61 protein-coding genes and 1 other annotated feature (2 of these 62 running past the window's edge) are annotated in these 57671 nt (G+C 39.4%); of the genes, 9 read left to right on the forward strand and 52 right to left on the reverse strand.

Annotated features, from left to right (window positions below; translation table 11 throughout):
• The 11 genes from CYJ36_RS08765 to gpr form a co-directional block, all read right to left on the reverse strand.
• Nucleotides 1-603, reverse strand: partial view of a 16S rRNA (uracil(1498)-N(3))-methyltransferase gene (locus CYJ36_RS08765; protein WP_101566862.1) — the 5' portion only. 153 nt of this gene lie to the left of the window's left edge; 603 of the gene's 756 nt are visible here — the first part of the coding sequence; its start codon is at nt 601-603; its stop codon lies off the left edge, out of view.
• A gap of 112 nt (nt 604-715) precedes the next feature.
• Nucleotides 716-1654, reverse strand: a complete 939-nt coding sequence (gene prmA, locus CYJ36_RS08770) for a 50S ribosomal protein L11 methyltransferase (protein ID WP_101566864.1) — start codon at nt 1652-1654, stop codon at nt 716-718.
• 20 nt (nt 1655-1674) lie between these two features.
• On the reverse strand, nt 1675-2790 hold the full coding sequence (gene dnaJ / locus CYJ36_RS08775) for a molecular chaperone DnaJ (protein WP_101566866.1): 1116 nt from the start codon (nt 2788-2790) through the stop codon (nt 1675-1677).
• Between the two features lie 396 nt (nt 2791-3186).
• Complete coding sequence (gene dnaK, locus CYJ36_RS08780; RefSeq protein WP_101566868.1) at nt 3187-5007, reverse strand: molecular chaperone DnaK; 1821 nt, start codon at nt 5005-5007, stop codon at nt 3187-3189.
• A 24-nt stretch (nt 5008-5031) separates the two neighbouring features.
• The gene (gene grpE, locus CYJ36_RS08785; protein ID WP_257962445.1) at nt 5032-5538 is read right to left on the reverse strand and encodes a nucleotide exchange factor GrpE; all 507 of its coding nucleotides are present in this window, start codon (nt 5536-5538) and stop codon (nt 5032-5034) included.
• A 176-nt stretch (nt 5539-5714) separates the two neighbouring features.
• Nucleotides 5715-6743: a heat-inducible transcriptional repressor HrcA gene (hrcA, locus tag CYJ36_RS08790; RefSeq protein ID WP_101566872.1), complete on the reverse strand. Its 1029-nt coding sequence runs from the start codon at nt 6741-6743 to the stop codon at nt 5715-5717.
• Nucleotides 6744-6870: 127 nt separating this feature from the next.
• A complete protein-coding gene (gene hemW / locus CYJ36_RS08795) occupies nt 6871-8037 on the reverse strand; it encodes a radical SAM family heme chaperone HemW (RefSeq protein ID WP_101566874.1) in 1167 nt (388 codons plus the stop codon).
• 99 nt (nt 8038-8136) lie between these two features.
• Complete coding sequence (lepA, locus tag CYJ36_RS08800; RefSeq protein WP_101566877.1) at nt 8137-9963, reverse strand: translation elongation factor 4; 1827 nt, start codon at nt 9961-9963, stop codon at nt 8137-8139.
• Nucleotides 9964-10471: 508 nt separating this feature from the next.
• Entirely contained in the window at nt 10472-10810 is a 339-nt protein-coding gene (locus CYJ36_RS08805) for a YqxA family protein (protein ID WP_257962430.1), read from the reverse strand.
• Nucleotides 10811-10917: 107 nt separating this feature from the next.
• On the reverse strand, nt 10918-12117 hold the full coding sequence (gene spoIIP, locus CYJ36_RS08810; protein WP_101566881.1) for a stage II sporulation protein P: 1200 nt from the start codon (nt 12115-12117) through the stop codon (nt 10918-10920).
• 64 nt (nt 12118-12181) lie between these two features.
• Nucleotides 12182-13300, reverse strand: coding sequence for a GPR endopeptidase (gene gpr, locus CYJ36_RS08815; RefSeq protein WP_101566883.1), 1119 nt, complete (start codon nt 13298-13300; stop codon nt 12182-12184).
• A gap of 210 nt (nt 13301-13510) precedes the next feature.
• Here gpr and rpsT point away from each other — a divergent pair, with 210 nt between their 5' ends.
• Complete coding sequence (gene rpsT / locus CYJ36_RS08820) at nt 13511-13777, forward strand: 30S ribosomal protein S20 (RefSeq protein ID WP_101566885.1); 267 nt, start codon at nt 13511-13513, stop codon at nt 13775-13777.
• Between the two features lie 96 nt (nt 13778-13873).
• On the opposite strand, the gene holA is transcribed toward rpsT, so the two are convergent.
• Nucleotides 13874-14890 (reverse strand): DNA polymerase III subunit delta, encoded by a 1017-nt coding sequence (gene holA / locus CYJ36_RS08825; RefSeq protein ID WP_101567144.1) that lies wholly within the window; start codon nt 14888-14890, stop codon nt 13874-13876.
• Nucleotides 14891-15192: 302 nt separating this feature from the next.
• Here holA and CYJ36_RS08830 point away from each other — a divergent pair, with 302 nt between their 5' ends.
• Nucleotides 15193-15327, forward strand: a complete 135-nt coding sequence (locus CYJ36_RS08830) for a YqzM family protein (RefSeq protein ID WP_101566887.1) — start codon at nt 15193-15195, stop codon at nt 15325-15327.
• A 99-nt stretch (nt 15328-15426) separates the two neighbouring features.
• Here the strand turns inward: CYJ36_RS08830 and CYJ36_RS08835 are convergent, their stop codons facing one another.
• The 3 genes from CYJ36_RS08835 to CYJ36_RS08845 form a co-directional block, all read right to left on the reverse strand.
• On the reverse strand, nt 15427-17760 hold the full coding sequence (locus CYJ36_RS08835; protein ID WP_101566889.1) for a DNA internalization-related competence protein ComEC/Rec2: 2334 nt from the start codon (nt 17758-17760) through the stop codon (nt 15427-15429).
• A gap of 7 nt (nt 17761-17767) precedes the next feature.
• The gene (locus CYJ36_RS08840; RefSeq protein WP_101566891.1) at nt 17768-18322 is read right to left on the reverse strand and encodes a ComE operon protein 2; all 555 of its coding nucleotides are present in this window, start codon (nt 18320-18322) and stop codon (nt 17768-17770) included.
• A 70-nt stretch (nt 18323-18392) separates the two neighbouring features.
• The gene (locus CYJ36_RS08845; RefSeq protein WP_180850192.1) at nt 18393-19022 is read right to left on the reverse strand and encodes a helix-hairpin-helix domain-containing protein; all 630 of its coding nucleotides are present in this window, start codon (nt 19020-19022) and stop codon (nt 18393-18395) included.
• Nucleotides 19023-19105: 83 nt separating this feature from the next.
• Here CYJ36_RS08845 and comER point away from each other — a divergent pair, with 83 nt between their 5' ends.
• Nucleotides 19106-19930, forward strand: a complete 825-nt coding sequence (comER, locus tag CYJ36_RS08850) for a late competence protein ComER (protein ID WP_101566895.1) — start codon at nt 19106-19108, stop codon at nt 19928-19930.
• A 226-nt stretch (nt 19931-20156) separates the two neighbouring features.
• Here comER and CYJ36_RS08855 read toward each other — a convergent pair whose 3' ends face one another.
• The 8 genes from CYJ36_RS08855 to CYJ36_RS08890 are packed head-to-tail and all read right to left on the reverse strand — an operon-like array spanning nt 20157 to nt 25168.
• A complete protein-coding gene (locus CYJ36_RS08855) occupies nt 20157-20897 on the reverse strand; it encodes a class I SAM-dependent DNA methyltransferase (protein ID WP_101566897.1) in 741 nt (246 codons plus the stop codon).
• Nucleotides 20894-21250, reverse strand: a complete 357-nt coding sequence (rsfS, locus tag CYJ36_RS08860) for a ribosome silencing factor (RefSeq protein ID WP_101566899.1) — start codon at nt 21248-21250, stop codon at nt 20894-20896. The genes CYJ36_RS08855 and rsfS overlap by 4 nt, the downstream gene beginning before the upstream one ends.
• Complete coding sequence (yqeK, locus tag CYJ36_RS08865) at nt 21247-21825, reverse strand: bis(5'-nucleosyl)-tetraphosphatase (symmetrical) YqeK (protein ID WP_101566901.1); 579 nt, start codon at nt 21823-21825, stop codon at nt 21247-21249. Before yqeK ends, rsfS begins: the two co-directional genes overlap by 4 nt.
• Complete coding sequence (locus CYJ36_RS08870; RefSeq protein ID WP_101566903.1) at nt 21815-22384, reverse strand: nicotinate-nucleotide adenylyltransferase; 570 nt, start codon at nt 22382-22384, stop codon at nt 21815-21817. The genes yqeK and CYJ36_RS08870 overlap by 11 nt, the downstream gene beginning before the upstream one ends.
• A gap of 16 nt (nt 22385-22400) precedes the next feature.
• Complete coding sequence (gene yhbY, locus CYJ36_RS08875; protein ID WP_101566905.1) at nt 22401-22694, reverse strand: ribosome assembly RNA-binding protein YhbY; 294 nt, start codon at nt 22692-22694, stop codon at nt 22401-22403.
• Nucleotides 22688-23530 carry a shikimate dehydrogenase gene (aroE, locus tag CYJ36_RS08880; protein ID WP_101566907.1) on the reverse strand — a complete coding sequence of 281 codons (843 nt, stop codon included), beginning with the start codon at nt 23528-23530 and terminating at the stop codon, nt 22688-22690. The genes yhbY and aroE overlap by 7 nt, the downstream gene beginning before the upstream one ends.
• Nucleotides 23531-23546: 16 nt before the next feature.
• Nucleotides 23547-24650 carry a ribosome biogenesis GTPase YqeH gene (yqeH, locus tag CYJ36_RS08885; protein WP_224768228.1) on the reverse strand — a complete coding sequence of 368 codons (1104 nt, stop codon included), beginning with the start codon at nt 24648-24650 and terminating at the stop codon, nt 23547-23549.
• Between the two features lie 2 nt (nt 24651-24652).
• Nucleotides 24653-25168, reverse strand: a complete 516-nt coding sequence (locus CYJ36_RS08890; protein ID WP_101566910.1) for a YqeG family HAD IIIA-type phosphatase — start codon at nt 25166-25168, stop codon at nt 24653-24655.
• Between the two features lie 387 nt (nt 25169-25555).
• On the opposite strand from CYJ36_RS08890, the gene CYJ36_RS08895 reads away from it, so the two are divergent.
• Complete coding sequence (locus CYJ36_RS08895; RefSeq protein ID WP_101566911.1) at nt 25556-25696, forward strand: sporulation histidine kinase inhibitor Sda; 141 nt, start codon at nt 25556-25558, stop codon at nt 25694-25696.
• A 116-nt stretch (nt 25697-25812) separates the two neighbouring features.
• Here the strand turns inward: CYJ36_RS08895 and CYJ36_RS08900 are convergent, their stop codons facing one another.
• Nucleotides 25813-26607, reverse strand: coding sequence for a phosphatidylserine decarboxylase (locus CYJ36_RS08900; RefSeq protein ID WP_101566912.1), 795 nt, complete (start codon nt 26605-26607; stop codon nt 25813-25815).
• A gap of 97 nt (nt 26608-26704) precedes the next feature.
• On the opposite strand from CYJ36_RS08900, the gene pssA reads away from it, so the two are divergent.
• Nucleotides 26705-27244 (forward strand): CDP-diacylglycerol--serine O-phosphatidyltransferase, encoded by a 540-nt coding sequence (gene pssA / locus CYJ36_RS08905; protein ID WP_101566913.1) that lies wholly within the window; start codon nt 26705-26707, stop codon nt 27242-27244.
• A 32-nt stretch (nt 27245-27276) separates the two neighbouring features.
• Here pssA and CYJ36_RS08910 read toward each other — a convergent pair whose 3' ends face one another.
• The gene (locus CYJ36_RS08910) at nt 27277-27456 is read right to left on the reverse strand and encodes a hypothetical protein (RefSeq protein ID WP_101566914.1); all 180 of its coding nucleotides are present in this window, start codon (nt 27454-27456) and stop codon (nt 27277-27279) included.
• Nucleotides 27457-27890: 434 nt separating this feature from the next.
• Between CYJ36_RS08910 and CYJ36_RS08915 the strand changes: the two genes are divergently transcribed.
• A complete protein-coding gene (locus CYJ36_RS08915) occupies nt 27891-28031 on the forward strand; it encodes a YrzI family small protein (protein ID WP_101566915.1) in 141 nt (46 codons plus the stop codon).
• A 412-nt stretch (nt 28032-28443) separates the two neighbouring features.
• Here CYJ36_RS08915 and sigK read toward each other — a convergent pair whose 3' ends face one another.
• On the reverse strand, nt 28444-29172 hold the full coding sequence (gene sigK / locus CYJ36_RS08920) for an RNA polymerase sporulation sigma factor SigK (protein WP_101566916.1): 729 nt from the start codon (nt 29170-29172) through the stop codon (nt 28444-28446).
• A 253-nt stretch (nt 29173-29425) separates the two neighbouring features.
• Here sigK and CYJ36_RS08925 point away from each other — a divergent pair, with 253 nt between their 5' ends.
• Nucleotides 29426-30172 (forward strand): SGNH/GDSL hydrolase family protein, encoded by a 747-nt coding sequence (locus tag CYJ36_RS08925; protein ID WP_101566917.1) that lies wholly within the window; start codon nt 29426-29428, stop codon nt 30170-30172.
• A gap of 92 nt (nt 30173-30264) precedes the next feature.
• On the opposite strand, the gene CYJ36_RS08930 is transcribed toward CYJ36_RS08925, so the two are convergent.
• The 5 genes from CYJ36_RS08930 to CYJ36_RS08950 all read right to left on the reverse strand — a co-directional run bounded on the left by CYJ36_RS08930 (nt 30265) and on the right by CYJ36_RS08950 (nt 34073).
• Entirely contained in the window at nt 30265-30501 is a 237-nt protein-coding gene (locus tag CYJ36_RS08930; protein WP_101566918.1) for a YrhC family protein, read from the reverse strand.
• 91 nt (nt 30502-30592) lie between these two features.
• Nucleotides 30593-31726: a bifunctional cystathionine gamma-lyase/homocysteine desulfhydrase gene (locus CYJ36_RS08935; RefSeq protein WP_101566919.1), complete on the reverse strand. Its 1134-nt coding sequence runs from the start codon at nt 31724-31726 to the stop codon at nt 30593-30595.
• A 1-nt stretch (nt 31727) separates the two neighbouring features.
• The gene (locus tag CYJ36_RS08940) at nt 31728-32651 is read right to left on the reverse strand and encodes a PLP-dependent cysteine synthase family protein (RefSeq protein ID WP_101566920.1); all 924 of its coding nucleotides are present in this window, start codon (nt 32649-32651) and stop codon (nt 31728-31730) included.
• A 55-nt stretch (nt 32652-32706) separates the two neighbouring features.
• Nucleotides 32707-33405: a 5'-methylthioadenosine/S-adenosylhomocysteine nucleosidase gene (gene mtnN / locus CYJ36_RS08945; protein ID WP_101566921.1), complete on the reverse strand. Its 699-nt coding sequence runs from the start codon at nt 33403-33405 to the stop codon at nt 32707-32709.
• 26 nt (nt 33406-33431) lie between these two features.
• The gene (locus tag CYJ36_RS08950; protein WP_101566922.1) at nt 33432-34073 is read right to left on the reverse strand and encodes a class I SAM-dependent methyltransferase; all 642 of its coding nucleotides are present in this window, start codon (nt 34071-34073) and stop codon (nt 33432-33434) included.
• A 181-nt stretch (nt 34074-34254) separates the two neighbouring features.
• Between CYJ36_RS08950 and CYJ36_RS08955 the strand changes: the two genes are divergently transcribed.
• Complete coding sequence (locus CYJ36_RS08955) at nt 34255-34464, forward strand: DUF2536 family protein (RefSeq protein WP_101566923.1); 210 nt, start codon at nt 34255-34257, stop codon at nt 34462-34464.
• A 122-nt stretch (nt 34465-34586) separates the two neighbouring features.
• Here CYJ36_RS08955 and CYJ36_RS08960 read toward each other — a convergent pair whose 3' ends face one another.
• The 21 genes from CYJ36_RS08960 to CYJ36_RS09065 all read right to left on the reverse strand — a co-directional run bounded on the left by CYJ36_RS08960 (nt 34587) and on the right by CYJ36_RS09065 (nt 56511).
• Nucleotides 34587-35267 (reverse strand): YrrS family protein, encoded by a 681-nt coding sequence (locus CYJ36_RS08960; protein WP_308315275.1) that lies wholly within the window; start codon nt 35265-35267, stop codon nt 34587-34589.
• Between the two features lie 60 nt (nt 35268-35327).
• On the reverse strand, nt 35328-37070 hold the full coding sequence (locus CYJ36_RS08965) for a peptidoglycan D,D-transpeptidase FtsI family protein (protein WP_101566925.1): 1743 nt from the start codon (nt 37068-37070) through the stop codon (nt 35328-35330).
• Nucleotides 37071-37128: 58 nt separating this feature from the next.
• Complete coding sequence (greA, locus tag CYJ36_RS08970; protein WP_101566926.1) at nt 37129-37602, reverse strand: transcription elongation factor GreA; 474 nt, start codon at nt 37600-37602, stop codon at nt 37129-37131.
• 322 nt (nt 37603-37924) lie between these two features.
• Nucleotides 37925-38560 carry a uridine kinase gene (gene udk, locus CYJ36_RS08975; RefSeq protein WP_101567145.1) on the reverse strand — a complete coding sequence of 212 codons (636 nt, stop codon included), beginning with the start codon at nt 38558-38560 and terminating at the stop codon, nt 37925-37927.
• A 4-nt stretch (nt 38561-38564) separates the two neighbouring features.
• A complete protein-coding gene (locus CYJ36_RS08980; RefSeq protein WP_101566927.1) occupies nt 38565-39833 on the reverse strand; it encodes a peptidase U32 family protein in 1269 nt (422 codons plus the stop codon).
• 28 nt (nt 39834-39861) lie between these two features.
• Entirely contained in the window at nt 39862-40791 is a 930-nt protein-coding gene (locus tag CYJ36_RS08985) for a peptidase U32 family protein (protein WP_101566928.1), read from the reverse strand.
• On the reverse strand, nt 40784-41446 hold the full coding sequence (locus CYJ36_RS08990) for an O-methyltransferase (protein ID WP_101566929.1): 663 nt from the start codon (nt 41444-41446) through the stop codon (nt 40784-40786). Before CYJ36_RS08990 ends, CYJ36_RS08985 begins: the two co-directional genes overlap by 8 nt.
• A 261-nt stretch (nt 41447-41707) precedes the next feature.
• On the reverse strand, nt 41708-42835 hold the full coding sequence (gene mltG, locus CYJ36_RS08995; RefSeq protein WP_101566930.1) for an endolytic transglycosylase MltG: 1128 nt from the start codon (nt 42833-42835) through the stop codon (nt 41708-41710).
• Nucleotides 42836-43124: 289 nt separating this feature from the next.
• Nucleotides 43125-43418, reverse strand: coding sequence for a DUF1292 domain-containing protein (locus CYJ36_RS09000; protein ID WP_101566931.1), 294 nt, complete (start codon nt 43416-43418; stop codon nt 43125-43127).
• A gap of 32 nt (nt 43419-43450) precedes the next feature.
• Nucleotides 43451-43867: a Holliday junction resolvase RuvX gene (ruvX, locus tag CYJ36_RS09005; protein WP_101566932.1), complete on the reverse strand. Its 417-nt coding sequence runs from the start codon at nt 43865-43867 to the stop codon at nt 43451-43453.
• Between the two features lies 1 nt (nt 43868).
• Nucleotides 43869-44135, reverse strand: a complete 267-nt coding sequence (locus tag CYJ36_RS09010) for an IreB family regulatory phosphoprotein (protein WP_101567146.1) — start codon at nt 44133-44135, stop codon at nt 43869-43871.
• Nucleotides 44136-44290: 155 nt separating this feature from the next.
• Nucleotides 44291-46924: an alanine--tRNA ligase gene (gene alaS, locus CYJ36_RS09015; RefSeq protein ID WP_101566933.1), complete on the reverse strand. Its 2634-nt coding sequence runs from the start codon at nt 46922-46924 to the stop codon at nt 44291-44293.
• A 66-nt stretch (nt 46925-46990) separates the two neighbouring features.
• Nucleotides 46991-47200, reverse strand: a binding site (T-box leader).
• A gap of 46 nt (nt 47201-47246) precedes the next feature.
• Complete coding sequence (locus CYJ36_RS09020) at nt 47247-48308, reverse strand: AI-2E family transporter (RefSeq protein WP_101566934.1); 1062 nt, start codon at nt 48306-48308, stop codon at nt 47247-47249.
• 949 nt (nt 48309-49257) lie between these two features.
• The gene (locus tag CYJ36_RS09030) at nt 49258-49449 is read right to left on the reverse strand and encodes a hypothetical protein (RefSeq protein WP_070879785.1); all 192 of its coding nucleotides are present in this window, start codon (nt 49447-49449) and stop codon (nt 49258-49260) included.
• 14 nt (nt 49450-49463) lie between these two features.
• Entirely contained in the window at nt 49464-49964 is a 501-nt protein-coding gene (locus CYJ36_RS09035) for a PRC-barrel domain-containing protein (protein WP_101566936.1), read from the reverse strand.
• 2 nt (nt 49965-49966) lie between these two features.
• Nucleotides 49967-52342: an SF1B family DNA helicase RecD2 gene (gene recD2, locus CYJ36_RS09040; protein WP_101566937.1), complete on the reverse strand. Its 2376-nt coding sequence runs from the start codon at nt 52340-52342 to the stop codon at nt 49967-49969.
• A 32-nt stretch (nt 52343-52374) separates the two neighbouring features.
• Nucleotides 52375-53028: a tetratricopeptide repeat protein gene (locus CYJ36_RS09045; protein ID WP_101566938.1), complete on the reverse strand. Its 654-nt coding sequence runs from the start codon at nt 53026-53028 to the stop codon at nt 52375-52377.
• Between the two features lie 77 nt (nt 53029-53105).
• Nucleotides 53106-54221, reverse strand: coding sequence for a tRNA 2-thiouridine(34) synthase MnmA (gene mnmA / locus CYJ36_RS09050; protein WP_101566939.1), 1116 nt, complete (start codon nt 54219-54221; stop codon nt 53106-53108).
• Between the two features lie 26 nt (nt 54222-54247).
• The gene (locus CYJ36_RS09055) at nt 54248-55390 is read right to left on the reverse strand and encodes a cysteine desulfurase family protein (RefSeq protein ID WP_101566940.1); all 1143 of its coding nucleotides are present in this window, start codon (nt 55388-55390) and stop codon (nt 54248-54250) included.
• A 14-nt stretch (nt 55391-55404) separates the two neighbouring features.
• A complete protein-coding gene (gene cymR / locus CYJ36_RS09060) occupies nt 55405-55821 on the reverse strand; it encodes a cysteine metabolism transcriptional regulator CymR (RefSeq protein WP_101566941.1) in 417 nt (138 codons plus the stop codon).
• Nucleotides 55822-55839: 18 nt separating this feature from the next.
• A complete protein-coding gene (locus tag CYJ36_RS09065; RefSeq protein WP_101566942.1) occupies nt 55840-56511 on the reverse strand; it encodes a YczE/YyaS/YitT family protein in 672 nt (223 codons plus the stop codon).
• A gap of 242 nt (nt 56512-56753) precedes the next feature.
• Between CYJ36_RS09065 and CYJ36_RS09070 the strand changes: the two genes are divergently transcribed.
• On the forward strand, nt 56754-57671 hold the 5' portion of the coding sequence (locus CYJ36_RS09070; RefSeq protein ID WP_101566943.1) for a replication-associated recombination protein A. 348 nt of this gene lie beyond the right edge of the window; only the first 918 of its 1266 coding nucleotides appear in the window; its start codon is at nt 56754-56756; the stop codon falls past the right edge of the window.

Consider the following 57671-nt stretch of genomic DNA (forward strand, 5'->3'; position numbering starts at 1 on the left):
GAAAACGACTAGGATTGATTGTCCGGGAATGGCGGTATTTAATGCTTTTGCTAAATTTGAAAGTTCGTCCTTTTTAGCTGATTCTTCGTATGCAACAATCTTTAGATCGAATGATTTAGAAATTTCGAGCAGTTTATTCCATCCTGCTGGTTCATGGACTTCAGGAATCAGGTTTCGATAAGATTGTTCAGATGCTTCTTTCACAATCTTTCTCCAGCGCTCCACTTTTTTTGCTGCCTTTTTTGAATCAATCTTTACAACAGAACGAGCAGCATTAAAAGGGATAAACGAAGCAGCACCAAGTTCAGTGCCCTTTTGAAAAATCCATTCCAGCTTATCCCCTTTAGGCAGCCCGCTCGCAATCGTGACTGATACAGGAAGCTCATGATCAATATTCTGCCATTCAACGATTCTGCATAATATAGAATCTTCATTAACTTCTTCTATTTCACATTGGGCCGCTTGTCCATCTGATGTACAGCAAATCAGGCTGCTGCCCGGCTTCATACGCATAACACGGGAGATGTGATGAACATCGTCTCCCGTGATTGTAATTTCGGATGTTAAGGTCTCTTTTTTTTCTTTGATAAAATAACGCTGCACAGTTGAGCACCTCTTATTATTAGGCTATTTTAACATTAATTGCTGATTTTCATAATGGCCTAATGCTTGAGCGCCATAAATCAGATAATCATCGATCTTTTTTCAAAAAAGCCTATTTTTTTCTTGCGATAAAAGCAACCCAGTCCTCCATGACTACCGTTTCTTCAATCTCAAACCCAGCCTCTATCAGTCCATCTTTGACTTCAGCCTTTTTATTAAGAATGATCCCAGAAGTTATGAAAAGACCGCCTTGTTTCAAGATTTGATTCGCATTCTGGACGAATCGCAGAATGACCTCAGCCAAAATGTTAGCAACAACAACATCTACCGGACCTTCTACTCCGTTTAAAAGATTATTCTGTGAAACGGAAACGGTCTGATTTACTTTATTTAACTTCGTATTTATACGTGCACTTTCAACAGCAACAGGATCCAAATCAAGTGCTGCGACATGCTTTGCTCCAAGCATAGCTGAGGCAATGCTTAGAACGCCAGAACCTGTTCCGACATCAACAACTTGATCATTTTCTTTAACAGAACGTTCAAGTGCTTGAATACATAAGACCGTTGTAGGATGAGTTCCTGTTCCAAAGGCCATTCCGGGATCCAGTTCGATTATTAGTTCATCTGAATGAACCGGTGTATAGGTTTCCCATGTCGGAACAATAGTAAAACGCTCTGATATTTTCACAGGATGATAATACTTTTTCCATGCAGTAGCCCATTCTTCCTCATTTACTTCACTGATGGACATATCGTTTTTCCCAAGATCAATATCATGAATGAGCAGATTGTTAATTGCTTCTTTTATCTCTTCAACTGTTTCTCCAAGGAAGCTGTTTACCGGCAAATATGCTTTTATAATAACACCTTCGTCAGGATAATCATCAGAATTGAGGTGGTAGATTTCTCCATACACACTTTCGCGTTCTTTTAATAGATCCATTTGATCTTCAATGACGACGCCGCTTGCTCCAGCTTCGTGCAAGATATTTGATATTGGCTCTACTGCTTCTTGTGTTGTATGAATACTAAATTCAGACCATTTCATTCTACCAGCTCCACTTCTGTTTATTCACCCTTAAAGGCGCGTTTTACTTTATCAAAGAAGCTTTCTTCATGTTCATCAGGCAAGCCTCCGCTGATTTCTGCAAAATCACGCAATAATTCCTTTTGTTTTTCGGTTATGTTGGTAGGTGTAAGTACACGTACGATGATATGCTGATCACCTTGGCCATAGCCTCTTACGTTTGCTACACCTTTTCCCTTCATACGGAATTTAGTGCCTGTTTGCGTTCCCGCCGGCACTTTAAGCTTCACTTTTCCATGTAATGTTGGCACTTCGATTTCATCACCCAAAGCAGCCTGGGCAAACGTTAATGGCATTTCACAGTAAATATCGTCTCCATCGCGCTCAAAGAACTCATGTGATCGAACTTGGAAAACGACATAAAGATCACCGCTCGGTCCGCCATTAAATCCTGGTTCTCCTTGTCCGGAAACTCTCAGCTGCTGACCATCATCGACACCTGCAGGAATTTTAACTGAAATCTTTTTGCGTTTTTGAACTTTGCCTGCTCCGCCGCATGTGGAACATTTATGCTTGATCATTTTGCCTGTTCCGCTGCAATGATTACATACACGACGGTTGACAATTCTTCCGAATGGTGTGTTTTGTTCAACATTCAGCTGACCTGATCCGTTACAATGCTTACACGTTTCTGGCTTTGTCCCAGGTTTGGCTCCAGAACCATCACATGTATCACATGTTTCCTCACGCGGAATTTCAATTGTTGAATCTTTCCCAAAAACCGCTTCCTCAAATGAGAGAGTCATCGTATATTGAAGATCTGCTCCCTGGCGAGGTGCATTAGGATCCCTTCTTCTTCCTCCGCCGCCAAAAATGGAACTGAAAATATCGTCAAATCCAAAGCCGCCGCCGAAGTCAGAACCGCCAAAACCTTGGTTTGGATCTGTATGGCCAAACTGATCATATTGTGCACGCTTCTGATCATCTGTCAGTACTTCGTAAGCTTCTGAAATTTCTTTGAATTTATCGGTTGCATCTGGGTCTTTATTAATATCAGGATGGTATTGTTTTGAAAGCTTGCGGTACGCTTTTTTCATTTCATCCTTTGTCGCGCTCTTACTTACTCCAAGCACTTCATAGTAATCACGCTTGCTCATAATTTCTCACTCCCGAATTCTCACATAAAGTAAATTGTATCACTCGATTTAGCTCCATTGCAAGATTTTGTTTATGAATAGAAACTGTTTCCATACGAACAATCTATTCACTATTTTCTAAAAAGCTTTCCCCTTGTCTGAACAAAAGCACAGGCGACTTTGTCAGCCTGCTGCGAAAATAGGAATTTCACAGGGAAGGGCTTTATGCCTTCTCCGGGAATTTGTCTTTTTCACAGTGAGTTAGGCGCCTGAGCTGGACGGAGATCACTTTATTCCGATTTCCACAATCAATAAAAAAATTTATAGTTTCATAATTCATGAAAAAAAGCCAAAGTCAAGACAAGCCTGACTTTGACTTTCCTTTTGCGAAATGAAATGATCCATTTCCGCTATTATTTATTTTTTGTCGTCGTTTACTTCTTCATATTCAGCATCAACTACATTGTCATCCTGCTTCGCTTCGCCTTCAGCACCCTGTGCTTGCTTTGCAGCTTCTTCATACAATTTCATTGATAATTGCTGAACGATTTCTTGAAGCTCATCTTTTTTCGTTCTGATTTCTTCAAGTTCATTTTTCTCGATCGCGGCTTTTAAAGCATCTTTTGCTTCATTCGCTTTTGTTACGTCAGCTTCGTCTACTTTACCTTCAAGATCTTTTAACGTCTTTTCAGTCGTGAATACGAGCTGATCCGCTTCATTGCGAAGTTCCACTTCTTCTTTGCGCGCTTTGTCGGCATCTGCATTTTCTTCTGCTTCTTTTACCATGCGTTCGATTTCTTCATCACTTAAACCAGTAGATGATTTAATTGTGATTGTTTGTTCCTTATTCGTTCCCAAATCTTTTGCACGAACGTTAACAATTCCGTTTTTATCAATATCAAAGGATACTTCAATTTGCGGAACTCCGCGAGGTGCTGGAGGAATGTCCGTTAATTGGAAACGGCCTAACGTTTTATTGTCAGCTGACATTTGGCGTTCACCTTGAAGAACATGAATGTCTACAGCTGTTTGACTGTCAGCAGCTGTTGAGAATACTTGTGATTTACTTGTCGGAATTGTAGTGTTGCGATCGATCAATTTCGTGAACACGCCGCCCATTGTTTCAATTCCAAGTGAAAGTGGTGTTACGTCAAGTAAAACAACGTCTTTGACGTCACCTGTGATAACGCCGCCTTGAATGGCTGCTCCAAGTGCTACAACTTCGTCCGGGTTAACACCTTTTGACGGCTCTTGGCCAAGCTCTTTTTTGATTGTTTCTACAACAGCAGGGATACGAGTAGATCCGCCAACAAGGATTACTTTATCAATTTCATTTTTAGAAAGACCAGCATCTTTAAGCGCCTGGCGAACAGGACCCATTGTTCTTTCAACTAAATCAGAAGAAAGTTCTTCGAATTTTGCACGTGACAATGTTACTTCCAGATGAAGCGGTCCAGCCTCTCCAGCTGTGATAAATGGCAATGAAATTTGTGTGGAAGATACACCTGAAAGGTCTTTTTTAGCTTTCTCAGCAGCATCTTTTAAACGCTGAAGTGCCATTTTATCTTTTGAAAGATCGATGCCATTTTCTTTTCTGAATTCAGCCACTAGGTAATCAATGATAACTTGGTCAAAGTCATCTCCGCCAAGACGGTTGTCACCTGCAGTTGAACGTACTTCAAATACGCCATCTCCAAGTTCTAATACAGATACGTCAAACGTACCGCCGCCTAGATCATAAACAAGGATTGTTTGATCTTGGTCTGTTTTATCTAAACCGTAAGCAAGTGCTGCAGCAGTTGGCTCGTTGATAATACGTTCCACTTCAAGTCCTGCAATTTTACCTGCATCCTTTGTTGCCTGGCGTTCAGCATCGTTGAAGTAAGCTGGTACAGTAATGACAGCTTTTGTAACAGGCTCGCCTAAATAGTCTTCTGCATATGCTTTTAAGTGCTGAAGAATAATTGCAGAGATTTGCTGAGGAGTATTCTCCTTGCCTTCTACCTCTACTTTATAATCAGTTCCCATATGTCGTTTAATGGACATAATTGTGTTTGGATTTGTAATAGCCTGGCGTTTTGCAACTTCACCAACCTGGCGTTCGCCATTTTTAAATGCTACTACTGAAGGAGTTGTGCGGTTGCCTTCTGCATTTGGAATAACTTTAGGTTCTCCGCCTTCTAATACTGCAACACATGAGTTTGTTGTACCTAAATCGATGCCGATAATTTTCCCCATCGTAGAAACCTCCTAATATGTAAGTTATTGATTCACTTTAACCATTGCTGGTCTGATAATGCGGTCTTTCAATTTGTAGCCTTTTTGGAATTCTTCAATGACAATATTGGATTCAAAATTATCATCTTCTACCTGCATGACTGCCTGATGAAGATGCGGGTCAAACGGCTGGCCTTCTGCTTGAATCGCTTCAATTCCTTCATTTTGCAGAGCCTGCAACAGCTGGCGATAAACCATATCCATCCCCTGTAATAAGGATTGTGTTTTTTCATCATCTGTATCTATTTTTAACGCTCTTTCAAAATTATCGAGAGCTGGCAGTATTTCGGTAATCAAATTTTGAGAACGATACTTTTGGGCAGCCTCAAGATCAAGACGGGCTCTTCTTCTGAAGTTATCTAAATCTGCCTGTACACGGTACATGCGATTTTCTGATTCGTTAAGCTTTGCTTCAAGCTCTTCAATCTTCGCTTTTGCTTCAGACAGCTCATCCATTTCTTGTGCTTCTTCCGCCTCTTCTTCATGAATCATTGTTTCCTCTTCTTGATTCTTCAATGACTCTTCTTCAGAAACTGCCTCATTTTCTTTTAGGCTTTCTTTTGCGTCGTTAGTCAATTTCTTTCACCTCCCTTAAAGTGCAAGCATGTTAAGTCCATGGTAAGGGAGTGGAAACACAGTTCCACTCTCCTTCAATATGGACAATGTTCCTATGTGTGATACAGATTCGTTATAGCTTTTGACAGATCTTTTGTTACAATCTGCAGCAGACTGATAACGCGGGAGTATTCCATTCTAGTCGGCCCCAGGACGGCAATCCGTCCTATTTGTTTATTATCAACAGAGTATGTCGCTGTTATCAGGCTGCAATTTTCCATGGCAATGTTTTGATTTTCTTTTCCGATTTTAATCGTAATGCCGGAATCATAGGCCTGCAGAATATTGTATAATTCATGCTCTTCTTCAATCATCGTTAAAAGTGTTCTGACACGGGCTATATCATTGAATTCAGGCTGGCTTAACATATTTGTTTTACCGCCAAAATAGATTTTTTCATTAGGACTCATTGTAAATGTTCCTGAAAGCACTTTAATGATGGAATCATAATTTTGAATGTGATTCCTCAATAAGTTTACAATTTCTTTGTATATTTTGTCATGTAATTCGACAATCGGCACATTAAATAGCCGCTCATTTAATATATTAACCATTTTTTCGATATCCTGAGGATCAATTGAACCCGGGAAAGAAATGGTTCTGTTTTCAACATGACCTGTATTCGTAACTATAATTGCAACAGCAGTATCTTCGCTGATTGGGACAATCTGAATTCTCTTCAGCCGGTTTTCATTTACTTTAGGTCCTAAAATAATCGATGTGTAATTTGTTAAATCTGAAAGAATTTGAGCAGATTTCTGCACAACTTTTTCCAGTTCAAATATACGCTCTGCAAATACAGATTTTATTGTAACAACATCCATATTAGTAAGCTTTTGAGGTGCCAGTAAATGATCGACGTAGTAGCGGTATCCTTTTTCAGAAGGGACCCTTCCCGATGAACTGTGCGTCTTTTCAATAAAACCCATTTCTTCAAGATCTGCCATTTCATTGCGGATCGTCGCTGAACTGAATGTAATCGATTCCTTCTTCGAAAGAGTTCTTGATCCGACGGGCTGTGCAGATTGAATAAAATCATCAACAATGACCTGCAATATTAAAAGCTGACGATCTGTTAACATTATCATCACCTCTGTTAGCACTCTATCAGTGCGAGTGCTAAATCTATAATAAAAAGTATCAAAACAAACGATAAATGTCAATTATTAAGATAAATAAAAACGAAAAGACGGATGCCTTTTCGCCATTTTATTCTTTGCTTTCCGCTTCTTCTGGAATAACGCCGATAAATGCTTGAAAGACCTCATTGCCAAGCAGCTTTCCTTTGTGTGTGAGCTTAACGGAATCGTTTTGTTCAATTAGCAGCTCTCTTTCAGCTTGCTGCTTTATTTGCATTCCAAACACACTTTCAAGTGAGATGCCGAATTTTTTTCCAAATTGACTTTTGCATACACCAGATGATTTGCGCAAACCGAGGAAGAGTTCTTCTTCCATCTTTTCTGCACGTGACACTGTATGCTCGTTGGTATAAGGAAATCCTGATTCCTCGATCATTCCCATATATTTTTTTAATGGGCCTGCATTAGCACGGCGGACATCTCCTATATAGCTGTGCGCTCCTGCTCCAATTCCGTAATATTCTTCATTATTCCAATACGTAAGGTTATGTTTGCTTTCATAGCCAGGAAGAGCAAAATTGCTGATCTCGTATTGATGAAAGCCATGGCATTCCATTTTTTCCATCAGCAGTTCATACATAGCAGCTTCTTCTTCCTGAGGAGGAAGAGTCAGTCTTCCTTTAGACATTAAGTTATAAAAAACCGTTTTTGGTTCAACGATTAAGGAGTATGAAGAATAGTGCTGGACGTTCAGCTCAAAAGCTATATCAAGTGATTCTTTAAAATCACTCAGTGTTTGACCTGGAAGACCATACATTAAATCAATGCTGATATTATCAAAACCAGCTTTTTCAGCAGTTTCAATGCTCTTTAGCACATCAGCTTTCCGATGGGTTCTTCCAATCCTTTGCAGCAGATCATCATTAAAAGTCTGGACGCCAAAACTTAAACGATTCACGCCTAATTCGCGCATAATCTTTAGTTTTTCATACGAAAGATCTCCAGGGTTTGCTTCTACTGCATATTCATGTATAGAAGGCAGAGGATTAAATTCAGTATTGATTGCCAGCAAGAGCTTTTCCATCTGCTTTTCATTTAGTGCGGTAGGAGTGCCTCCTCCGATGAAGATCGTTGTCAACTCATCTGCAGGGTATTTTTTGATTGTATTTTTCATTTCCTTTTGCATGCTGTCCAAATATTCATCCACTGGCTGATTTTTCAAGAAAACCTTATTAAAATCACAATAATGACAAATTTGTTCACAGAAAGGAATGTGAAAATATGCAGCTTGTACCATTCGTTTTCACCTACTAATAAAGAAGCCGCAGTACATCGACTGCGGCAAATGTTTTTTATTACGTTATCATATTTAATACGATATTAAAAATAAAAAGATTTAATTGTCATCCATTTTGAGGACTGCCATAAATGCTTCCTGCGGAACTTCAACTGATCCGACTGTCTTCATCCGTTTCTTACCTTCTTTTTGTTTTTCAAGAAGTTTACGCTTACGGGAGATATCTCCTCCATAGCATTTAGCAAGAACGTTTTTACGCATGGCTTTGATTGTTGAACGGGCAACGACCTTTTGTCCGATTGCTGCCTGAATCGGCACCTCAAATTGCTGACGCGGAATCAGTTCCTTTAATTTTTCTACAATGATTTTCCCGCGATCATAAGCAGAATCTTTATGGACAATAAATGACAGTGCATCAATTTTTTCATTATTCAGAAGAATATCCATTTTAACAAGCTTGGATTCTTTATAGCCAATTAATTCATAATCAAAAGAAGCATACCCTTTTGTATTGGATTTTAATTGATCGAAGAAATCATATACGATTTCAGATAAAGGCAGTTCATAAATGATGCTTACCCGGTTTTCATCTAAATACTGCATATCAATAAAATTGCCGCGCTTGTTCTGACAAAGCTCCATAACAGCGCCGACATAATCGTTTGGCACCATAATCGTTGCTTTAACATACGGCTCTTCAATACGGTCAATTTTTTGAGGGTCCGGCAGATTAGAAGGATTATCAATGCGTATGTCAGTTCCATCTGTCATGAAGACATTGTATATAACACTAGGAGCTGTCGTAATTAAATCGATTTTAAATTCACGCTCAATCCGTTCCTGAATAATCTCCATATGAAGCAACCCAAGGAATCCGCAGCGGAAACCGAAACCTAAAGCTTGTGATGTTTCAGGCTCAAATTGCAGAGCTGAGTCGTTAAGCTCCAGTTTTTCCAATGCCTCGCGAAGGTCATTGTATTTTGCGGTGTCGATTGGATATAAACCGCAATAAACCATTGGATTTAATTTACGATAGCCAGGCAGTGCCTCTGCCGCACTGTTTTTAGCATCCGTTATCGTGTCACCAACCCGGGTATCTCCAACATTTTTAATGGCAGCCGTTAAAAAGCCAACATCTCCAACATTCAATTCATCAAGCAAAAGAGCTTTAGGAGTGAAAACGCCGACCTCTGTTACTTCAAACTCTTTGCCTGTAGCCATCATTTTGATCTTCTGACCAACCTTAACTGACCCTTCTACAACCCGAATATATGCGACTACACCACGATATGGATCATATAAAGAGTCGAAAATCAGTGCTTTTAGCGGCGCTTCAGGATCACCTTGAGGCGCAGGAACTTTTTCAACAACCTGCTCTAATATTTCTTCAATTCCGATGCCAGCTTTAGCGGAGGCTAAAACAGCTTCTGACGCATCAAGTCCGATAACATCTTCAATCTCTTGACGCACACGTTCAGGATCAGCGCTCGGCAGATCTATTTTGTTGATGATAGGCAGAATTTCAAGGTCATTATCAAGTGCTAAATAAACATTTGCAAGTGTTTGAGCCTCTATGCCTTGTGCAGCATCAACAACAAGAACCGCACCCTCACATGCAGCCAAACTGCGGGAAACCTCGTATGTAAAGTCGACATGTCCCGGTGTATCAATCAAATGAAAGACGTATTCTTCCCCATCTTTTGCTTTATATTTCAGCTGAACAGCATTTAATTTAATTGTAATTCCGCGTTCTCTCTCAAGATCCATTGAGTCAAGAAGCTGATTTTTCATTTCTCTTTGTGTTAACGCTGACGTTTTTTCGAGTATTCGATCGGCAAGCGTTGATTTTCCGTGGTCAATATGGGCAATGATTGAGAAATTTCGTATTTTGGATTGCCTTTTTAATTTATCTTCTTTATTCTTCATAATCGTTCTATCACTCCTACTAAACTGGCCAATGCACTAAATTTAATTATATCAATAGGGGTTATAACATTCAACAAGAAAAGCGGGGGCGGCTTGGTCAGCTCGCGAAGGAAATAGGAATTTCACAGCAAAGGCATGCTTTTTCGCCTTTTATGGGAATTGTCTTTACACAGCAAGCCAGGCGCCGCTGCTGAACAACAAGAAAAGGAAAGACCCCTTACTTGATGTCTGAATTAACCGAAAATGTCCATTAAATAATAAGGCTGTTTTCGCATTGATTGTTGTTTTTGGTTATTAATTCTACCCGTGGATTTCCGCTGCAGGCACTTGCTTTCCGCGGGGAGGAATGGGAGCCTCTATCTCCCGCAGGAGTCAAGTGCCTTCCGCTACAATCAACTAAACGTTTTATCCATTTTTTTCTAAAGCAACAGAATTTACGAAAGAGCCAATAATAAAAAGGAAGCCGTTTGCATGAATGACTTCCTTTTTAGCATATTCAATTTATTTTTTATTGAAACAGGCTTTCCGCTATATCAGCAAATAAAGTTATCATGCCTGTTATAACAGCACTCACAAGAGAAGCGAGTTTTTTGCCCATTTGTGAGAAGAAGTTGAATGCTTCCATTTCTTCAAGTTTATTTTGTTTTTCCTCCAAATTATGGCTTACTCCTAACACGGAGGCTTCAAGCTCGCCTGATGAATCATTTTTCACTTCAAAAGCGCTGCTCAAGTCTGGATCCTGATAGCCTTTCATTTTTACAAGCCCCTCGTTGGCATGCTGCATGCCCAAAAGAACCCCAACCAGCAATACCGAGCATAAAACAAAGCACTTCAGCGTGAATTTCATCATCATACTCCCTCAAATCTTCATACTTTTATAAACTAAGCTCATTTAAATCTATAAGCGATTAAAAAAACAACCTTTGACTTCTCCGAAATCTATGTGAATACAAATTACTTCTTTTCAGTTTCTTGGGCAGCATCGACTTTCTCAGCCTGCCAGTAATAATCACTGAATATGTCTGCTACTGCATCAGCTGTTCTGTATAGCTCCTCAAGGTTGTTGTCAACACCGCCAAATTCGATCAGCATGGCGTTATTGTTTAAATCTTGATTATATAAACTATTTGAACCTTCACTATTCTTTAATAGTACACCTCTGCTCATACCTGGATATTTCTTTTCACTTATCTTATGAAGCTCAGTGGCCATTTTTATATTTTGATCGTGTGAAGGATTTTTGCCTCCAATAATAAAGGCAATTTTTGCGTATTTTTCACCTTTAATGTCAGTCGTAGTGACATTATATCTCATAGAGTCACGGTGAATATCAATAATATACTCAAGGTCTTTGTTGCTGGTCATGGCTGTTTCAACTGTTTGACGGGACATTGAATAAGACTGTGAGTATTTCCATCCTTTTTCATTTAATTTTTTCATAAAGTTTGTTTTATCAACATTTGATCCAATTCCTTTTTCCTGAAGGGACTTCCCAAGTCTATCGCCTACCAATGTAACATTTGCTTCAGAGTGATGTGCTCTGTTTGGTTCCGTTACTCCCTTTAGCAAAGGCAAATAGGACTCTGTTGTATGTGTATGATAGATATAGACAATTTTGCGGTCTCCTGTGGAAGCGATTGGAGGTTCTACAGAATTCTCAGGCTGTTTATTCAAATCATTTAAATCTGCAATAGATGCTTCACGTTCTTCTAAAAGCACTTCCGTTGGAGGGGGTGATTCAATCGGCATTGTTGTATAGTTTGTTCCTTCTCCAGCTACAAGAATTTCCGTGTCAAACAATGTAAAACCCGGAAGCTCTCTGCCAAGCAAACTTCTCGGATCTTGCGGGTTTATACTTGTTGCTGCCTTAAAAAAAATAGAAGAAATACTTGGCGGTTTCGCTTCTTCCGCCAGATCCTGAATAAAATATCGATTCTCGAAACCGAGCAAATGAATAAATGACTGACCTGATATTCCTTTTGTTAAGTCGTTGATAGATTTAGATGAAATCTGATACTCAGGCTTTAAGGAAGTCAATGCTCCCGATAGTAAAAATATGAGCATGAATCCGATAAAGCTGAGAACGAATCCTTTTTTTATGCTTGTCCCATTTAAGGTGACGATTATACCGCGATTATTGCGAGTCCGCTTCATCATATTCCTCCTTCAAAGCTTGCCTGCTTAACTATATGCGCAAGCCTGAAGAAGTAGAACAGAGTTAATGTGTATAAGACCTTGCGTTGCTGCTGTCCACTTGTCTATGAAGAGCTTCATTGAGTCCATTGGCAACGACATTTGCCATATCTTCGATAAAGGTATCCACTTCTTTAGGTGTAACCATTAAATTATGGCCAAGCGGCGAAAGCACTTCATGAATCAGCCTTCTTTTTTCATCATCTTCAAGTGTTCCAACAATCCCCAAAAACTGCTGTCTATGTTCATTTGATGGCAAATCCTCATCTGACAGCACTCTTTTTTCTCCAAACGTCATTCCCGCTGGTGTAAGAGACTTCGATGGCCGATCTCCTTCTTTCATTTCTCTTCCGAAATGCTTTAAGATAAAATCAATCGTGTCACTTGTAATGGACACCGCATCAACAACAGTTGGAATGCCAAGTGCAATAACAGGTATTCCCAAAGTCTCCATGCTTAATTCTTTTCGTTTATTGCCAACTCCTGATCCAGGATGGATGCCCGTATCTGAAAATTGGATCGTCGTATTTACACGTTCAATGGATCTTGCAGCTAGCGCGTCGATCGCAATTACAAAATCCGGTTTTGTTTTTTCAATAATACCCGTAATGATATCGCTCGTTTCAATGCCTGTAATCCCCATAACTCCTGGGGAAATTGCACTGACAGGTCTGAAGCCTTCTTGAACGTTCTCAGGCTGAAGCTGAAAAAGATGACGGGTGACTAGCAGATTTTCAACGACTATCGGTCCAAGTGAATCCGGCGTTACATTCCAGTTTCCTAATCCAACAACTAGACAGCTGGCATCTTTTGTAATCTTCAACATTTCCATAAATCGGCTGAATTCTTTTGCGAAAACATCGACAACCTTGTTTTGCAGGTCTGTATCCTTCTGGCGAATCCCCTGAACTTCAAGCGTTAAATAATTTCCAGGCTTCTTTCCAGTAAGATCTGCCCCTTGCTGTGTGATTTGCAAAGAAGTAATTTTCACACCGTCTTCATCACGTTCTTTTACGATCACACCTTCAATATCAGATGATTTAGTCTCTTGTTCATTTGTTTTTGATTCAGCTGCCAAATCCCTTGCTTCAATGGCTAAATCTGTCCGCACGGAATACATGCTTAAATCTAAAGGTTCTTTCATCGTCTTGACCTCCTAAGCTGCAAAATGATACTTATTCTTTATTTTTGCCGTATTTTCCTGGTTTCATTCTTCACAAGTACAGGTGCGATATAAATTCCTTTACAATTATATTGCAATCTATATGCCCGTTTGATAAAATATCACTTGTTCTTATTATTAATGAAACGACGAGTATAATAGATCTCGAATGCTTTTTAGGAGGTGAAACGAATGCCAAACATCAAATCTGCTATCAAACGTACAAAAACTAACGCTGAGCGCAATGCACACAATGTTACAATCAAATCAGCAATGCGTACTGCTATTAAAAGAGTAGAAGCTCTAGTTGTAAACAACGATTCTGACAATGCAAAAGCTGCACTAGCTGTAGCTTCTAAAAGAATTGATAAAGCTGCTCAAAGTGGTTTAATCCACAAAAACGCTGCAGCTCGTTACAAATCTCGTTTAACGAAATCTGTAAACGGTCTTTCTGCTTAATTGAAAAAAGATCCTCTTCCCGTGAAGAGGATCTTTTTTATTGGCCCTTTTTAAGACGATGATGCAGTAGATGAAAATTTTACGAAAACAGCTTATTTATTTAAATAATTTCAGTAAAAACAATTCAATAGCCAATTGTTTGTCCATTCTCCCGGTCTTCATATCATAATCAGCATCTGCAAGCTGATTCATAATCTGCGTCAATTCTACGCTTTGAAAAAGCTGCGCCTGCTGCATTGCGAGCTTGACCCTAAAAGGATGCACTTTAAGATTCCCGGCAATTTGCTGCTGTCCATATCCTAGAACAGACAGTTCTTTTACTTGAAGAATCAGTCTGAACTGATTGATCAGCAAAGATAAAATCTTAATGGGTTCCTCATTTGCTTTCAGCAAATCATAAAAGATCTGCATGGCCCTCGTCCGGTCTTTTTTTATTACCTTCTCAATCAGTTCAAATATATTTTGCTCAAGTGTTCTTGAAACGAGCGTTGAAACCGTTTCTTCTGTTATGACTCCGTTTTCCCCGGCATATGTACTTAATTTCATTAATTCTTGTGAAATTGCCATTAAATTTCCCGCTGACAGAATATAAAGCTGATCTCTTGCTGATTCTTGAAGCGTGATTGCATGTGCTCCCGCAAGAACATTCATCCACTTTTTCGTTTCATGCTCCGAAAATCCGTTCATCTCAACAACTTCAGTCATTTTCTTGACAGCTTTTGTGACTTTTTTCCGTTCGTCGAGTTTTTCATATGGAGCCACGATGACCAAAATCGTGTATGGCGCAGGGCTTTTAAGATATTCCTCCAGCTTATCAACGCGGTGTTCGATTTTTTCTTTTTTCTTTTCACTCGTTAAAAAATGAGGGTTTTTAAGGATAACGACTCTTTTTTCACCTAAAAAAGGCAATGTTTCAGCATCTTCAATCGCTGATTCTAATGCCGTTTCAGATAAATCATATTGTGCCAGGTTAAAATCCATTTCTTCTTTATGCAGGGCAGCGTCAATAATCAGCTGCAAGGTTTCCTGTATGAGATAAGATTCTTTCCCAAGCAGCAAATATGCAGGCATAAGCTGTTTATTTTTAATGTTGTTCCAAACGTTAAGTATCATTTCATCACCTAGTTCCAATCATTCTTTCCTAATCGTATCGGTCCTTTGGTCTTTTAGCAAGTGAAGATTGTTTTTGAACAAAGTGAAGAGGGAACGGACTATGCCAGTTCCCTGATTTATATTAACGCTTTCGCACATGCCCCAGGTTACATCTGCAAAAAAGCGATCGTTATCTGTACTTATATTTTTAACGTGGGGAAGAGATTCTATATGTGTAAAGTGTTGTCAAATGTCTGATTGGAAAATGATAGATTTTTTTGTTTTTTTGGCTTATACTATAAGGCATATAGGAGGGGTAAATTGTGAATGAATTTGAGAAGAATGTACAAAGCAAACGCAACGATGCAGTAGACTCTGGTGTAGGATTTATTGCTTCATTTGGCTTTTTTGCCACTATATTTATTTTAGCTACTGTTATTAAGTTAATCGGTTCTTGATAACCCTTACATAGAGACTGCATATGCAGTCTCTTTTTTCATCGGCTCTTTAAAAAACATGAAATCATTAATTCAATATCATTTTAGTAAAGCGGCTTTTCATTTATCTGATACACTATCGTATGGAGGCTGCACCGAAAACGTTCCACTATTCCCTTTAAATTTATACGTAACCGCTCCATCCATATTTGTTTGAAATATTTTCACCCGATACTTATTCAGCAAGTCAATGACTTCATCATGCGGATGATTGTACCGGTTGTTCTCTCCTGCTGAAATAAGCGCAATTTTCGGCTTCAGCTGCTTTAAAAATTGATCTGAAGTAGAACCTTTGCTCCCATGGTGGCCTACTTTTAATACATCTGCCCTTAATTCTTTATACTTTTCAAGAATCCGTTTTTCCCCATCGTGTTCCAGATCACCTGTAAAGAGCCATTTCAATCCTCCTACCTTTGTAAAAATAACTAGAGAATCGTCATTTTTGCTTTCTGATAATTCAATTGGTGATAAGATTTCCATTTTAAAAAAAGGATCATTCACCACATCCCCGCTTTTTAACACCGTAATCCTTGTCCCCTTTAGTCTCGCTTTATCGATTATTTCCTCCTCAAATTCACCTCTTAAAAACCCAAAGGGCACCATCATTTCTTTCACACGTATTTCTTCAAGGAGCTTGACGGCTTCTCCAGCATGGTCAGCATCCCCATGAGTCAATATCAATTTATCCAGTGTTCTTTTACCTTTTGATTTTAAAAAGGGAATTGTAATATCTTTTGCGATTGAAAAATGTTTGCTTTTTTCTTTCCAAGCATCCTGATTAAACGTAAGCAGTCCGCCTGTATCAATTAAATATGTACCTTGATTATGCGGCGCAGAAAGGTAAATGGAGTCTCCTTGCCCTACATCAAGCATAATAACTTCACCTTCTTGCACAAGCAGTTCAGACTCATGCTGGAAAAGGAGCAGTACAATCATTAAAGAAATCAAAAGCTGAGCATCTCTCAACTGATAGGATTTTTCATACACAATAAATATCAGGCATAAGACGACGGTGAAAAGAAATAAAAACAAAAAGGAGGGTTTGCCAAAAATCAGCATAAAGGAAGGCTTACTGTTGAAAAACAGAACGAATTCATTGCTTACCTGCAGCAGAAAGTCAACAAGTGAAACGAGCAATGACCCGAGTGAAGGAAAAATGATTCTTATGAAAACAGCTGCTAATGAGAGCGGAAGAACGACAATGGAATAGAAAGGAACAAAAAGGATATTCATCGGCAGGCTCAGCAGTGATAGCTGGTAAAAGCTATACAGGATGATCGGGAGAGATGCAAGCTGGGAGGCGATCGAAACGGCTAACAGCTGATAAAATCGGTTATGAATTTTAGAAAATGCTTGTGCTGACAATATTAATGTGAGGCTTACAGCAAAGGATAATTGAAATCCCACTCCAAATAAGGAATAAGGGTCAGCAAACAATAATACTAGAAATGTGATGGAAATAACATCAATTGACGAGAGCTTTAATTTCATTTGCTTTGTTAAGAGGTAAAGCATGCTCATCCCAACTGCCCGCAGGACTGAGGGGGCTGCACCGGCGATTACTCCATAAATAGGCAATAGAAACAGTAAAAGAAGTCTTGCTTTTTCATGAGTCATTCCTGACCTGATCAAGATATAATAAATCCCGGCAACTAAGATGCCCACCTGCAAACCGGAGATTGCCAGTAAATGAACGATGCCAATCTCTTGATAAGCATCATTAATGTCATCTGAAATTTGTGACCGCTCTCCATACAGCAGAGCTTGGACGATACCCTCAGACTGCTCTGGAAACACATCTGAAATAAATAAAATCCCCTTTTGTCTGAATGATTTTATTTTTTCTAGAAGCGTTTTTTCACCTATCCGGCAGTTCTCTATTAAATCTGCTTCGAATACCCAATGTATACGCTTGTACTTAAGATAATCCGCATAATCAAAAGCATTAGGATTCGTATCATGTTTAGGCCGCTTTAACTCTCCCTTAAACGTGCAAAGAGTGTTGAACTGCAAATGTTTAAACTTCATTTTTTCTTGTTCTGTTTCAAAATAGTACACAGCAGATATATCTTCTTGGTTAACATTTAGTCCTATTTTCATTTGATTGCCATCCATTTTAGGAAAATCAGTTACTTTGCCTTGAAAGGTAATCGGTCCCTCCTTAAATTGAGTAGCATTGCTGTTATCTACTTCATGGAAATGGAGTAAGAAAAAACCAGAAACGGCAAAACAGCCTAACAATAGAATTGTTTTTTTGTGAAAAACAAAGAATGAGATAAAGATGAGGATTAAAAAGAAGACAATTGGATGGTAGGGGAATTTTGCAGCAGCAACAGCTAAACCGGCTGCTGCCGCAAAATAGATGAGCTTTCCTTGATAGCTTATTTGATTCATCGCTAAATTATTCGTTGCTTTTAAACAGCTTATCTGCTTTTTCTATAAGCTTGTTCCGGTCAGCTTCGTTTACTTCATCTAGTTTTTCAAGCAGTTCACCTATGAACTTTCTCTGCTCTGCAGCGAGAGGATCCTCATTCCGCTCGACTTGCTCTACGTGAACTCCTGCTTGTTCAAATAATTCGATCGCGTATGGATGATTTTTGTAGCATGCAGCATAATAGACTTTTTTAATCCCGCTTTGGATCAGAGCCTTGCAGCATTGCAGGCAGGGAAAATGAGTGACGTAAATTTCCGCTTCGCTTGTTGGAACGCCAAACTTTGCACATTGCAATAAAGCATTCATTTCAGCATGTATGGTTCTGACACAATGGCCGTCAATTACATAGCATCCCTCATCAATACAATGAACGCCTCCAGCAATTGAACCGTTATATCCGCCTGCAATAATCCTTTTGTCCCTAACAATTGTTGCTCCTACTGCCAGGCGTGTACATGTGCTTCTGAGTGCAAGCAAATGACTTTGCGCCATAAAATACTGGTTCCAAGAAATTCTGTTCATGTTATCCCCCATTAGTTGAAATTGCTTTAATCTTCTTCTAGTGTATCGATTCATTGAAAAGCTCGTCAATTCATTTTACAGAAATACTGTCTTTTAATTTTTCGAATGATTTATCTCCTATCCCTGATACATTTAATAAATCTTCAATCGTCTTAAATTCTCCTGATTCTTCTCTGTAAGAGAGGATGGCTTCAGCTTTTGCAGGTCCAATCCCTTCTAAAGTCTGCAGCTCTTCTAATGTGGCTTTATTAAGATTAACTTTCCCTTCTTTTTTTGTGGTTCCTACCGGGGAAGGCTGCTGAACAATCTCACTATCCGCTTCTCCCTGTTTCGGCAGATAAACAATCATGCCATCTTCAAGCAATTGTGCCAGATTAATTTGTCCGGCATCAGCAGACTCTGTCAATCCTCCCGCTCTTTCAATGACATGGTGAAATCGCTCTCCAGCTTTCATTTCATATACACCAGGCGATTTGACCTCACCCTTTACATCAACAATTACGGTGCTGCTTTCTTCTATTGCAGCTGCATCAGGTTCATCTTCTTGAACAGATTCCCCTGCTAATAAAGGGTCTGCTTTTTCATTCATTGCTGATATCGGTTCATTAGTTTGTGAATTTTGATACATTTGAAAAATAAACAGAAATGCGGCAATTCCGAGTACTCCAGCTAGATATTTATATTTTTTTAGAATTTCCATACATAACTCCTTCGCGGGATTCATATTTTTTCATTATTTTTCATAAAGTGTAGGAGAAAGAAAGTAAAGGAGGGGATGAAACATTGAACGCAGGTTTTATTGGTACAGGGAACATGGGGAAAATATTAATTGAATCGTTTATTGAATCGAATGTACTTAAGCCCTCAGCTATCCATATAACAAATCGAACCTTTGAAAAAGCAGCTGCTTTAAAGAAAGAATATCCAAAAATAAACCTGTATTTATCGCCTGAAGAAATCGCTCGACAAGCCGAGCTTATTTTTATATGTGTTAAGCCGCTTGACATTCACCCCCTGTTGGTCAAATTATCACCCTATTTGCGAAAAGATCAATGCATCATTTCCATAACCAGTCCCATAAATGTTGAACAGCTCCAGTCCATCGTTGATTGCCAAGTAGCCCGTGCCATTCCAAGCATTACAAATCGTGCCTTATCAGGTGTATCTTTATTGACTTACGGGAATTGCAGCCCATCAGCAAAAAAGAAAATCGAAGAATTATTTCAGGCTATTTCCAAACCCTTTATTATTGAAGATTCTATAACAAGAGTATCGTCTGATATTGTCAGCTGCGGTCCTGCTTTTTTCAGCTATCTTCTGCAAAGATTTATTGATGCAGCAGTCCGGGAAACGGAAATTACAAAAAATCAGGCAATCCAGTTAACTAGCGAAATGGTGATCGGACTCGGAAACTTATTAGAGAGTGAGTTATACACGCTTCCTGCCTTGCAGGAAAAGGTATGTGTAAAAGGCGGAGTAACCGGTGAAGGCATTAAAGTAATGGAAGCTGAGATAGGAGAGATGTTTGAACATTTATTTCAGCGAACACATAGAAAATACGATGAAGATTTAAGAGAAGTAAAGGAGCAGTTCGAAAGATATGAGTGATAAAAAGAGTAATTCTGCAGATCTTTTAAAAATCCTTCCATATATAAAAAAACCATCGAAAATTTTTTCGATGGTTTTTTACTAAGAGATAAGAAGTATAAATTTTTGCGCTTTGATGGCGAGCGGAATCGCCCAACAGAACAAATCCGCAGGAAAAGTCAAACCCGGACTTTTCCTGCGGATTCTTATCTGTCATGCCTGCGCTAAACGGGCGCTTGCGCATTTCTTATTTTGCAGCAACAAAAAAGATCCTCTCTGCATCATGCTCTGGAGTCTGCCTTTTAAAATCAGCGCTGATTTCTTTTATATCGAAGCCAGCTTCAGTCAGCATCTCTTCATACTGGTTTACCGGATATGTTCTTTGAACATGGTATTCGTCAAAGCGGTCATAGAGTTCTCCGCGTTTTACGAAGAAAGACAAATCGTGTTCAATGCTGTTTGGCTCCTCACCAAGAAAACTGTTCCAAATATAACTCACATCTTCGCCATTCTCAGCAAACGTAGCTTCAGCGAAGATTTCATTTATTTTATATAATGAGTGCACATCAAAAACGAGGATACCGCCTGGTACAAGCTGCTTATAAGCAGCGGTTAATGCAGCTCTCACATCTTCCTCTGTTTCGAGATAATTTAAGGAATCACAGCATATGAAAATACCGTCAAATGTCTGGGCCAGCTCGTCAAGCGATCTCATATCCTGCTGAAAATAAGGAATGCTCAAACCATGTTCAGCAGTCTTCTGAAATGCAATTGAAAGCATTTCTTCACTAATATCAATTCCAGTGACATCATAGCCTTTTTGTTTAAGTCTTATTGAAATTTCACCAGTTCCGCAGCCTAAATCAAGCACTTTTATACCGCCATTTCCGAAAGTGCCCATTCTTTCATGAAGAAATTCTGTCCAGAGCTCATAAGGAGCTTCCTTCATTAATTCATCATAAATTGCGGCAAATCCTTTATAGATCATTGAGAAATAACGCTCTCCAATTTTTCTGAAGGAGCATCTCCCCAAAGTTTTTCAAGCTTGTAATAATTCCGTTCATCTTTATGAAAGACGTGTGCAACCACATCACCCATATCAATCAGAATCCAGCGTGCTTCGTCAAAGCCTTCTAATCGTTTTATTTCAATGCCGTTTAGAGCAGCCTGATCTTTCATTTCTCTTGCAATTGCCTGAACCTGTTTATCAGAATTTCCGTGGCAAATTAAGAAGTAATCTGCAATTAGTGAGATACCTTCCATTTTTAATGCTACGATATCTTCGCCTCTTTTATCATCTGCCGCTTTCGCTGCGATTGCTAATGTTTCTTTACCAGTCAATGCGCTGTTCCTCCTTTTTCTTCAAAAATCAAGTAATTATAAGATTGCAGTGTTTCAGGATAAATTGCTTGATTTTTATTAAGCAAAAATAAAATTGTATTTTTCATAGATACGATCAGTGCCTTATTTAAATCACTTTTTGCTAGTTCTCTCACTTCATTTGCACCTGGAAAGATTCTCCCTGGTTCTATATAATCCGCTACATAAATGACTTTATCCAGCAAGGTCATACTTTCTCTTCCAGATGTATGGTATCTGATGGCGTCTAAAATTTCCGCATCATGAATACCAGCCTCTTTTTCAACAAGATAAGCGCCTACTGGAGCATGCCACAGTTCAGGACTGTGAAACAGCAAATCCTTACTCATATTTTGTTCGATAATGATCTGTTTCATTTCATTTTTGCTTCGGAATTTCGCATAATCATGAAAAATGGCTGCCGTTTCAGCTTTCTTCGGATCAGCACCATACAATTGAGCAAGTTCTATAGCCGTTTCCATCACACCCAACGTGTGCTGATACCTGTGTTCTGTTAATTGATCCTTCACTAGTGACAATGCTTTTTCACGTTCCATATAAATGATTCTCCTCAATATAGCCCCTCACTTCTGCAGGCAATAAATAATCAGTTGTCTGACCAAATTTCATCCGTTCTCTCAGCATAGTAGATGAGACTTCGAAAATTGGCACGTTTACTTCGATTATCGGATATTCTGTATCTGCATCATAACCTGCCCGCTGCACTCCCACAAACTGAACGAGATCAATTAGTTCTTCAATTTTGTGCCATTTCGGCAAGAACTCAATCATATCTGCTCCAATAATAAAATAGAACCGAAAGTCCGGAAATTGGTTCTTTAATAATACAATCGTATCATATGTGTATGAAGGACCTTTTCTTTCAAATTCAATGCTTTGCACTTTAAACTGAGGATGATTCTCTACACATATTTGGAGCATATGAAGTCTATGGAAGCTATCCATCGTATCCTTCGATTGCTTATGGGGCGGTATTTGATTTGGCATAAACCAAATTTCATCAAGATGAAGAGAATGGTACACTTCATTTGCCATTAATAAGTGTCCGTTATGAGGGGGATCAAATGTTCCTCCAAAAATCCCAATCTTCTTCATCAACCCACCTCCTATTTTATCTCGGCAGCTTAATTTCTTTATTTTCTTTAGACTCTTTATATAAAACAATTGTGTTTCCTATTACCTGCACAAGCTCAGCTTTAGCACCTTTAGAAAGGTTTTCAGCTACTGAATCGCGATCTTCCTCACAATTCTGAAGCACACTCACCTTAATCAGTTCTCTTGCTTCCAGAACATCAGCGATTTGCTTAATCATATTCTCATTAACCCCGCCTTTGCCTACTTGAAAAATCGGGTTTAAATGATGTGCTTCTGCACGTAAAAATCGTTTTTGTTTACCTGTTAACATGTAAATCCTCCTAATTGTTCGTAAACTAAATGACTCATTCTGGCTGTATCCGGCGTTTCTCCAGTCCATATTTGAAAGGCGAGAGCTGCTTGATGAACAAACATTCCTACTCCATCCAATGTTTGTGCTCCTTCCAGTTCAGCAGCCTTTAATAGAGCCGTTTTCACTGGATTATAGACGATATCGCTTACGATTGAGCCTTTTTTCAATCCTGTTGCTTCAATTGGCTTTTGCAGACTATTTGGATGCATGCCAATCGCAGTGGTTTGAATGATTACATCATATTTTGAAAGGCCAGATTCTGCTTCGGATAAAGACAGAACAATTCCTTCACCTTTAACCGGGCATTCCTTCATTAATTGTTCTGCTTTTTCCTTTGTTCGATTGGCAAGATCAATCATTGAACACCCTTCAGCTGCGAGCGTGAAATAAATGGCTCTTGCAGCGCCGCCAGCACCAATAATTAAATACCTCTGCTCATGCAGAGGCTTTTTCATCAGAGGCAGGAGTGACTGCAAATAACCTTTTCCATCTGTATTATATCCTATCAGACAGCCGTCTTTATTAATTACCGTATTTACTGCACCGATCAGCTCAGCACTTTTATCAAGTTTGTCTAAAAACGGAATAATCGCAGCTTTATGAGGAATGGTGACATTAAAGCCTGCAATTCCTAAAGCTTTTATTCCATCAACAGCCGCTTTCAGCTCATTTTTTTCTACATGAAAAGCATGATAGCGTGCATTCATCTTTTTCCGTTCAAAAGCATCATTGTGAATAAGCGGTGACATTGAATGACCGACAGGACAGCCAATCAGACCATAAACTGTATCCATACAAGTCTCCCCCCAGTTAAATTAGTGATGGCCGTAATGTGACATTAACACCTTTAGGAGCGTATGCTGTAACTTTTTTATCCCCTTCGTTTACTGTCACCCATCCGAGTCCTGAAAAAACAATATCGGTCTTATCTTGCCGGATTGTAAATTCATGAGGAATCATTTCTGGAAACTCGTCCAATTGATCACGTCTTGGAGGTGTCAGCATGTCACCAGCATGCTTTTCATACAGATCATCTGCGTTTTCCTGCTTTGTCCGATGAATAGTCAAATCAGCAGGCAAATAGCAAGTCAGCGAAGTTCTGCCCCCGTTTAAATAATCTAAACGCGCAAGGCCGCCAAAAAATAAAGTTTGCATTTCATTTAATTGAAATACCTTCGGCTTAACTTCCTTTTTAGGAGATAATATTTTCAGATCCTTCTTGTCAACAAAATGAGCCATTTGGTGATGGTTGATAATTCCTGGAGTGTCGTATAATGAGGAGCCATCATCAAGCGGAATTTCAATTAAATCAAGTGTGGTTCCGGGAAAATGAGAGGTTGTAATAACATCTTTTTCTCCAGATACCTCTTTAATAATCCGATTTATAAAAGTAGATTTCCCAACATTCGTACAGCCGACAACATAAACATCCTGGCCATCCCGGTATTGTTCGATTGCTTCTGTTACTTCAGGAATCCCCTGCCCTCTTGCTGAACTGATCAGAAAAACATCCACAGGGTTCAATCCAAATTCTTTTGCTTCCCGCTTCATCCAGTTGATTAATTTTTGCTTTTTCACTGATTTCGGCAATATATCTGCTTTATTCCCAACGAGTAAAATGGGATTTCCTCCAACAAACCGCTGAAGTCCAGTTAACCAGCTGCCATTAAAGTCAAAGATGTCTACGATTTTGACAACAAGAGCATCGGTATCCCCAATTCCATGCAAAATCTTCAAGAAATCTTCATCTGTTAACGAGACATCCTGAATTTCATTATAATTTTTCAAGCGAAAACAACGCTGGCATATGATTACTTCTTTTTCTCGGGCACTTTCTGGTGCATATCCTAATTCCTCTGGATTTTCCGTTTGAATCTTAACACCACAGCCGATGCAAACATATTGTTCTTCCAATTTTAATCCTCCCACTGAAGCATCCCTTTTCTTTTGAGGGCTGCCAAAATTCTTCGTTCAATTTTCCGGTTAAGTCTTGTCACGAATCCATCCGTGGAAGCTACTGGAACAACAAGAATGGTGTGAAAACCATTACGGTTTCCTCCTAGGACATCGGTTAACAGCTGGTCACCAATAACTACCACATCTTTTTTATTCAGATTCATATTTTTCACTGCACGTCTGAATGCTTTGCCCATTGGCTTTCTTGCTTTATAGATAAAAGGTATATTTAGCGGATCTGAAAAAGATCTCACACGTTTTTCTACATTATTTGAAACAATCGTTACAGCGATTCCGTGGTCTTTCACATCTTTAAACCATTCAATCAGTCTAGGAGTTGCGCTTGGACGGTCCCATTCCACAAGCGTGTTATCCAAATCTGTAATAATCCCCTTCACTCCGCGTTCTTTCAATGCAATAGGAGAAATTTCAAATATATTTTTTACATATTCACCGGGCAGGAATAGTTTTAACATTTAATAAACACCTCATCGGACATTTTTTTGCCAAATTACATCATATCTGATTTTAACCGTTCTTTCAAAAGAAACTTGACAAGAGAACCTTTTTGCATCACTTTTTCAATAAATTTTTCGACAAAAAATGTAAATTTTCAACACTGTGGATAAAATTATACACATTATACACTCATATGAATTCCTCTACTAATGAAATTATAAACAAGATATTAACAAGTTATCCACCAGTGTCTGTGGATAAGAGAACGATTGTTCTAATTTTTAATTCATGTTAGATTAAACCTACTAGCAGAAAATAACATATTAGTATATGCATGGTGTTAACAAATAGAACACCTTATTTATTTTATACAGGAGGTGCAAGCCGGCTATACGGCAAAACTGATGCGTAAACTTTCTGATGAATTATTGATTGAATCGTATTTTAAAGCAACAGAGATGAACTTAAGCGAAGATTTTATTGAATTGATAAGAGTTGAAATTAAGCGCCGTTCTTTAAATCACGTTTTAAAAGCTTCTTCCTAGCTTCTAAAACGTGATGGTTCCCTTTTTAGGCTTATTATCTGTGTTCACTTGTAAGTGGTGTATTCGTTCATTAATATTCTAAAAAAAACGTGAATAAGTTTAACTGCGGGAAACATTTATGCGAACACAGCCTTTTTAAATGCCACGATTTCTCCAGCCTTTATTTCCTTCCTAAGTGCTACATGATCCGAAAAAACAATTTTATCTTTCTCAAATAGCAGAACAACTGTCGATCCGAATGAAAAATACGCAAGCTCTTCCCCTTTTTGCACCTTTTCATTAGAATGGGTTATTTCAATCGTATTTATAAACATCGCGCCCACTTTAACTACAGCAACGTAATTTTCGTCCTTTTCCATCACTTCTGTTATTGTCCGGTAATTTTTAGATAATGGAGCTTTTCCATATGTTAATCCCAGTTTATTAACCGGATAAGATGTACTTCCGAGTTCAAACTGTTTCGAAACGATTCCGGAGACTGGACTGTGAATCCGATGATAATGACTTGGGCTTAAATAGAGTACAATAAAGGAACCATCCAAATATTTCTCAGCGAGGTCAGCATCTCCTAGCATTTCTTGAATCGAATACGACTGATTTTTCACAAAAATCTCCTGATTTAATGAAATTTCCCCGAACTGTTCAATCATTGCATCGACTGGGCTAATGATGGTATTTTGTTTATCATCAAACGTTCTAGTGCCTTCCTTTAACCCCCGGACAAAGAAATCATGCAATGAAGAATAAGATTTTAATGGATTTTCTGCTTCTTTCACATTTACTTGATAAATTTTTGCATATGACGGAACAATAAAACGGCTCAATGATGATTTTGCAAACTTCATAATTAGTTTTGAAACAAGCAAAAAGTTTGTCAATTCGATAAAATTCTGGTATAGTTTCTTTCTCAATTTTGTCCTCCAAAAAAATTACTTTACTACATTAAAATTGATGCATAGAATGATAGTAGGCCTTTAGGTCATTTATGCAAGTTAAGGAAGTGCAATTATGTTTTTTTTAAGCTATGTAGATGCAACGGTAAAGAAAATAAAAGCGAACACGGCTAACCTGCTGACGCTGGTAAATCTCGGACTCGGCGGCTTTGCAATTATTTATACAATAAACGATACTTTAAAACTCAGTCTTCTGCTCATTTTTGTAGCGGCTCTTGCTGATCGGTTTGACGGGATGGTTGCCAGAAAGTTCAATATCGAGTCAGAGCTTGGCAAACAATTGGATTCAATGAGTGATATTATATCATTTGGAGTAGCTCCTGCACTACTTCTTTATAAAGGTATATTATTTGAATTAGGTGCTCCAGGAGCATTTTTCACCGTCCTATATATCGGCTGCGGTGCCTTCAGACTTGCAAGATTCAACATTTCAGACAACAATGGATTCTTTAATGGACTTCCCATTACAGCTGCCGGATGTATATTGACGTTAAGTTATTTATGGAAAGATATCATGCCAGTTTACAGTTATATCTTCTTGATGATGGTATTATCATTCTGTATGATTGGATCATTTAAAATCAGAAAAATGTAGGAAACACCTCATGTTTGAGGTGTTTTTTTTGGCTACTTATAATAATTATTGTAGTAATAGCCTACTCCAAGAACGAGGAGAAGAATCAGCAGAACGACAATAAAAGCATACCAATAGCCAAAGCCCGAATAAGGTGCATAAGGATAAGGATAAGGATAAGAGTAAGGAGTTGGCGGCGGCCCATACTGTGGAGAGCATGATCTTGTTCGCATTTAAAAGACCTCCTTTTTTAAAACGATACATACTAATTTATGTGACATTCATCCAGTATGTATAGGCTGCAGCCAAACATGTCACTTTTTCTTCTATGAAAGGTCCATATTTTAAAAATTTTCCCTTTTTTCAAAAAGAGGGTTTACAAATGTATTTTTTGTGGATATAATTACCAATGTAATTAAATTTATGAAAAGGGAGGTCGAATCAAATGTTAGTCATTCAGCCAAAAGCTATTCAATTTAATATGGATCTATTCGACCAAACTGGTGCACGATTTTAAGTTACTATCGTCCTTATCGCCACAGGTTGAGTAGTATCTGCCTGTGGCGTTTTTATGCGCAATTTTCCATAAAACGTTCAACGCCACAGGTATGCCCTGTGGCGTTTTCCATTTTAAGGATGAAACCATTCGATGAAGGAGGTGATAGGTATGACCATCCACTTATTATTTGTGACATTAACTGTTGAACGAAAGAAAAAGACCATCGATCAAGTGCAATACGAAGAACAAGTTTATAAATCGTATGAAGCGATGATGAACAAATGCTTTCAAATGTATAACGGCAACTAATTTTTAATGAAATTTACTAATTGAAGGGAGAGAATGAAAATGATGATTCAAATGATATTAAGAATGCACCTCAATGTGGAGAAGGATACTGCATAGAGACATCATCCATAAGCAGGATGCCTTGGCTGTCAGATCTTAAGTTAGCTTTATTACATCAATAAAAGGCTCTTTTCGTAACGTTTGTTGCTTTTAAGAAAAAATGGTTATAACCTTTAGTGGATTGTAGTTGAAGGCACTTGACTCCTTCGGGAAATAGAGGGGGATGGGAAACCCCGCAGGCATAGGCGAGGATGCCCCCAACCTTCCCCGCGGAAATCCACGGGTATAATTAATAATCAAAAACAACAATCAATTCAAAAACAGCCTAAAAAAAGATGAAAAAAACGAAGAACATTATAGATTCTTCGTTTTTTTATTTTTTGCTTTTCTGCTGGTTTTTCTTCTCTTTTTCTGCCCGATAAAACTCATGAAACATTTTCATCAAAGCTCTTTTCTCTATTCTGGATACATAGCTTCTTGAAATGCCAAGCTCTTTCGCGATTTCCCGCTGCGTCTTCTCCTTTTGCAGGTCCAGTCCAAATCTTCCAACAATCACTTCTTTTTCTCGATCGTCCAGGATATCAATAAATTCCTTCACTTTTTCAAGTTCCATATTCAATTGAATAGTATCAATCACATCTTCAGATTCAGACTTTAAGACATCAATTAAGCTTATTTCATTTCCTTCCTTATCCTGTCCGATTGGATCATGCAAAGATACATCTTTCTTTGTTTTCTTTAATGCCCGCAAATGCATGAGAATTTCGTTTTCGATGCATCGTGCAGCATATGTGGCGAGCTTCGTGCCTTTTCCTTCAGAATAACTTTCAATGGCTTTTATTAACCCAATGGTGCCGATTGAAATAAGATCTTCGGAATCCTCGCCTGTATTCTCAAATTTTTTTACGATATGTGCCACAAGCCGCAGGTTATGTTCGATCAGCATATTCCGCGCGTGTTCGTCTCCAGTTGCCATTAACCTTAGGTATTTCTTTTCATCGTTCGCTGATAAAGGCTGTGGGAAGGCATTATTTTTTACATATGATACTAAAAATACTAATTCCTTTAATAAGTACCCTAATGCTGCTAAAACCCCTGACATTAAGCCACCTCCACGTACAAAATGTAGGCTTTAGCCTATAAATCATTTGTATGTAAAGAGAGGCATGTTTGTGTCTGTACAAAATGAGATTGTACTGAAATATCCTACTTTTATTTTCAAATAAAGCGCATACATTATGACACTTTTGAAAACCCTATTGATTCTTCCATTTTTTTAAACAATAATGGATTTTAATGTTGCTGTATATCTTTTCAATTAGTATGGCAACTCACAATATGGAGGTGCACATTTTTTGAAGAAAGTTTTGTCTCTAGCTGCCTTTCTTGTGATCGTTCTATTAGTAAGCTGCGGAAATCGTGCCGAACGGTATACCGTCGTCGCTTTTGGCGATAGTAATACACGCGGCGCCAACTGGACCATTCGAAATTATCAGGACACAGATAAATGGGTGAATTTAATAAAGTCAACATTGCCGGTTAATGATCGACAATCTTTTATCCATAATGCCGGAATTGGCGGCGAAACAACAGAAGATGCAAGAAAAAGATTTAAGTCTGAGGTTATTAAACTTAAGCCCGACTTGGTTTTCATTATGTTTGGCACAAACGACGCTGTCATTTTGCCAAATGGAAAACCGAAAGTGAACCATGCACGCTTTAAAGAGAATCTTCTTTATTATGTGAAGGAAATAAAAAAAGCTGGAGGCACCCCTGTTCTTATGACTTGTTTGCCTATTGTGGAAGGAAACGGTAAGGACAGGCTCTATTATACTAGATATCCAAAAAAGCTATATGCTCATACAGATGGTGCTAGGAACTGGCATAATTCATACAACGATATAACCCGTGAGGTCGCTTTTAAGAATGATGTACCGTTAATTGATAATTGGACGAAAATGGTGCAGGTCGCCGGAGGAGATTCGGATGAGGCTCTTTTAAAGTCAGGAATTATTGACCCTTCCGGAAACCACATGACGCCAAAGGGTGCTGAACTTATTTATTTATCTATTCTTGAGAGCAAAGTGCTGAATCCCAATTAGCCGAATCAAAAAAACTCAGATCAATCTCTGGAACTTAAAAAAGAGATTAATTAAATGAAAGAACCCATTCACAAGAATGGGTTCTTTCTATTTTACGCTTCTTCTTCTTCCAAGCGTTTTTTATATGTGATGGATCTTTTAAAACAAAGAAAGGATGCAAGCAGAAAGACAGAAGTTGTTCCCATCATAACGTACTCTTTCATTGCATTTGGATCCTGTCCTTGTGCCGGAATCAACATGCCGATATATAAAAAGACACTGACTGCGAGCAGCGCAAATGCGAATCTCTTATAATCGGTCATAAGCTGTTTTACTTGTTTTCTATTCATCTTAAACATCACCTGCTAAGAATATGTCTTATTAATAACGATAACATATTCCCGCCAGGTTTTATGCAAGTAATTTCCACCAATTAAGGTATTAGTTTAAAGCTTGTTTTAAGTCTTCAATCAGATCCTCTACATCTTCAATCCCAACAGAAATTCTTACTAATCCATCTGTAATGCCGAGCTCCTGACGGCGTTCTGAGGGAATAGATGCATGCGTCATTTTCGCAGGGACAGAGATTAAGCTTTCTACAGCTCCTAAGCTTTCGGCAAGTGTAAAGTATTTTACTTTTGACAGAATTTCATCTGCTTTCTGCTCACTGCCGACATCAAAGGATACCATACCGCCGAATCCTCCTGCTTGTTTCTTCGCAATCTCATGATTTGGATGATCAGCAAGCCCAGGATAAAACACTTTGCTTACTGCTGGATGCTGGGTAAGGAACTCAACAATGGCTCTGGTATTTTTTTCGTGAGCTTCCATGCGGAGAGCAAGTGTCTTAATGCCGCGGATAAGCAGCCATGAATCCTGAGGCCCAAGAACACCGCCTGTTGAGTTTTGGACAAAGTGAAGCTGATCAGCCAGTTCTGCGGAGTTCACGACGACAAGGCCCCCGACAACATCACTGTGGCCGCCAATGTATTTTGTTGCACTATGAACAACAATATCTGCTCCTTTTGTTAAAGGGTTTTGCCAATAAGGCGTGCTGAACGTATTATCTACGACCGTAAGAAGTCCATGTTTTTTAGCAAAAGCTGCAGCTGCTTCTACGTCTGTAATTTTCAATAATGGATTTGTAGGTGTCTCAATGAAAAGCGCTCTCGTATTTTCTTTAAGTGCCCCTTCTATGTTTGAAAGATTGCTTGTGTCAACAAATGTTGAATCAATGCCAAGACGATTTAATACCTTTGTCATGACTCTATATGTTCCGCCGTAAACATCGTCTGTCAAAATGACATGATCTCCGCTGTTAAACAGCATCATCACTCCTGAAATGGCAGCCATTCCAGACCCAAATGCAAAGCCTGCGTGTCCTTCTTCAAGATCTTTGATCAGCTCTTCTAATGCATGACGTGTTGGATTTCCTGTTCGGGAGTATTCAAATCCTTTATGATTTCCAACACCGTCCTGCTTATATGTGCTGACTTGATAGATTGGTGTAGAGACTGCACCTGTATGAGGATCTCCAACTATACCGCCATGAATCATCTTTGTTTTGCGTTTCATATTAAATTCCTCCTTCATATATTTTTTTGCTTAAATAGCGTTCACTGCTGTCAGCAAATATGGTTACGATATTCGTACCGGATTTAGCCTTCTCTGCTTCTTTTAATGCAGCATGAAGAGCTGCACCTGATGAACTTCCAACAAGCAGCCCCTCTTTTACCGCCAATTCTTTCACTCGATTAAAAGCATCCATATCAAGTACAGTATGAATACTGTCAAAATAAGTCTCGTCCATATAATCAGGCAAAAATTCCATGCCAATTCCTTCTGTTTTATGCGGGCCTGACTCACCGCCATTTAGGATCGATCCTTCTGGCTCAACAATCACTGTCTTAACTCCATTGTTTTTTTCTTTTAAAAATTGGGCCGTACCCATAAATGTTCCGCCTGTACCCGCTCCAGCAACAAAAACATCGATATGGCCTTGGAGCTGTTCCCAAAGCTCAGGACCGAGTGTTTTATAATACGTAAGGGGGTTTGCAGGATTCGCAAATTGCTGAGGACAATAAGAATCTGGAATCTCTTCTAGAAGCTCTTGCGCTTTCTTGATGGCTCCTTTAATACCTTCGCTAGTGGGCGTATTAATTACCTTCGCGCCTAAAGCCCTCATAATATCCTGCTTTTCCATGCTGAATTTTTCAGGCACACACACAACAACATTGAGCTTTCGATGTATAGCAGCAAGTGCAAGGCCTATGCCCGTATTTCCTGCTGTGGGTTCAATAATTGTTCCGCCTTCTTTTACCTTGCCTGTTTTTAGAGCATCATCTATTAATTCAACTCCAAGGCGGTCTTTAATGCTTCCGCCAGGATTTAAAAATTCAAGTTTCGCAAAAAGGCGCACTCCTTCTGGCAGCTCAAATCGGGTTATTTCCATTAAAGGAGTATGCCCGATTAGTTCTTCAATGCCCTTTACAACTTTCATCTTTTTCACTCCTACGAATAAAAGGAGGGATCAGAAAGACACGATCCCACATCTATTAACTTTTTAAAGCTTTTACAATGCTCAGAACGAGATTTGCAGAATTTTTTGCAGCTGTACCTAAGTACTGTTCAAATGAAATATCGGATTCTTTTCCGGCAATATCAGATAATGAACGGATAATCACAAATGGCACACCAAATTGATGAGAAACTTGAGCGATAGCAGCCGCTTCCATTTCCACTGCATAGAGATCTTCAAACTTAGTGCGGATATACGCAACTCTCTCCGGATCATTCATGAATGAATCCCCCGTTGCAATCAGACCCTTTACAACTTGAATACCTGTTTGTTCTCCAGCCTGTTTTACAGCTATGTCAACAAGTCTTTCATCTGGCAAAAAAGCTGCTGGCATGCCTGGAACCTGCCCATATTCATAATTAAACGCTGTTACATCAACATCATGATGTCTTACTTCTGTTGAAATAACAACATCACCGACATTCAGAGATTGGTGAAAACCGCCTGCTGAGCCAGTATTAATAACGTAATCAGGTTTAAAACGATCAAGTAAAATGGTCGTGCTCACTGCAGCATTTACTTTACCGATTCCTGATTTTAATAAGATGACTTCCATTCCATTGTAAGTTCCTGTTGTAAATTCACTGCCTGCAATTGTTTCAGCAGAAGGATTTTCAAGCTGGTCTCTTAATATAGATACTTCCTCTTCCATAGCTCCGATTATTGCTGCTTTCATATCATTCAAATCCTTTCAAAAGGCGATTATTGTTTCACTGCTTCCATTAACCAAACAAATTCATTCATTTGTGTAAAGGTAATTTCAAAAGAGTTGCTTTCAAAAATACGGCGCATGATTGAATGTGTTGTGTAGTATTCTGTTTCAAGATCATTTGCCAAGTTTAAGAATTGATGCTTCTTCGACTTTTCGATCATAGCATCATACGCTTCCTGATCAGCAAAAACAGTGTCAGCAAAAACTATTTTACCACCTTTGCCAAGGATGCTGCCATATATTGCGACAGCTTTCTCTTTTTCTGCATCTGTTAAGTGATGAAAGGCATACGTGCTGACAATTGTATCTATCTTTTCACCAGGAACAGGAAATGTCAGAAAATCACCATCATTGATCTGTGCCGTTTTTCCGAGTTTTTCTGCAGCTTTATCGCGCATTGTTTTAGAAGGTTCTATTCCATACACTTTCTTTTCTTTATTTAAAAGTACTTTCGTTAAATTGCCAGTGCCGACCCCGAATTCTAAAACAGTATCTCCAGAGAGCTCTGAAACAGCATCAAGTATTTGTTCATAGTTTGCAAAAACTGCTTTATATTCTTCATCATGTCCACCAACAGTTGAATCATACGAATGAGCCCAATCCTCAAATAGTTCTACAAATTCTCTGCCCATTTATGCCACACTCCATTATATGATGTTTTAAATTTTACAATCCCTATCTGTATAGTATGAATTAAAAAAATAACTGTTCTTAATTTACCATAACCATCTTAAATTTGGCAATGAAAAGAGTTTCCAGCCATAGTGATTTCTTTAGTTTTCTGGTAAAATGAAAACGCATTAGAATGGAGGTTTGAAAAGTAGGTTTAAATTAGACTTCATCAAGGATAAAGTAGAATTTTTTGAAGCAGAAACCATAAAAGAGCTTGAAAAAAAGATCAATGAACAAATTGAAGTAAATAAGGCTATTTTACTTGAACTTCATTCTGTTTCACATCAGATGCATGTTACGGAGGAAGGCAGAAGATTCTATAGTGCTGCCGTTCATTTTAAGGCTAAATAGAAATTAGCGGATCCTCTGGAAGGACTATTGAAGTTTTATCTATCAAAATTTTATCAGTCTAACGGATTCTGCAAACATATTAAAAAGGTGAGACACGAAAAATCGAGTCTCACCTTTTGGCATTATCTAGTTTCTGTTTCCTTTAGTTTTTCAACTTTAACCGGTTTCCAGCCTTCGTTTTCTACCCATGTAATTTGAACTCGGTAATTTTGAGATTTATCTTTCGAAGAAATTGTTCCTACTGCATCATTCGGGCTGCCATTGTTTCCTAAAAACCAGATGGTCATATCCGATTCGCTTAAGCCTGTTGCAGAGCTCATTGCTTTTGTCATCTCAGCCCAGTCTTGTGAACTCTTATCGTACCGGGCAACATGCGGCTCAGCCTGTGAGGTACCGACCGGCTCCCAGCTTGGATTTTCTACGATTTCTTCAACGTTTGAGTTTGGATCTCCTTCAGTAACAACTTCTTCCCCTTGTTCTTCTTCCTCAGTGGGTTCTTCTGAATTTTCATCATCTTCTGTAGAAGCATCTGTTTCATTGCTGCTGTCTTGCTCTGATTCGGTATCTTCTTTACTCGATGATTGTTCTTTATCTTTTTCTTCTTTATTTTCGATTTGGTTAGAACCCGTTTCTTCATTCGTATCTTTTGAAGCTTGTTCGCTGTCATTTCCGCCTAACATCAGTGATGAACCAATCACAATGATTAAGAGAACTACAATGCCAATTAATGTGTTTAGGACAACATTTGCTTTTCGGCGCTTATCACGATTTTCAAAACGTGATCCTTTACTTATTTTGCTCAAGTGAATTACACTCCTTTATCCCTCTAACATTCTGTCTTATTCTAACATTAGAATGCATTTCTATCTAGTAGAAGCATTTTCTAGCTGGGCAAGTTCATTTGCCGCATCATAAAAAATACTGTTCGCCACAGATTGCGGGCTCGTCGTATCCATTTCAACCACTGCCAGCGCATATTTGGGATTCTTGGAAGGAAAATAGCCCGCAAACCATTTATGTACTGTTCCTTTCCCCGTTTCTGCAGTCCCTGATTTACCTGATACCTCAATTGGCAAGGTTTGAAACCTTCTTCCTGTTCCTTCCCCGTCTGTAACAACAAGGCGCAGCAAGTGCTGGAGCTTTGATGCTGTGTATGGAGAAATGGAATCGCCCGCTTGTTCATTTTCAGGAAATTTAAACATGGTCGTACCGTTTTTATACAATATACTATCTACGATTTTCACCTGCTTTTTTTGTCCCCCTCGTGCGATAGCAGCCATCATGTTGGCAACTGAAAGCGGGGTGACTCTTACATTCTTTTGGCCGATTGCTGTTTGGGCAATCGCTCGGACAGATCCCTTATCCGTTTTTTCTCCCCAAATGCTCGGATTTTTTTCTTCAGGGAACTGCATAAATTTATCATAATGATAAACAGGCCCGCTCCAGCCAGCCTTTTCAGTCAGTCCCAATTTCCAAGCAAACGTTTCAACGACGTTCCGATCTTCTTTCATTAATTCATTTGCCATTGATGTAAACGCATAATTGCAGCTCTTCGCAAAACTTCGCTCAACATTCAAAATACCTTCGTCCTGTTCACCGTTATTTTCTCCATACATGTTCAGGCTGCAGTCATACTTTTTGTCAGAACCTACACCAGATTCAATGCCAGCTGCAGCGATAACTGTTTTAAAAACAGATCCAGGTGCTATTGCTGTTAGCATCTGGTTTGAAAAAGTATCAGGATCAGATCGATTCAAATTGGGCTTGCTTACCATAGCAAGCACCTCACTTGTTTCAACATCCAGCAGGACAAGTCCTCCTTTTTTCACGTTATAACGGTTCATAATCTCATCCATCTTATCCTGCAGAGCGCTGTCAATCGTCGTTTTAATGCTCACTGGATAAAATGGATTTGCGTCTGCAATGTATTTTACATTAATCCCGAATAAAGGATTACCGTCTCCATCTACATGATAGAGCAGCTTCGTTTCCGCATCAGGCAGCAAAAATTCATCAAACGCTTTTTGCAGGCCGGTTATGCCCAGCTGCGTTTTTGACGATAAATTTTTCTTTTCAGGATATTGAGCGCGCAGGAGCTCTGCATTTTCACCAGTGATCCCGATGATATGACCTGCTGTGTGATGGCTGATTTTCGTTTGCTGATAGATTGCAAATACGCCTGGTATCTCAAGCTTATTAATTTGATTCATCATTGAGTCTGTCAGCTTGAACCCTTGATCAGCTCCAAGCAAAAGCGGTTTATCAGCGGTTTTCAGCAAGTTTTGGATTTTCATGCTTGAAACATTTAAAATTTCAGATAACTTTGTGACTGGCCATTCGACTTTATTAAGAAATGGAAACAGGACAAGCTTTGCCTCTTGGTTTTGAACAAGCGCATTCTTATTTCTGTCCACAAACCGTCCTCTGCCATCATCAATCATAACTTCTTGTGTACGCTGGCTGACACTTTCCTCAATCAAATTGATTTTCCTGTCTGAAAAGGATTCTGTATGGATCAGCTGAATATCCGCAAGTCTTAAGATAAGCAGCAGCATGGATAGTGATATTCCAATTGCAAACAATCTCATTCTCTTTTTAATTTTCATAGAAAAACACCTCGTCTGTGACTAGTGTCGACGAGGTGTTTTTTTATTAAACCTATATTTATTTAACGTTTGTAATTTTTACGCGCATTTCTCCGCCTGGAGTCTGAACATTTACTTCTTCTCCAACCTGACGGCCCATCAGGCTTTTGGCGATAGGTGAATCATTCGAGATCTTCCCTTCAAATGGATCAGCCTCTGCACTGCCTACGACCGTATATGTTTCTTCGTCCCCATTAGGAAGTTCAATGAAAGAGATTGTTTTCCCAAGAGTGACAACGTTAGTGTCTGCATCTTCTACAATGATTTTCGCATTGCGAATCATGTTCTCAAGCGTTGTAATACGTCCTTCAACAAATGCCTGCTCTTCTTTAGCTGAATCATACTCAGAGTTCTCAGACAAATCCCCAAAGCTGCGGGCAATCTTAATTCTTTCAACTACCTCTTTACGTTTCACGGATTTTAAATATTCCAATTCCTGTTCTAGCTTTTCTTTACCTTCAGTCGTCATAGGAAATACTTTTTCTTGTGCCATGATCTCACTCCTTCTAGTATTACTGTCCCCAAATGTATTTGGTATGTAAAAAAACTGCACTGTGATGGTGAGAGGGCTTCATGTAGCCCTCTCCTGACAAATTTGCATATGCTGAACTTTTCAGGTGATCTTGTGATTTATCGAATTGAAGAATAATCTTTAGTTAGCTTAAAAGCAAGCCTCTGGCTTGCTTTACCTCAGGAGAGCGTTTAGCTCAATATATTGGTAATAAAGAACTATTCTTTAGTCATCAAAGAATCTTGAGAAACTTTTACAGCCTATACATAATATGGTCACAGTACTCTTTATCTATGCTATGTTATTACAAAATTGCATTTAGTTCAAGAATTGTTTGAATTTTTGTAACCATAAGGTCAATCGCCACATGATTTTGACCGCCTTCTGGAATAATGATATCGGCATAACGCTTGGTGGGCTCAATGAATTGATTATGCATTGGTCTTACAACCGATACATACTGTTCAATTACTGAATCAATCGTTCTTCCGCGTTCTTTAATATCGCGAAGCATCCGTCTGATGATGCGGATATCAGCATCTGTGTCGACGAAAAGTTTCATGTCCATTAAGTTGCGAAGCCTCTCATCCTCTAAAACTAAAATCCCTTCAAGGATGATGACGTCTTTAGGTTCAACCAAAAGGACATCATTAGAACGTGTATGAAGTTTATAATCGTACACAGGTTTGTCGATAGCCTCATAATTCAGAAGCTTTTTAATATGTTCAATTAATAGCGTGTTATCAAATGCAAGCGGATGATCATAATTTGTGTTTAATCTTTCTTCATATGGAAGATGACTTTGATCTTTATAATAAAAATCCTGTTCAAGCATTAAAATGGAGTGTCCTTTAAAATGCTCATAAATTGATTTGGTAACACTTGTTTTACCGGAGCCGGACCCGCCTGCAACTCCGATGACAATGGGCTTTTTCCCCATCATGTCACTTCCCCTTCCGCATCATGTTATTTGGGAAGACTTTTTGATCCGCTTTAAACGTAACGATTTGCAGAGGGTGACGGGCAGCATCAAGTTCATTGCCTTCTTCGTCCCAAATTGTATCAATCGTTTGTTTGAAATTCTTGATCTCCGGTCCGAAGAATTCAACTTCATCGCCTGGCTTGAAGTGGTTGCGCTGCTGCAATGTAACCATGCCGGTTTCTTCATTATAATCCAGAACCAATCCTACGAAATCATATGTTGTTTTCTTGCCGTGAATGCCAAACATTTGCTCATCAGTACCTGGTACCCCTTCAAAAAATGCAGGTGCCGTGTCACGATTTGCACACTTGTCAAGCTCATCAAGCCATTCTTTTTGAATCACGAAATTCTCAGGATCTGCACAATAAGCATCGATTACTTTTCGGTACACACTGACAACTGTTGCAACGTAGTGAATTGATTTCATGCGTCCTTCAATTTTAAGGCTGTCAATTCCCATTTCGATCATTTTTGGAATGGATTGAATTAAGTTTAAATCTTTTGGGCTCATTGCAAATGCTGCATCGTCCTCACTGAACAACGCCTTTTCCTCATTGTCAGCCAGCTTGTATAGATCGTAGTCCCAGCGGCACGATTGACAGCATCCGCCGCGGTTAGAATCACGTGCTGTCATGTGATTGCTAAGTACACAGCGTCCTGAATATGCAATGCACATTGCACCATGTATGAATGTTTCAATTTCAATATCAACTTTTTCTTTCATTTCTTTTATTTCTTCTGCACTCGTTTCACGGGCCAGAACAACACGTTCAAGGCCTTCCTCTTTCCAGAACTGAACAGCTTTCCAGTTTGAAAGTGATTGCTGTGTGCTTAAATGAACCTCAAGCTTTGGAGCTACTTTTCTGCAAGTTTCAATGATTAATGGATCCGCTACGATGATTCCTGCAACTCCTGCATCTTGAAGACCCATCAAATACTCTTCAAGACCGTCCATATTTTCATTGTGGGCAAAAATATTTGTTGTCACATAAATTCTTGCTCCATATTTATTTGCGAATTGAACACCTTCAGCCATTTCCTCTTGTGAAAAGTTATCTGCATTTGAACGCAGACCAAATTCTTTTCCTCCGATAAAAACAGCGTCTGCGCCATAATGGACGGCAATTTTCAGTTTTTCTAAATTACCGGCTGGTGCAAGCAATTCAGGTTTTTTAATAATAACACGTTTGCCGTCTATGATTTGTGAGATGTTATCTTTAACAGCCACCATTGTTTTTCCCTCCTATTTTATTAAAAGATTAATACACTGTTTCTTTAAAGAAGAATCCTGTATCTAATGGACGGTTTTCCGGTTGAATGTCCTCTATATCTGAAAGTAACTGATCTTTTATTTCTTCATACTGATCACGGTTATCTGTACATAAATCAATGGCCTGACGGTATTTTTTTGTTACTTCAATGATATATTCAGATGTTTGGAGCACGCCGTCAATTTTAAATGAATCAATTCCTGCATCAATCATGTCTGACAATTCGTCAATGATGCACATATCATTTGGGCTCATTATGTGTGTGCCATTTTCATCCTCATAGATCGGATATTTATTGCTGCGCTCTTTATCATGCAGGAACATCGTTTTTTCTTCTTGAATGCTCTCAATCTTCATTGCTTTGCCTTGGTACTCATAATAGTTTCCGATCAGGGAACGCTTAGATTGGAACATACAAGTCATTCCATGAACCTGAACTTCAATTTCAACTTCAGCATGTTCTTTCGTTTCAATGATTGAATCCATGCTTAATTCTCTTGCAAGGACAGCACGTTTAGCGCCTTTTCTTCCCCAATAATTGCACGTATGCCAGTTCGTTGCTGTTGTTTCCGTATTCCAATGGAGCAACATGTCCGGAGCTGCTTCTCTTGCAGCCATTAAGACAGCCGGATCTCCAAATACGACGGCATCTACTCCAATTTGATCTAAGAATCTAAGATAATCTGTTAATTCTTCGACCTTCTCATTATGAAAAATAGCATTCATTGCAGCATAAACTTTTACATTTTTCGAATGGGCAAGTTCTGTAGCTTCTTTCATTTGCTCACGATTAAATTCACCTGCAAGGCGCAGGCCGTAGCGCTGCTCTCCAATGACGAAAGCATTAGCTCCCGCTTCAGCAAGCGGAAGAATATCCTCAATTTTAACTGGTGTTACAATTAATTCTGGTTTATTCATCTTTTTCACCTCGTTTTATACTAACTGCCATTCCGTCACCGACTGGAAAAATGGCCGTGTGGTATGCTTCGTTTGACATTAGCCATTCATTGTATGTTCGTATCTTTCTCAAAAGAGCACGCCTTCTGCGATGAAAGGACATATCCTCTTCTTCAGATGCCACTAGCCCTTTAAATAAAACATTGTCAGTGATGATGCATCCATTTTTTGAAAGCATTGGTTCGTACATTTCAAAGAAACGCATATACTGCCCCTTTGCAGCATCAATGAAAATGACATCATATGGTCCTTTTTCCTCGATAGGTTCTTTTAGCTCTAAGGCATCACCATGCAAAACAGTGATTCGATTTGCCAATGCATTCGCTTCAATATTTAGATGTGCCTGTTTATAGCGCTCTGCATTTCTCTCAACTGTCACGATTTCCGTTTCAGGAAGTGCTTTGCACATACGAATGGAGGAATAACCAATTGCAGTGCCTATTTCTAAGATCCTTCTTGGCTGTTTCAGCACCAAAAGACTGATGAGCACTTCTATCCCGGTCTTTTCCATAATGGGAACGGCATGGTCAAGTGCATATTGTTCCATTTGCTTGACCGCTTCGTCCTGATCGGGAAGAAGACTTTCTATATATGTTAAAATCGTATCGTTTTCCATAGTCTTCTCCTTCAAACAATGGTGCGTTTATAGTATAAACACCGTTAAAGTGTGAATTAAGTCATGAAAATAAGAGTCCTTGTAGAGAACTCTTGTCATTATTTGTCATTTTATTATCTTTGTCTTCACAACTCGATATATTTTACCACAACAGATAAGGGAATGCGAATATTTTCACGTTCCCTTATCTGTTCTTCACCTAATAAAATGGTCTGAATCTTTCCTATGAATAAAGAAATTAACACACTAAAGAAATAAACCCTACTTATTTGATATATGCTCTGCTTTCGCCTTATTGTGCTCTTTAAGCGTTTTAGTGAAAATCACTTCTCCCTTTTTTGTAGCAAGGAAGTAGAGATAATCCGTTTCTTCTGGCTCTACTGCAGCTTTCATTGACTGATTGCCTGCATTTGCGATGGGGCCAGGAGGAAGACCTTGAACTTTATACGTATTATATGGCGAGTCAATTTCAAGATCTTTATAGAAAACGCGGTCTTTGTGTTCCCCAAGAGCATAAAGTACCGTCGGGTCTGTTTGAAGAGGCATTTTCTCATCGATCCGATTGTAAAACACACTGGAAATTTTGTCTCGATCGATTGATTGTGTTGCTTCCTCTTCAATCAGCGATGCCATCGTAAGGAATTGATGAACCGTCATTTTTCTTTCTTCCAGCTGGGGAATATACGGTTTGACAGCCGTATTTGTCTTTTTAATCATCTCTTCCAAGATAAAATCAAGAGATGGCTTTTCCTCATAAAAAGGATACGTAGCCGGGTAAAAATAACCCTCAAGCGGATACTTAATATGCTGTCCATATATATCCTTCGTAATGGTTTCAGGATATTTCTTTTGCATGGCACTGATAAAATCTTTATTGTTCATTCGATCCAGTATTTCTTTTTCGGTATACCCTGTATTCTTTGCAATGCCTTTCGCGATTTCCGTTACTTGTATGCCTTCTGGCACAGGAATTCGAAAGACGACATCCGTAATCACTTTCCCTGATTTAAGGCTCGCAACAATATCTTTGATTTCCATAGAGGGATTTAGCTTATATTCTCCTGCTTGAAATCCGGATTCATTTTTAAACTTAATATAGTATTTAAATACTCGTTCATCTTTAATAATATTTTTCTCTTCCAGAATGCTTGCAATCGTTGAAACTGAAGACCCTATCGGGATGTTGACATCAACTGCATTCTTATCCTTTTCATCCACTGGCTGCAGAGCAGACTTAATATATAGATAACCGCCTCCGATTAATCCTGTCATCAAAATGACGAAACCAGCAAAAATCACAAGGACAATCTTTCGGATGACTTTCGCTTCCTGCTGTTTTTCAAGGAGTTTATGTTGAAATGTATGTTTGTTCGAATCAGCTTCAGACATTATTTGTGCAGTCCCCCTTTCATCAAAATGATTATACTACATAATCACTGTTTTTTCGCCAAAATCCAGCATATTTTTGAATGAAAGTACGTTTTTCACCTTTTTCAAGTTAAGATGGTTGCGGCAATGACAATCCTACCATGGAACTATCTTGTTCGTTTTCTTCTTTTGAGCAGTAAGGCAGAAAAATTTTTCTGTTTTATTTTTTCCCTAATGGCTTCCATAAAATCTGCAAAATTCTACTTTATAAAAAAAACCAAATAAAAAAACCGTCTTTCGACGGATTTTTTTATTTTTCTTCCTCTTGCTCCTCATTATCAAGGAATGTATTCAGCATTTCTTCAACAAGATCCCACTCTTCTTCTGTTTCAATCGGAGCAAGTTCCCCGTCTATTCCGTCTTCTGCAGGTTCAAAGCTTGATGCATGAATTTCGATATCTTCTTCATCATCCTGCTCGCCAAGCGGATAGTATAGGACATAAGATTTGCCGAATTCTTCTGATGCAAATGTAAAAAGAATTTCGCAAAGCTGTTCATTTCCATTTTCGTCTACTACTGTAATTTGTTTTTCTCCGTGTTCCATTGCAGTCACCTCATCTATAGTTTGCTGACAGTTTAATTCAGACTATCCAAGTATCCCTGTAAAATCATCACTGCAGCCATTTTATCAATTACTTTTTTTCTTTTCTTTCTGCTGACATCTGCTGATATTAATACTCGTTCAGCGGCCATCGTGGATAATCGTTCATCCCATAGAATGACAGGCAGGCCAAATTTTTCTTCAAGCCTTGCTGCAAATAATTGGCTTGCTTCTCCTCTTGGTCCGACAGTTCCATTCATGTTTTTCGGAAATCCGAGCACAATTTTATCTGCACCATGCTCCTCTATGATTTGTTTCAGTCGTTCTAAACCATAGTTTCCGCCGGCTTCATCAATTTTAATCGTTTCTAATCCTTGTGCTGTCCAGCCAAATTCATCGCTGACAGCGACTCCAAGTGTTTTGGAGCCAAAATCAAGCCCAATAATTCGCATATTATTCCTCTCTATGATGGTGTAAGTACGATTTAACTAATTCCTCAATTAGTTCATCCCGCTCCAGCTTGCGAATTAAATTTCTTGCATCGCGATGACGGGGGATGTATGCAGGATCACCAGAGAGCAGGTACCCAACGATTTGGTTAATCGGATTATAGCCTTTTTCTTGCAGAGCATCGTATACCGTGAACAATACTTCATTCACATTCGTCTCAACTGCATCCTCAGAAAAGTTAAACTTCATCGTTTTATCAAAGGAACTCACGATTTGCACCTCTTTCCCAGATTCACCTGTAGGAATCTGCTTGTCCATTCTTACCTACATTCTACACTAACAATTGAAATTATAAAACGGATTTCCCTTTTAAGCGAAATCTTTATGCAAATTTCACTTGAAAGCAGATTGAATCGTATGAAAAATTAAATGGTTTTTACCCATTCCTCTGCATACTTTAAAGCATCCTCAAGCTTTTCAGGATCCTTGCCGCCGGCTTGAGCCATATCTGGACGTCCGCCGCCGCTTCCGCCGCACCTTGAAGCGACTTCTTTAATCAATTTGCCTGAATGATAACCCTTTTCGACTAAGTCACCTGTAATTCCTGCTGCAAGACTTACTTTTCCATCATGTGCAGCTCCAAGAATCACGATTGCCGATCCCAGCTTTTGCTTCAGCTCATCGACCATTGTTCTTAGGCTGTTCATGTCTTTGGCGTTTACTTTACTTGAAAGCAGTGTTACACCATCAATTTGAACGGCATTGCTGACTAAGCTTCCAGCTTCTACATTGCCCAATTTTGCTGTTAATGATTCATTTTCTCTTTGGAGAGTGCGCACTTCTCCTAGAAGAGCATCAATTCGGCCTATTGTGTCTTTTGAATTGGTTTTTAATTTAGCTGCTGCTTCTGAAAGAATGGACAGCTGGCCTGTAATCAGCTGATAAGCACCTTTACCTGTTACTGCTTCAATCCTTCTCGTTCCTGCACCAATACCAGTTTCTGCGACTATTTTAAACAATCCAATTGAAGAGGTGTTATCAACATGGCAGCCTCCGCACAATTCAAGGCTGTAATCTCCAACTTGAACAACTCTGACGATATCCCCGTATTTTTCTCCAAATAACGCCATTGCTCCCATTTTCTTCGCTTCTGCAATAGGTTTTAATTCAATATTTACAGCAATGCTTTTCCAGATTTGTTCATTTACGATTTGTTCAATTTGTTCAAGTTCCTCTGGCTGTACTTGGCCAAAATGTGAAAAGTCGAAACGAAGTCTCTCAGCTGTCACTAGAGAGCCTGCCTGATTGACATGACCGCCAAGAACATCTTTTAAAGCCTGATGCAGCAAGTGTGTTGCCGTATGATTCTTAATAACAGCACTTCTTGTAGTTTCATTTACAGCAGCTGTTACCTCATCATTTGTTTTAAGAGTGCCGCTTATAACAGCTGCAGTATGAAGGTTTTGTCCATTAGGTGCTTTTTGAACATGCTTTACTTGCAGCTTCACACGATCATTTTCAATCATTCCTTCATCAGCAATTTGTCCGCCGCTTTCAGCATAGAAAGGCGTTTCATTTAAAATAAGCTGAACTTCATCTCCAGCAGTTGCTTCATCTGCAAGTTCACCGTTTTTAAGGAGTACGGCTACTGTTGCTTTCGTTTCTAGCTGACTGTACCCGACGAATGTGCTTTCTGCTTTAATTTCACCTAGCACCCCGCCTTGAACCTGCATTGAGTCAACATCCTGTCTTGCTGAACGTGCACGTTCCCGCTGTCCTTCCATTTCACGTTTGAAACCTTCATGATCAATTTCCATTTGCTCTTCTTCTGCATATTCTTCCGTTAATTCAACCGGGAATCCATATGTATCATAAAGACGGAATACATCGGCACCTGGTATCACACGGCTTCCTTGCGCTTTTTGCGTTTTTACAACTTCAGCTAAAATGGATAAACCATCATTCAATGTTTCGTGGAAGCGTTCTTCTTCATTTTTAATCACTTTTTGGATAAATTCCGTTTTTGATTTTACTTCCGGGTAAAAGTCAACCATGATTTCGCCAACTACAGGTACAAGTTCATACATAAACGGACGATTGATATTCAGTTTTTTTGCATACCTTACCGCACGGCGAAGAAGACGGCGAAGAACGTATCCTCGTCCTTCATTTGACGGCAAAGCTCCATCTCCGACTGCAAATGTTACTGTACGAATATGATCAGCTACAACTTTAAATGCTTCATCTTTTTCAATATCCACACGGTATTTCTCGCCTGAAATGGTTTCAGTCGATTCAATTATCGGCATAAACAAATCTGTATCAAAGTTCGTTGGGACGTCTTGAATAACAGATACCATTCTTTCAAGTCCCATGCCTGTATCAATGTTTTTCTTCGGCAGAGGCGTGTATGTTCCATCTGAATTATGATTGAACTCTGAGAATACAAGATTCCAAACTTCTAAGTACCGTTCATTTTCTCCGCCCGGATATAATTCAGGATCTGTCGGATCATTACCGTAAAACTCGCCTCGATCATAGAAAATTTCTGTATTTGGTCCGCTTGGTCCTTCCCCAATATCCCAGAAATTACCCTCTAAACGGATAATGCGCTCTTCAGGCACTCCGATTTTATCTTTCCAAATCAAGAAAGCTTCGTCATCTTCAGGATGAATCGTAACCGATAGCTTTTCCGGATCAAAGCCTATCCATTTTTCACTTGTTAAGAACTCCCAAGCCCAATCAATTGCTTCTACTTTAAAATAATCGCCGATAGAAAAGTTACCAAGCATTTCGAAAAATGTATGGTGACGGGCTGTTTTTCCGACATTCTCAATATCATTTGTACGAATAGATTTTTGAGCATTGCAGATTCTTGGATTTGCTGGGATTACACGGCCATCAAAATATTTTTTTAGTGTTGCTACTCCGCTGTTGATCCACAGCAAGGACGGATCTTCATGAGGAACCAAAGATGCGCTTGGCTCTACTGCATGGCCTTTTTCCTTGAAGAAATCTAAAAACATTTGACGAACTTGAGCTGATGTTAGTGTTTTCATCTTTATTCCTCCTCGTAATTTTGACAAAATAAAAACTCCCGTCCCTGCGAAAATCATAGAGATTTTCACAGGGACGAGAGATTGCTCGCGGTACCACCCTGGTTATAGACAGTTTTGTCCATCACTTCATTTAACCGTAACGTGGTAAAGTCGACAGGTTTTTCCTGCACTCTGGAATAGCCTTCAGTTCCCCTTCATCCCGGAATTTCTTTCAGCCTGGGAAATTCCTCTCTTGTCAGATGGTCTGAAACATACTCGTTCCTTCATCGTTTTCTATAAATATGTAGTATAGGCAGAATTATAGTTCAAGCGCCCCGCATTGTCAATGCTGCCTCCTTAATTGAACAAGATGCATAAGTGTAACTTTCAGCACTGCAAGAACCGGCACAGCTAAAATCATGCCTATGATACCGGCAATTTCCCCTCCAGCAAGAAGCGCCAGCATGATAATTATCGGGTGCATGTGAAGACTTCTTCCGACGATCAATGGGCCGAGTATATTCCCTTCGATAAATTGCAGTGAAAATATAATGATAACCACAATCAGCACTGTATTCAGCGACATGGATGCGGCGATTATGACTGCAGGAATCGCACCAATGATCGGACCAAAATATGGAATCACATTCGTAATCCCTATTAAGATTCCAATGACAAGCGGGTATTTAATATCAAAAAACCATAGAGACAGAAACGCCAAAAAGCCGATAATGACGCACACAAGCAGCTGACCGCGGATGTAGCTGCCAAGAGACTGATCCACATCCCGAACAAAGATAATCGCTTCTGACCTCCACCGTTTTGGTGTTAAATACCATGCAGCTTTTTTTATTTGCTCATAGTCTTTCAGCATGTAGAAAACTAGAAATGGAATGATGGCTATTATTAAAATATAATCCATAGTCTTTCCCACACTATTTAAGATTCGGTCAATCCAATAAGAAATCCATGCTTCAATGTTTTGAAAAGCAGATTCAATTCTCCCATGAACCTCCTCAGGAAAACGGTCTGTTTGATTGTGAATCATCGAGAGCCATCCCTGATATTTTTTTTCGAATTCCGGAAAGCTTTCAGAGAGATCTTTAAGCTGTGTTATCATGACAGGTATTCCTCTGTAAAACCCATAACCGATTCCACCAAAGAAAAGGATATAGATTATTAATATAGATAGTGTACGCGGTACCCCGGTAGCATGCAGCCTTTCAATGACAGGGTGAAGCAAATATGTAATAAAACCGGATATCAGAAAAGGGAGAAGGATTGCTTTAATAATAATAAAAAAAGGATCCCAAAGAACTCTCAGCTTCAAAAAGACATAAATCGAAAGCAGACATAAAAGAAAAATGCCGATTCTCATCAGCCATTTTAAATAACGTTCTTTCAAAAGCCATCCCTCCTCATCTATAGTTTGGAGAGGAGGGATGGAAATATGCATGGGAATTTTTAATGCAGAAGAGCTTGTTCAACGCAGGCAGGCCATATAAGGATCCGACAGAAGGACTGGGTTTGACTTTTTTGGAGGAGCCGTTCTGACCGACGAGTTATTGGGAGAGCTGAACATAAATCATCAAAAATTGAAATGCTTGAAAAATAAAAAATTATGATGGCGACATTTTTATCGTTTGTGTGGCAAACCTAAAATAATAAAAGATCTATTCATAATATTTTGTGAGAATTTTCTTTAAGCAGGGCATTTGAAAATCTACTAGATATGCTGATATTCAATGATGCTCTTTTTTCAGGGAGAAAGACGATTTTTCTGTTCTATTCACTGCATTGACGCACTTTTTACCAGTGGGAGAGCCTTTTTTGTGCTGCAAACTCCGTTTTGACGCACTTCCTTCCAGCAGGAGAGCATTCTTTGTGCTGCTAACTCCGTTTTGACGCACTTCCTTCCAGCAGGAGAGCCTTCTTTGTGCTGCAAACTCCGTTTTGACGCATTTCCTTCCAGCAGGAGAGCCTTCTTTGTGCTGCAAATTCCGTTTTGACTCACTTTTTTCCAGCAGGAGAGCCTTTTTTGTGCTGCAAACTCCGTTTTGACGCACTTTCTTCCAGCAGGAGAGCCTTCTTTGTGCTGCAAACTCCGTTTTGACTCACTTTTATCTGTTCCATTCACTGGCTTTGACGTACTTTTTCCAGGTCGATTATTTTAAGCTAAACAATGAAAAATCCCCTGCCTAATAAAAAGCAAGGGATTTTAATACATTAAAACTTTCTCATGATTCGTTTTCGCATTTTCTTCATTGCACGTTTGGACATTGGAATGCGTTCCAAAAAATCTGAAAGCATTGAGGTCATTTTGCGGTTCATTGCGTATTCCCCCTATTTACTGTCTACATGCTGATTGTACGATCGTCATCTGTAAAAAGATCATCCAGGGAGCTAAGAGATCCATCTTCTTCCACCTGATGGGTAAAGATTTGGCCTTTTGATATGGACAGCTCAATAAAGCAGCCCCAGCAATAATACTGATTAACGCCTATCTTCCCAATGTCTTTACTTTTACAATTTGGGCATTTTAACAATGCGGTGCACCTCGCTAATGAATAAAATCCATGACGATTGCATCTTTGCTAATGGTTAAAGACCCCGGAGGTTCAAGTTTTTTCTTCCCCTCCATCATATCTGCAAAGAATCCGTCCGTCAGTTCATATGCTACAATGGTGCCCACATGTTCAGAAAAATATACATCTGCGAGCAGTCCCAGCTTCTCGCCTTCCGTAGAATACACCGCTTTATACTGAAGGCGCTGGTGTGATTGCAGGAAATAAGCCTTTCTGAATTCAGAAAGTGATTTCAGGTTGCTTCTGCCGTTAATCATTATGCTATCCTGGCCTATCGTAAAAATGGAATCTGCCGGAAAAATGCGCCCTTTTCTAAAAAGCCCTTTTTCGTCCATTAACAACCCCAGAAAAAAACCGTGTGCGTCGAAACAAATATCAGAAACGGTGCCTACAAATGATCCGTCTCCAATGTCAACAACCGGCATGCCCTTTAGCTGTGTGAATGTCCGCAGGAGATACTCCCCCTTTCCGAACATTCTTAGATTTTGTTGTCTTCCATAAAGTCATACGGGGTAATGCCTTCCATTCCAATCATTGCATCTGCAAGATCAAATGGAAGCTCAGATGAAAGTTCATCAAGAACCTGATATTCTTTGGCAAGTTTCATTTTCAAAGAAGTCTTGCGGCTTAAATGGTCTCTGTTTTCAATCCCCCGCTGCAGCGCTTCCTGCTCACCGCAAAGTATTAAAAATTGCTTGCTTCTCGTTATGGCTGTATAAATTAAGTTCCGTCGAAGCATTCTGTAATAGCTTTTGACAACTGGCACGACAACGATTGGGAACTCACTGCCTTGTGATTTATGAATGGAACAGCAAAAAGCATGTGTAAATTGATTGAAATCAGATTTTGTGTATGTTACCTCATTGCCATCAAAGGAAATGACAATCATATCTTCTTTCTCTGTGTTTTCCTTTGCATAAAAAATGGACACAATCTCACCGATATCTCCGTTATACACATTGCTCTCAGGCTGATTCACAAGCTGCAGCACTTTATCTCCAGATCTGTAAACCGCATCGCCGAACTTCATTTCCCTTTTATTTTCCGCTTTCGGATTAAATAGCTGCTGCAGTAAGATGTTGAGCTGATCAATTCCTGCGGAACCGCGGTACATAGGGGCAAGAACTTGTACATCGCGTGCAGTATAGCCTTTTTTTATCGCATTTGAAATCACTTTTTCTACAACTTCTTTTACCTGTGCACCGCTGCAGCGAATAAATGATCTGTCTTTCGTGGGCGCAGACAAGTTAGCTGGCAGCATTCCTTTTTTAATATCATGGGCAAGCTCAATGATAGACGAACCCTCTGCCTGTCTGTATATATCCGTCAGCCTCACAACAGGAACCGCTTGTGATTCAAGCAAATCACGAAGCACCTGGCCTGGTCCGACAGATGGGAGCTGATCCTCATCTCCAACCATAATCACCTGAATATGTTCGGGAAGAGCTTTAAAAAGCTGATTAGCAATCCACGTATCAACCATTGACATTTCATCAACAATCAGCAATTTTGCGCCAATCGGGTTATCTTCCCCATGATCAAAGCCTCCTGCTCCGTTCCATTTTAACAGCCTGTGAATGGTAACAGCAGGCAGCCCTGTCGCTTCCGTCATTCTTTTTGCTGCGCGCCCTGTTGGAGCAACCAATGAAATGGGAAAAGGTTCATCTTTTTTGTAATCTTTTTGATCCAATGAACAGCCATGCAAATCAGAGTAAAGCTCCACGATCCCTTTAATAACGGTTGTCTTGCCAGTACCTGGACCTCCAGTCAGTAAAAGCATGGGTGACATCAGAGCCGTTTGAATGGCTTCTTTTTGAGTTGGGGCGTACTGCACCTTCATTCTTTCTTCCAAATTTCCTAATGAGAGCAAAAATTCTGATTCGGGAAACATGCTGTCATATTCTGTTTGCAGCAGAACACGCTGAATGCTTTTAACCAGGCCTTGCTCAGCAAAAAAGAGCGATGGAAGATAGGCTCTGTCTTCCTCGATTATTATTCCGTTGTCCTCTGCAAGTGCTATGATTTGAGCAGAAATATCTGTTTCTTGAATACCTGAATACTTTGACTGGTTCAGCAATTCCATTGATTTTATGATTAACTGCTCAAGTAATACATATGTATGGCCCTCTTGAAGGCATAGATTTTCGATCGTATAAAAGCAGGCAGCTTTAATTCTCTCCGGGTGATTTCCGCCAAGTCCCATTTGTCCGCCGAGTTCATCAGCGCGCACAAAACCAATTCCTTCAATATCTTTAACAAGCTGAAATGGATTTTCCTGAATCACCTGAATTGTTTTTTCCTGATATGCCTGGTAAATCTTCATCGAAAGCTGCGGACCGAAACCAAGCTGATTTAGAATAATCATTGCCTGCTCAAGTCCTTGATGTTCTTTCAGCTGATCAAGCAGCTGACTGGCTTTGTCTTTGCTGAGCTTTGGCACATTATCCAGTACAGAAGGATCCTCCATCATTTTTGAAATGGCACCTTCACCAAGTACATCTACAATCGCTTCAGCTGTTTTTCTGCCAATCCCTTTAAATAGATCGCTCGAAAGGTATTGAATGACTCCATCACGCGTTTTTGGAATTTCCTTGCGGTAATGGTCGGCCTGGAATTGCTGTCCGAATTTCGGATGCTGCGCGATCATTCCGTAGAAGGTATACGTCTCGTCTTCATGCAGAAGAGGAAAATAGCCTGTCACGGTTATTTCTTTTTGATCATAATTTTCGCTCGTTTCAAGAACTTCCGTCTTTAAGACTGTATAATGATTTTGGTCATTCTGATAGATAACCGTGAGTATCTTTCCTTTTAAAAACCGTTCCTGCTCCTGAAACAGGTCCGCCTTTTGCTGCACAAGATCTCCTCCCTTCTGCTATTTGCTTATTCTCAAAACGTTTGGATCAGCTGCTTTAAGTTAGAGGCCATGGCATGATCCGGCTGAATGGCCAAAGCTTGATCCAGCATTTCCATTGCGTTTTTTGCATCTTCTTTAAATGCAAAACCAACACCTAAATTATAAAATGCGTCTGCATGATTTGGATCCTGCTCTACAACCAGCTTAAATTGCTGAATGGCTTCATCAATTGATTGCAGCTGTGCAAGACATAGTCCATATTGAAAGCGTGCTTCTGTATCCTCTTGATTTAATTCAACTGCTCTTTGTAAATAAGGAAGCGCTGGCAGCGGCTGCTCCATTTGCACATAACTCATTCCCAGCATGAAGTACACATCAGAATGATCCATTCCTTTTTGAACAGCTTTTAAAAACATTTTTTGGGCGGATTGAAATTGCTCGCCGTTGTAATATACATTTCCCGCCCCATAGTAGGCAGTTGTTGTGTTCTCGTCAAGCCCGATTGCCTTTTCAAAAAAAGTAATCGCCTTTTCATATTCTCCAACTGCTGCTAATAAATTTCCGAAATTCACATAACCAACAGCATCTTTCGGGTTTTCTTCGATAAACTCCGAAAAATATCCTGCCGCTTTTTCAAAATCGCCTTTTTGCATCGCTTCTATTCCTAATATACTTTTATTCTCCATCTTGAGTAGCACCCCTGTGAATTTTTTTAAATGAAAAAACCCCAACCGACGTTGAGGTTTAAACAAAGGTTGTAGTATTAACCAACATACCAGATTTTATCATTCTTTTTAAATACTTCATCAATGGTTCCGCCGCCAAGACAAACTTCATTACTGTAAAACACAACAGCTTGTCCGGGTGTAATCGCACGGATTGGTTTGTCAAAAATAACCTGTGCTGTCGCATCATCCATCATTTTCACTGTAACCGAATGATCTTCCTGACGATATCTGAATTTTGCCGTACAGACAACTTCACCTTCTGGAAACTTGTCTGAAACCCAGCTGATGTTTGTAGCAGTGATTGAATCGGAATATAAAAGGTCGTTGTCAAAGCCTTGGTCCACGTATAAAACATTTTTTTCAAGATCTTTTCCTACGACAAACCACGGATCTCCGCTGCCGCCAATACCCAGACCGTGACGCTGGCCAATGGTGTAGTACATCAATCCATCATGCTTGCCTTTTACTTCACCTGACAGAGTCTGCATTAATCCAGGCTGGGCTGGAAGGTACCCGCTTAAAAATTCTTTGAAATTGCGTTCTCCAATAAAGCAGATTCCTGTACTGTCTTTTTTCGCAGCAGTAGCAAGGTTTGCCTCTTTTGCAAGCTCGCGTACTTTTGACTTTGGTATATTTCCGATTGGGAACATAACTTTCGATAATTGTTCTTGAGTCAGCTGATTCAGGAAATATGTTTGATCCTTATTTTCATCAGCGCCTCTTAGCATTTTGTATTCCCCATCGCGGAATTCGACCTGTGCATAATGCCCAGTAGCCAAATAATCCGCTCCAAGTGAAATCGCATGTTCTAAGAAGGCTTTAAATTTTATTTCCTTATTGCACATGACATCAGGATTTGGTGTTCTTCCTGCTTTGTACTCATCTAAGAAATAGGTAAATACTTTGTCCCAATACTGCTTTTCAAAATTCACGGCATAATAAGGAATTCCAATTTGATTGCAGACCTGAATCACATCGTCGTAGTCTTCAGTAGCCGTACAGACTCCATTTTCATCTGTATCGTCCCAGTTTTTCATAAAGATGCCGATCACATCATAGCCCTGCTGTTTTAATAGGAGTGCCGCCACAGAGGAATCGACCCCTCCTGACATTCCAACAACGACTCGAGTGTCTTTAGGTGCTTTTTGCATCTTTTTCACCTCCAGTAAAAATCATTCTAAGCTGTTAAACGCTTCACAATTCCAGCTGTTTCAAATGCAGCTTTCTCAACTTGTTCCATAGTATTGCCAAGCCCAAAACTAAATCGGATGGATGCTTGGGTCCGGTCTGATTCCTTGCCGTACATCGCAACCAATACATGCGATGGATCAATGGATCCTGCCGTGCAAGCTGATCCGCTTGATGCAGAAATCCCTGCTATATCCATGTTCACTAACAGCGATTCAACATTTGTTCCTGGAAAATAAAGATTCAGCACATGCGGAAGACTGCTTTGCAGCTGCCCATTTATTTCAAACGACACATCTTCGCTTTTTAATATTTCAATGATCTTCTGCTTAAAATCATGATAGAGTTTTGTTTTTTGTACTCTAGTTTCAATTGCAAGGAGGACGGCTGATTTTAATCCTGCAATACCGGGTACATTCTCTGTGCCCGCACGCCTTTTCAGCTCTTGTTCTCCGCCATGCGAATGCTGTTTTAAGGCAACGCCTTCTTTTACATATAGAAGGCCTGTGCCTTTAGGTCCATTTATCTTATGGCCTGAAGCTGAGAGCATATCAATAAAACTTTCCTTCACATTCAGTTCCAGCATGCCATAAGCTTGTACTGCATCTGTATGAAAGAGCGCCTGGTGATTCTTTAAAATTCTTCCGATCTCTCCAATCGGCTGAATGGCTCCCGTTTCATTATTGCCATACATGATTGTGACCAAAATTGTTTCAGAAGTCAGCGCCTTTTCCAATTCAGCAACAGAGATATGTCCATTTTGATCGACCGGCAAATATGTGACGTGAAAACCCTGCTTCTCTAAATACTTGCATGAATTTAAAACAGCATGGTGCTCAACGGAAGAAGTAATGATGTGTTTCCCTTTATGCTGATTTGCAAGAGCAGAGCCGATGATGGCTAAATTATCCGCTTCCGTTCCGCCGCTCGTAAAAATAATTTCTTTAGGTTTTGCATGAATGCTTGCGGATATAACTGCTCTTGCCTCATCCAATACTCTTCTGCTTTCTCTGCCAAAGGAGTGGATGCTTGAAGGATTTCCGAAAACCTCCTGCATATAAGGGATCATCTGATGAATCACTTCTGGATGCATTGGAGATGTAGCGGCATGATCCAAATAAATACGTTCCAACGTACACCCTCCTTTTAAATATAGAACATGTAAGATTCTTGCTCGCCTTCTGTGTAGCTTGCTAAATCTTCAAGAGTTGTATTATCTAAAACATCTTTTACAGCGTCGCGGATGCGTATCCATAAATGACGCTTGGCAGGCTCTTCATCTTCCAGCACCTCTACCGGACTGATCGGACCTTCAAGAACTCTGATAATATCACCTGCTGTAATAGCTTCAGGTTCATTTCCTAAAACATAGCCGCCATAAGCACCGCGAATGCTTTTTACTAAACCTGCATTACGAAGAGGAGCAATGAGCTGCTCTAAATAGTGTTCAGATAAATCGTGGGTTTGGGCAATGCTTTTTAAAGAGGTAGGTCCTTCTCCATGTTTCTTTGCCAGCTCTATCATAATAGTAAGACCGTATCGGCCTTTTGTTGAAATTTTCATATTTACACCCCTATATTTCTAACTTACTTGGTGAACCGGCGGATCTTTTCTCAATGTTTTTTCAATCAAGGCATTTGTTGTCTTCTGACATTGAGGAAGAGTAATTCCAATGACAAATCCGATTGAAATTGTGCAGACAATTGTTCCAATAAAAACCGGGCCGCCCAGCAGCCAGCCGATGAGAAGTACAATCAGCTCAATTCCGCCTCGTATCCTTGAAACTTTCATTCCTGTTTTTTCAACGAGGGCAAGCATTAATGTATCACGGGGACCTGCGCCGCAGCCTGCAGAAATGTACACTCCTATTCCATACCCCATGACAATAATCCCCATCAAAAGCATCAATGTTTTTCCTGCAGCACTTGATGGCGTCTGTATAAATGGCATCATCAAGTACAAATCAATAAATACTCCCACCGTCAGCATATTGACAATGGCACCTGCCTGTGGCCATTTTTTTGTAAAAATGGAGGATAGAAGCAGAATGGTTCCTCCTACAATAATTGCCCAAGTTCCAATCGTTAAACCAAGCTGGTAATATAAACCTATATGAAGCACATCCCATGGAGATGTGCCAAGTTCAGCTCTTATCGTAAGTACAATTCCTAAAGACATGATGAGGAGCCCTATGAAATAAACGCCCCACCTCAGGCTAAGCTCCTGATTTCTTTTATTGCGCAAAGCACTCATCTATTCTTCACTTCGCCTTCTGTCAATTGAAGATTCGCGAAAAAATAAGGATCTTCCTTATAAACACCATTTTCGTTTCATATTAATGAACCTACGCTATTATAGCATATTATCGCTCATTAGAGCATTCAAAATGACTTATCTGCAGATCCTAATCTGCAAGAATTCAATTCAAATGACTCAGAAAGAAAGTCATGATAAGCTTAACTAATAAGCTGCAGGTTCGTCTTAGGAGTGATAATTTGAAACCACTGGCATTTCGAATGAGACCGGAAAATATAGATGAAATCATCGGTCAGGAACATTTAGTTGGAAAAGGCAAAATGATTGAGAGAATGGTAAAAGCTAAGCATTTAAGCTCAATGATTTTGTACGGCCCTCCCGGTATAGGCAAAACTTCTATTGCAACAGCGATTGCAGGAAGCACAAACACAGCATTTCGAAAGCTCAATGCTGTTGTTAATAATAAAAAAGATATGGAAATCGTCGCAGAAGAAGCAAAAATGTCCGGAAAAGTCATCTTAATTCTTGATGAGGTGCATCGTCTTGATAAAGCAAAACAGGATTTTCTCCTGCCTTACTTGGAGGACGGAAAAATTATCCTGATCGGTGCAACAACAAGCAACCCTTATCATGCTATTAACCCTGCCATCAGAAGCAGGTGTCAGATTTTTGAATTAAAGCCATTGAGCCCTGAAGACATAAAAATCGCACTTGAAAGAGCTTTGAAGGATGAGAAAAGAGGCCTTTGGAAATACAATGTTTCTATTTCTGAAGATGCCCTTATGCACTTTGCGTCCAGCTGTGCGGGTGATGTCCGTTCTGCACTGAACGCACTTGAACTCGCGGTCATCTCCTCTGATCCTGAAGCAGCCGGAGAAATTCATATTACCCTTGAAACAGCAGAGGAATGTCTGCAAAAAAAGAGCTTTGTTCACGATAAAGATGGCGATGCTCATTACGATGTGCTCTCAGCTTTTCAGAAATCAATCCGCGGTTCTGACGTGAATGCAGCCCTTCATTATCTTGGCAGATTAATTGAAGCTGGAGATTTAGTCAGCATCAACCGCAGGCTATTAGTCATTGCCTATGAAGATATCGGACTTGCTAGCCCGCAGGCTGGTCCAAGAACACTTGCAGCCATACAGGCCACAGAAAGA

The sequence above is a fragment of the Bacillus sp. UMB0893 genome (genome assembly GCF_002858905.1).
In the GTDB taxonomy this organism is placed as follows: Bacteria; Bacillota; Bacilli; order Bacillales; family Bacillaceae; genus Bacillus_P.

What these genes read in the sequence shown, in the direction of transcription:
- prmA (WP_101566864.1), bottom strand. Translation starts at nt 1,654, where the DNA reads ATGAAATGGTCTGAATTTAGTATTCATACAACACAAGAAGCAGTAGAG.
- dnaJ (WP_101566866.1), bottom strand. Translation starts at nt 2,790, where the DNA reads ATGAGCAAGCGTGATTACTATGAAGTGCTTGGAGTAAGTAAGAGCGCG.
- dnaK (WP_101566868.1), bottom strand. Translation starts at nt 5,007, where the DNA reads ATGGGGAAAATTATCGGCATCGATTTAGGTACAACAAACTCATGTGTT.
- grpE (WP_257962445.1), bottom strand. Translation starts at nt 5,538, where the DNA reads ATGATTCATGAAGAAGAGGCGGAAGAAGCACAAGAAATGGATGAGCTG.
- hrcA (WP_101566872.1), bottom strand. Translation starts at nt 6,743, where the DNA reads ATGTTAACAGATCGTCAGCTTTTAATATTGCAGGTCATTGTTGATGAT.
- hemW (WP_101566874.1), bottom strand. Translation starts at nt 8,037, where the DNA reads ATGGTACAAGCTGCATATTTTCACATTCCTTTCTGTGAACAAATTTGT.
- lepA (WP_101566877.1), bottom strand. Translation starts at nt 9,963, where the DNA reads ATGAAGAATAAAGAAGATAAATTAAAAAGGCAATCCAAAATACGAAAT.
- CYJ36_RS08805 (WP_257962430.1), bottom strand. Translation starts at nt 10,810, where the DNA reads ATGAAATTCACGCTGAAGTGCTTTGTTTTATGCTCGGTATTGCTGGTT.
- spoIIP (WP_101566881.1), bottom strand. Translation starts at nt 12,117, where the DNA reads ATGAAGCGGACTCGCAATAATCGCGGTATAATCGTCACCTTAAATGGG.
- gpr (WP_101566883.1), bottom strand. Translation starts at nt 13,300, where the DNA reads ATGAAAGAACCTTTAGATTTAAGCATGTATTCCGTGCGGACAGATTTA.
- rpsT (WP_101566885.1), top strand. Translation starts at nt 13,511, where the DNA reads ATGCCAAACATCAAATCTGCTATCAAACGTACAAAAACTAACGCTGAG.
- holA (WP_101567144.1), bottom strand. Translation starts at nt 14,890, where the DNA reads ATGATACTTAACGTTTGGAACAACATTAAAAATAAACAGCTTATGCCT.
- CYJ36_RS08835 (WP_101566889.1), bottom strand. Translation starts at nt 17,760, where the DNA reads ATGAATCAAATAAGCTATCAAGGAAAGCTCATCTATTTTGCGGCAGCA.
- CYJ36_RS08840 (WP_101566891.1), bottom strand. Translation starts at nt 18,322, where the DNA reads ATGAACAGAATTTCTTGGAACCAGTATTTTATGGCGCAAAGTCATTTG.
- CYJ36_RS08845 (WP_180850192.1), bottom strand. Translation starts at nt 19,022, where the DNA reads ATGGAAATTCTAAAAAAATATAAATATCTAGCTGGAGTACTCGGAATT.
- CYJ36_RS08855 (WP_101566897.1), bottom strand. Translation starts at nt 20,897, where the DNA reads ATGATCTATAAAGGATTTGCCGCAATTTATGATGAATTAATGAAGGAA.
- yqeK (WP_101566901.1), bottom strand. Translation starts at nt 21,825, where the DNA reads ATGGAACGTGAAAAAGCATTGTCACTAGTGAAGGATCAATTAACAGAA.
- CYJ36_RS08870 (WP_101566903.1), bottom strand. Translation starts at nt 22,384, where the DNA reads ATGAAGAAGATTGGGATTTTTGGAGGAACATTTGATCCCCCTCATAAC.
- yhbY (WP_101566905.1), bottom strand. Translation starts at nt 22,694, where the DNA reads ATGTTAACAGGTAAACAAAAACGATTTTTACGTGCAGAAGCACATCAT.
- aroE (WP_101566907.1), bottom strand. Translation starts at nt 23,530, where the DNA reads ATGGATACAGTTTATGGTCTGATTGGCTGTCCTGTCGGTCATTCAATG.
- CYJ36_RS08890 (WP_101566910.1), bottom strand. Translation starts at nt 25,168, where the DNA reads ATGTTAAAACTATTCCTGCCCGGTGAATATGTAAAAAATATATTTGAA.
- CYJ36_RS08895 (WP_101566911.1), top strand. Translation starts at nt 25,556, where the DNA reads ATGCGTAAACTTTCTGATGAATTATTGATTGAATCGTATTTTAAAGCA.
- pssA (WP_101566913.1), top strand. Translation starts at nt 26,705, where the DNA reads ATGTTTTTTTTAAGCTATGTAGATGCAACGGTAAAGAAAATAAAAGCG.
- CYJ36_RS08910 (WP_101566914.1), bottom strand. Translation starts at nt 27,456, where the DNA reads ATGCGAACAAGATCATGCTCTCCACAGTATGGGCCGCCGCCAACTCCT.
- CYJ36_RS08915 (WP_101566915.1), top strand. Translation starts at nt 27,891, where the DNA reads ATGACCATCCACTTATTATTTGTGACATTAACTGTTGAACGAAAGAAA.
- sigK (WP_101566916.1), bottom strand. Translation starts at nt 29,172, where the DNA reads ATGTCAGGGGTTTTAGCAGCATTAGGGTACTTATTAAAGGAATTAGTA.
- CYJ36_RS08930 (WP_101566918.1), bottom strand. Translation starts at nt 30,501, where the DNA reads ATGAATAGAAAACAAGTAAAACAGCTTATGACCGATTATAAGAGATTC.
- CYJ36_RS08935 (WP_101566919.1), bottom strand. Translation starts at nt 31,726, where the DNA reads ATGAAACGCAAAACAAAGATGATTCATGGCGGTATAGTTGGAGATCCT.
- CYJ36_RS08940 (WP_101566920.1), bottom strand. Translation starts at nt 32,651, where the DNA reads ATGAAAGTTGTAAAGGGCATTGAAGAACTAATCGGGCATACTCCTTTA.
- mtnN (WP_101566921.1), bottom strand. Translation starts at nt 33,405, where the DNA reads ATGAAAGCAGCAATAATCGGAGCTATGGAAGAGGAAGTATCTATATTA.
- CYJ36_RS08950 (WP_101566922.1), bottom strand. Translation starts at nt 34,073, where the DNA reads ATGGGCAGAGAATTTGTAGAACTATTTGAGGATTGGGCTCATTCGTAT.
- CYJ36_RS08965 (WP_101566925.1), bottom strand. Translation starts at nt 37,070, where the DNA reads ATGAAAATTAAAAAGAGAATGAGATTGTTTGCAATTGGAATATCACTA.
- greA (WP_101566926.1), bottom strand. Translation starts at nt 37,602, where the DNA reads ATGGCACAAGAAAAAGTATTTCCTATGACGACTGAAGGTAAAGAAAAG.
- udk (WP_101567145.1), bottom strand. Translation starts at nt 38,560, where the DNA reads ATGGGGAAAAAGCCCATTGTCATCGGAGTTGCAGGCGGGTCCGGCTCC.
- CYJ36_RS08980 (WP_101566927.1), bottom strand. Translation starts at nt 39,833, where the DNA reads ATGGTGGCTGTTAAAGATAACATCTCACAAATCATAGACGGCAAACGT.
- CYJ36_RS08985 (WP_101566928.1), bottom strand. Translation starts at nt 40,791, where the DNA reads ATGAATAAACCAGAATTAATTGTAACACCAGTTAAAATTGAGGATATT.
- CYJ36_RS08990 (WP_101566929.1), bottom strand. Translation starts at nt 41,446, where the DNA reads ATGGAAAACGATACGATTTTAACATATATAGAAAGTCTTCTTCCCGAT.
- mltG (WP_101566930.1), bottom strand. Translation starts at nt 42,835, where the DNA reads ATGTCTGAAGCTGATTCGAACAAACATACATTTCAACATAAACTCCTT.
- CYJ36_RS09000 (WP_101566931.1), bottom strand. Translation starts at nt 43,418, where the DNA reads ATGGAACACGGAGAAAAACAAATTACAGTAGTAGACGAAAATGGAAAT.
- ruvX (WP_101566932.1), bottom strand. Translation starts at nt 43,867, where the DNA reads ATGCGAATTATTGGGCTTGATTTTGGCTCCAAAACACTTGGAGTCGCT.
- alaS (WP_101566933.1), bottom strand. Translation starts at nt 46,924, where the DNA reads ATGAAAACACTAACATCAGCTCAAGTTCGTCAAATGTTTTTAGATTTC.
- CYJ36_RS09035 (WP_101566936.1), bottom strand. Translation starts at nt 49,964, where the DNA reads ATGTTCGGAAAGGGGGAGTATCTCCTGCGGACATTCACACAGCTAAAG.
- CYJ36_RS09045 (WP_101566938.1), bottom strand. Translation starts at nt 53,028, where the DNA reads ATGGAGAATAAAAGTATATTAGGAATAGAAGCGATGCAAAAAGGCGAT.
- mnmA (WP_101566939.1), bottom strand. Translation starts at nt 54,221, where the DNA reads ATGCAAAAAGCACCTAAAGACACTCGAGTCGTTGTTGGAATGTCAGGA.
- cymR (WP_101566941.1), bottom strand. Translation starts at nt 55,821, where the DNA reads ATGAAAATTTCAACAAAAGGCCGATACGGTCTTACTATTATGATAGAG.
- CYJ36_RS09065 (WP_101566942.1), bottom strand. Translation starts at nt 56,511, where the DNA reads ATGAGTGCTTTGCGCAATAAAAGAAATCAGGAGCTTAGCCTGAGGTGG.